Here is a 40497-nt window from a genome sequence, read left to right as displayed (position 1 = left end):
CAGCGCGGCGGCCAGCGCGCTCATGTCGGCGCGCCGGCGCACGAGGACCGCGGTGGTGGGCGGCTCGACCTCCGCGTCGGCGGCGGCGCGCCAGCGGTCGGCGATCGCGTCGGCCATCCACGCGCGCTCGGCCTCGACGTCGCCGTGCAGCGCCACCCGGACGTCGCCGGGCGGAGCGCCGGGACGGGGCCGCAGCTCGTCGACCCGCACCGGTCCGGCCCGCAGGGGATCGGCGATCCCGTTGGCCAGCGCCAGGACCTCGGGCGGGTTGCGGAAGCTCGTCAGCAGGCCGTGTCTCGCCGCGGCGACCCGTTCGTGGGTCGAGCTCCGCTGCGCTCGGTCTCCCGCCTCGCGGTCCCGTCCCGTGCGCGGGAAGTCGGTGACGAAGCGCGGCAGGTTGGCCGCGCTCGCGCCACGCCAGCCGTAGATCGACTGGAACGGGTCCCCGACGGCCGTCACCGCGGTCTGCTCGTCGCCCCCGAACAGCGCCCGCAGCATGATCCGCTGGGCGTGGCCGGTGTCCTGGTACTCGTCGAGCAGGACGGCCCGGAACGCGGTGCGCTCGGCCTGCCCGACCTCGGGGTGACCGTCCGCGAGGCGGGCCGCGGCGGCCATCTGGTCGGCGAAGTCCAGGCAGCGCTCGGTCTTCTTGCGCGCGGCCAGCTCCTCGACCAGGGGCAGCAGGGCGACCCGGAACCGCTGCCGTTCGACGATCTTGCTCAGCGCCTGCGGCAGGCCCGGCCGCTGGCCCTTGGCCGGCGGCGCCGACTCGATCGCGCGGGCGAGGGTCTCGGTGTGCTCGCGGAGCTGGTCGGGCTCCGCGAGGTGCTCCCCGAGCTCCCCGGCGAGCGCGAGCACGTAGCCGGTGACGCTGGTCGGGATCAGCGCGGTGTCGAGGTCCCGCGTCCAGGACGACACCACCCGGTGGGCCAGCTGCCACGACGCCGTCGGCGACAGCAGCCGCGCCCCCGGGTCGGTGGGCAGCCGCAGGCCGTGCTCGGTGAGCAACCGGCCGGCGTAGGCGTGGTAGGTCGAGACGGTCGGCTCGAGGGTCCGCACGAGCACCCGGCGCTCACCGCTCGGATCCAGTTCGTCGAGCAGCGGGTCACCGGCGAGCCTGCGCAGCCGCCGGCGGATGCGGTCGGCGAGCTGACCGGCGGCCTTGCGGGTGAACGTCAGGCCCAGCACCTGGTCCGGGGTGACGATCCCGTTGGCGACGAGCCAGACGACCCGGGCAGCCATCGTCTCGGTCTTGCCCGAGCCCGCCCCGGCGGTGACCAGCGCGGACGCGAACGGCGCCGCGATCACCTCGGCCTGCTCGTCGGTGGGGCGGCGCAGCCCGAGCCGCTCGGACAGCTCCGTCGGGTCGATCAGGCCGGTCGCGCTCTCGATCAGTCCGGTCACGGCACCTGCCTCCCGGAGGAGTGCACCGGGCAGGCGGTGCGCACCGGACAGCGCGGGCACGCGTCGTTCTCGTGCCCGACGAACACCGGCCCCTCGGTCATGCGCGCCGCGGTGGCGACCTGCTCGCGCCAGTGCTCGACCCCGTCCGCGTCGAGCGGGGTCTGCGCGCGCTCCTTGGCCTTCTGGCCGTCGCGCTGCAGGTAGACCAGCCGCGCGCCCCCGGGCACGGTGGCCGCGGCCGACCCCTCGGACGCGGGAGGGGAGGTGAGCGCCTCGGCGAACGCCCCGAGCGCCACGGCCAGCTGGTAGACCGCGAGCTGGGGGTGCTCGGCCGCCTTCGCCGCCGAGATCGGGCTCTTGCCGGTCTTGACGTCGACGATCACCGGACGACCGTGGTCGTCGATCTCGAGCCGGTCGACCCGCCCCCGGATCGCGATGTCGACTCCGGAGCCGTCGGGTGCGTTCAACCTCGCCGTCACCGACTCCTCGACGGCCTGCTCGGTCAGTTCGCGCCGCGTCCCGTCGCGCCACGCGAGGAACGAGCGCAGCATCCGCCGGCAGTTCGCGAGCTCGCGGCGCGAGAACCAGGGCGCGCCCGCGTCGACCGACGCCCAGGCGACGTCGAGCGCGTCGTCGAGCTCGGTCTCGCCCGCGCCCTCGGCGGCACGCTGGACCAGGGCGTGGACCAGCGACCCGGTGACCGAGGCCAGCGAGTCGGAGTCGTCCCCGCCGTGGCTCTGCAGGGCCCAGCGCAGGGGACAGGTCAGGATCGTCTCGACCGCGCTCGGGCTCACCGTGATCCGCGAGCCCGGTTCACGCAGGGGCTCGCTGGTCGAGACGTCGAGGAGGCCGTACCAGTCCCCCGGGTCGGCGCCCGGCACCCCGGCCTCGGCCAGCCGCGCGAGCTGGGTGGCGGCGCGGGCCCGGCGCTCCGGGTCGGTCGCGGGCGCGCTGACCGCCCGGCGCAGGTCGCCCACGAGCTCGGCCAGCACCAGGGCCCGGCTCGGCCTGCGGCGCCGACGGCCCGGATCGTCCGCCTGCCCGTCGTCCGCGGCGACGTCCGGGTCCACGTCGTCGAGGAACCGCGACGGGGTGACGTCCTCGGACTCGACCGCTCCCACGTGGACGGCGTGCCGGGCTCGGGAGAGCGCCACCGCGAACAGCCGCCGCTCCTCGTCGAGCAGCGGGACGCGCGAGGACAGCGCCGGGTCGTCCGGGACCCCGCCGAGCACGTCGACCATCCGCTCGACGCCGAGCAGGGTGCCGCGCCGGCGAAGGTCGGGCCAGACGCCCTCCTGGACGTCGGGGATCACGACGACGTCCCACTCGCGCCCCCGCGCGGCGTGCGCGGTGAGCAGCGCGACCGCCTCGCCGTCTGGCGTGCGCGGCGCCAGGCCGTCGCTCGCGAACCGCTGGTCGTCGACCTGGGCGACGAATCCCGCGACGGTGCCGCCCGGCAGGTCCTCCACGAAGCGACCGGCCCGCTCCACGAGCGCGACGACGGCGTCGAGGTCGCGGTCGGCCTGCGCGCCGGTGACGCCGCCCCGCTCGCTCGCCGCGACCCACCGGGCCTGCAGCCCGCTCTCCGACCACCCCGCCCACACCACGTCCGGCACGCTCTCCCCGGCGCGGATCGCCTCCACCGCGGCGCCGAGCAGGTGCGCGATCCGGCGCAGCGGCGCGACGTCGGCGTCCGGGAGCAGCGTCAGCGGGTCGGGCCGCCCGGCGAGGTGGTCGACGAGGACGTCGACGATCAGCTCGTCACTGGAGCGCTCGGTGCCGTGGCCGCCCGCCTCGTGCAGGCGCAGCAGGCCGCGCCGCAGCCGCCGCAGCCCGAGCGGCTCAGCACCCCCCAGCGGGGACGCGAGCAGGCCGAGCGCGGTGTCGGCGTCCACGGCCGAGGCGGGCGGGGAGGTGGCGGCCGTCGCCGCGCAGCGCAGCAGGGTCAGCAGTGGCGCGACCGCGGGGAGGGCGGCGAGCGGGGTGTCGTCGGCCGGGACCGCCACGGGGACGCCCGCGGCGAGCAGCGCCCGCCGCAACGGCGGCAACGACAGCGGCACGGACCGCACGACGACCGCGAGACGCGACCACGGCACGCCGTCCACAAGGTGTGCCCGGCGGAGCGTGTCGGCGGCCCAGGCGGCCTGGCGGCCCGGCGTCGGGAACACCGACACGGTGGCGGCGCCGCCCTCGGGCTCCGCGGCCGGTGGTGCGACGCGCACCCGTCCCGGGCCGGTGCCCCGCAGCGGCTCGATCGCGCGGGCTACGGCGTCGCGCACCGCCGGGGACCCGCGGTGGTCCAGCGTGACCACGGCGGTGGCCCGGCCGCCGGGGTCGGCGTCGCGCAGCACGCCCGGCGCCGCGCCCCGGAACCCGAGCACCGAGGAGTCCGGGTCCCCGGCGAGCACCCACGCTCCGGCGGTGCTCCCGAGCGTGCGAGCCAGCTCGAGCTGCTGGGGGTCCATGTCCTGGGCGTCGTCCACGACGAGGTGGCGCACCTGCTCCCGCTCGCTCGCGAGCAGGCCCGGGTCGGTGGCGAACGCGTCGAGCACCGCGGCGACCAGTTCCGCGGCGTCGAGCGGCGGTGCGGAGGCGAGCGGATTGGCCGAGCCCGCCGCCGCGCGCAGCAGCGTGACCTCCTCGAACGTCTGGTAGAAGCGAGCGGCCGCGACCCAGACCGCGACGTCGTACTCCTTGCCCAGTGCCCGCAGCTCGCGGGGACCGAGGCCGCGCTCGGCCGCGCGCAGCAGCAGGTCCCGGACCTCGGCGGCGAACGCGGGGGCCTCGAGGGCCGGCTGCAGCCGGGCGGGCCAGCCCGAGCCTCGCCCGGCGCCCGCGGCCTCGCCCGCCAGCAGCTCGCGGACCATCGCGTCCTGCTGGGCGCCCGGGAGCAGCCGGGGTGGTGCCTCCTCGCGGCGGGCGGCGTGCCGGCGCAGCACGGCGAAGGCGTACGAGTGCACGCTGCGCACCAGCGGCTCACGTGCCGCCGTCAGAGCCCCGTCGACGGCGCCGTCGAGGACGCGGCGACGGGCCGAGATGCGCTCGCGCAGCGCCGCGGCGGATCGACGGTCACCCACCAGCACCAGCGAGCGCGCATCGGGATCGACGTGCAGCAGCCGCGCGACCCGTTCGGCGAGCAGAGTCGTCTTCCCCGTGCCGGGGCCGCCGAGGACGCGCAGGAACCCCGCGTCGTGCTCCAGGACCCGGCGGGCCGGCGCATCGAGCACGAGGTCGGCGGGCAGACGGGTGGCCGCGCGCAGCAGCTGCGGCGCGTCCGCACCGTGCACGCTCCCCCTGTGCACGCTCCCCTTGTGCCGATCCCCCGTCGTCATGGTCCCGAGGGAACCACGACCCCCCGACAGCCACGGCCTGCGGGCTCGTCGGAGGCGTGTTCGGGCACGATGACGGTCATGGACGAGGCCCGCCACGAGCGGATCCGGGAGATCGTCGCGTCGATCCCCGAGGGCCACTGGTGCAGCTACGGCGACGTGGCGGCCGAGGCAGGCGAGCGCTCGGCGCGGGTGGTCGGGACGGTGCTCTCGACCGACGGCGCCGACCTCCCCTGGCACCGGGTGCTGCGCACCTCCGGCACCCCGGCACCGCACATCGCCGTCGAACAGATCCGGCGACTCACCGCGGAGGGGGTCCTCGTCGTCGACGCCAGGGCCGCGAAGGGGCAGCGGCACCGGTTCGCATAGGTGCGCTTCGCGCACCTATACCGGCTCCGACGGCGACGGGCGCCACAGCTCCAGCGCCCAGGTGGCGATCCCGATCAGGGCGACGACGGCGCCGAGGGCGCACACCCCGGGCCACCCGACGACGGCGTAGAGACCGGAGGTCAGGGCGGACGCGATCGCCCCGCCGATGAACGCCGAGACCAGGAACGCGCTGGTCACGCGGCTGCGCGCGTCCGGGCGCCTGCGGTAGATGGCGTGCTGGTGGGAGATCTGCAGCAGCTGCTGGGCGAGGTCGAGCACCACGATCCCGGCGATCAGCGCGACGAGCGACGACCCGCCGAGCGCGAGCAGGCCCCAGCTCAGGAGCAGCAGGGCCAGGCCGATCGTGACCACCCGTCGTCCGTGCCCGCGGTCGGCGAACCGGCCCGCCCAGATCGCGGCGCCCGCACCCGCCAGCCCCGCGAGCCCGAACAGGCCGATCACCCCGGAGCCGTAGGAGTACGGCGGCGCCGCCAGCAGGAAGGAGATCGCCGTCCAGAGGATCGTGAAGCAGCCGAAACCGACCCCGCCGAGCACCATGCGGCGCCGGATCAGCGAGTCGTGCGCGACGATCGTGCCGACCGACCGGAGCAGGCTCGGGTAGGGCGTGTCGGCGGCGACCGGCACCCGGGGCAGGACGATCCGGACGGCTCCCGCCAGCATCACCATCACCACGGCCGCGAGGACGAACACCAGTCGCCAGCCACCGATCTCGGCGACGAGTCCGGACACCGTCCGGGCGAGCAGGATCCCGACGAGCAGCCCGCTCATCACCGTCCCGACCACCGAGCCGCGGTGTTCGTCGGAGGCCAGCGACGCCGCCATGGGGACGACGATCTGGGCCACCGCGGAGGTCACGGCGACGATCGCCACCGCGGCGAGCAGGGCGCCGAACGTGGGTGCCGCGGCGGCGCCGAGCAGCAGCACGCCGGTCACCGCCAGGAGCACGCTGACCAGGCGGCGGCGCTCGAGGATGTCACCGGCAGGCACGAGGAACGCCAGCGCCAGCGCGTAACCGATCTGGGAGGCGGTCACCAGGAGCCCGGCCTCGCCCTCCCCGACCGAGAACGCCTGCGCGACCACCGGCAGCAGCGGCTGCGCGTAGTAGATGTTCGCCACCGCGGCGCCGCACACCACCGCGAGCAGTCCGACGGTGGGGCGTCCGAGGTGGGTCGGGGCGGGGGCCTGGGTGCTCATCGTTGCCCGAGCCAACCAGATGACCCGACCGGTGGCGCGCGATCGGCTCGCGCATCACATCCGGTCACCGCACCTCCGCCTCCGCGAGCGCGGCGTCGAGCGTCCGGCGGGCCGCGCGGGCGCAGGCCGCGCCCGCCTCGTCGGGACCCAGTCCGCGGACGTCGGTGAGCACGATGAACGCCTCCCACCCGACGACGACGGCGAGGTCGGAGACGAGGTCGGCGAAGGCGGCGGGCCCGAGCCGGTCGCGGACCGGTGCGAGCGCGCTCTCGATCCACGCGACGCGCCGGTAGCCGCGACGGGGCGCCCCGTCGTCGCGGTCCGGCTGCGCGACGGTCAGGGCGACGAGCCGCCGCCCGAGGCCGAGCGAGGACCCCATCGTCGAGGCGACGCCCTCGACGAGGGCGGCGAGCCGGGCGTGGACGTCGTCGTCGGGGGCTTCGGCGAGCGCCTCGTCGACGGGGGTCGAGAGGCCGCCGACGATCGCGTCGAGCAGGAGCTGGTCGAGGCTGGGGAAGTGCAGGTAGACGGTCCGCCGGGAGACCTCGGCGGCGTCGGCGATCTCGGCCACCGAGGGCGTCGCGGGTGAGGCGCCGTCGGCGAGCAGCCCGGCGGTCGCCTCGAGGATCGCGCGCCGGGTGCGACGTCGTTGCGCCTCACGCCCGGTCGTGGCGGGACCGATGCTCACGACGACCTCCTTGACAGCCGACTCAGGACGCGCTCACTATACCGCTGCGCACTCAATGCACAGCAGTGCACTTTCTAGGAGGCTCCGATGTCCGTCACCTTCGTCAACTGCTTCGAGATCCCGGCCGGCCGCGAGGACGACTTCTTCGCCCGCTGGCGGGGCGTGAACGCCGTGATGCGCACCCGCCCCGGGTACGAGGAGCACCAGCTCTACCGCTCGCTCGCCCCGGAGGCGCGGTTCCGGTTCGTCAACGTGGCGCGGTGGTCGTCGTCCGCGGCCCTCGCCACCGCACACGACGACGAGTTCCGGGCGATGGTCTCGGGGCCGGACTGGGCGGAGATCGTCTCGACGCCCGCCGTCTACGAGGAGGTCCACACCGGCACGGCGTGAGCGAGCCCCGGCGCCGAGATCGAGAATGGCGGATCCCTGTCGTCAGGTGAAAGCAATGGACCATGGCTGAACTCGGGTGACGTCGGGCCGGGCCGGATCACTTGTGCTGGCGCCTGCTCCCGCCGTGCCAGTCCTCGATGAGCCCGACCTCGCCCTGCCCCACCCCGTACGCCGCCAGCTGCGGCCGCTCGCGCAGGCTGCGCTTGAGCTCGGCGAACCCCGGGAAGCGGGCCAGCCCGACGACGTGGTCCCAGAGCTCCACCGCCTCCTCGTCGGAGGGCTTGCGGCTGATCACCGGTCCGAAGAAGGCGAGCCCGTCCGGCGGCCCGATCTGGAGGATCGGGGTCCCGACGTCCTTGCCGGTCAGCGCGAGGGCTTCGTCGGTCTCGGCCTGGATGGTGGGGTCGTGGCGGGCGTCGTCCAACGACTCCGCGAGCTCAGCGGGCAGTCCGACGCTCTGGAGCACCGGGAGCACGAACGCGTGCGTTCCCCGCCGTTCCCGGGCGCCGCTGTGCTCGGGGACCTCCTCGCGCTCGAAGACCGCTGCCCCGAGCGCCTCGTAGAACCGCGCGAGGGCGTCCGGGCCCTCCTGCTCCCGCACGGCGGCGCACACCCGCAGCAGGCGCAGGCCCGCCGTGTGCCCGGCCTCGTACTCGGGCGGGAACCAGGCGTCGTAGTCGACGTGCGCGTTGAGCAGCCGCAGCGCGATGAACCGCCACTCGACCGCGAAGCCCCGGCGGCGTGCGACGGTGCGGACCCAGGTGCTGGTCAGCCAGCAGTAGGGGCAGACCGGGTCGAACCAGAAGCGGACGTCGTCGTTCGCGGAGTCGGGCACGCCGCCCACGCTAGGCCCCGGGCGAAGCCGGGGCACCCCTCCCGGCGCCGGCCCCGGGCCGCCCTGTCGCGGCGAGTTGCGGTCCGGTGGCCGCCTTGTCGTTGTGAATCACTGCGACAAGGCGGGCCGGCAGGCCCGGGAGCCCGCGACAAGGCGGGCCGGTCCCCGACGAGGCAGGGCCGACCCCTCAGGCGACCCCGACCCGCCCGTACGCGGCGAGGTGGGCGGCGGCAACGGTGTCCCACGAGTGGGACGCCGCCAGCGCCCGCCCGACGGCGGCGCGCGCCGGGTCGCCCGGTTCCCCGCCGGCGAGCACGGATGCCAGCTCACCGGCGTACGCGTCGGCGAAGCCCGCCCCCTGCCCCACGCCCGGCTCACCCGCGAACCGCACCGCCCCGGCGAACACCTCGCGCAGCACCGGCAGGTCCCGCGCGACGACCGGGACGCCCGCGGCGAGGGCCTCCATGGCCGCGAGCCCGAAGCCCTCCTTCGTCGAGGGGAACGCGAACGCCGCCGCACCCGCGACGAGGCCGGGGAGGTCGTCCTCGGGCACCGGTCCCAGCACCACCGGCTCGACCCCCAGCGACGACGCCAGCGCGAAGACATCCTCGCGGTAGGGCCGGTAGTCGAACAGGGTGTCCCCGCCGGCCACGACCAGGGGTGCCTCGACCCCGCGGTCGGCCAGCGCGGCCATCGCCGCCACCAGGTCCCGGGTGCCCTTGCGCGGCTCGATCCCCCCGACGGCGAGCACGTAGGACCCGAACCGCTCGCGCCAGGGCCTGCCTGCGCCGGCCGCGGCCGCCGCCGCGAAGCGCGCCGCGTCCACCCCGTTCCCGACGACGGGTGCGGCGCGCCCCCAGCCCGCGAGCACCTCGGCGGCCACGGCGTCGGACACGCACAGCAGCGCGGCGGGCTCGACCAGGGCCCGCTCGTGGCACGCGACGAGCGACGGCGTCGTGAACTCGTCGAGGTGGTGCACCGTGCGGACCAGGTCGGCGTAGCCGGACGCCGCGCCCTCGGCGTTCGCGGTCAGGCAGTCCTGGGCGTGCCGGACGTCCACCGGCCCGGCGTCGGCGAGCGCGGCGGCCAACAGGTCGATCGAGCGCATGATGCGGTCACCGACCGACTCGCCCTCGATCTCGGGGACCGGGACCAGGTGCGTCCGGACCGCCACGTCCCGGAAGAACCCGGTGTCGCCCCCGCGGGCAAGCGCCCACACCTCGACGTCGTGCCCCGCCCGGGCCAGCGCCTCCCCGAGCGCGAGGGTGTGGACGACACCGCCCCGCGGCTTCGTCGAGTACGTCGAGAGCCGGATGCGCACCCGGGCCCTCAGCAGCCGTACGCCGACGGACGGCGTTCGTCGAGGTGGTGCAGGACGGCGCGGGCGGCGTCCACCATCTCGGACGGGTCGACCTCGGTCATGGCGAGCCCTCCCTTGGACCAGGTGCGCGCGAGGATCTCACCCCCGGGGCCGACGACCTTCGCCCGCCCGAGGAAGTGCAGCGCCCCGGATCGCCCGCTCTGGTTCGCCGAGAGCAGGAGCACCTGGTTCTCCGCGGCGCGCGACTGGTCGTAGAGGTCGAACAGCCGGGCCTGGCGGTCCTGGGCCATCCGCGGTGCCCGGTTGGTCAGCGACGTCGGCCACGCCGAGAGGCACGCGATCATCGTCGCACCGTCCAGGGCGAGCGAGCGGGCCGACTCCGGGAACGTCTTGTCGTGGTCGATGAGCATGCCCATGCGGCCCAACGGCGTGTCGAACGCGGAGAACCCGCACCCCGGCGTGAACAACTTCGCCATGCCCGCGGGGTGGTGGACCTTGCGGTGCCGGCCCAGGATCCCGTCCCCGCAGAGCGCGACCGCGGCGTTGTAGCGCTCGCCGTCGGGCCCCTGCTCGCAGTAGCCGAGGCACACCACCATCTCGCCGGCCAGGTCGATGACCGACCGGACCTCGTCCCCGTTCGGCTCGAGCGCGGGCGGCAGGTCGACGGGCTCGGTGTCGCTGGGCCGCAGGTCGGTGACGTAGCCGCCGAGGGCGCCGTCGGGCAGGGCCAGCAGCCCGACCCCGGCCTCGCGCGCGTGGGCGATGATCACGCCGATGCGCTCGAGGTCGAAGTCCAGGTCGCGGGTGAAGTGGGCCGCCGCGGCAGCGATGCGCAGGGGCGAGCGGAGCGACGGGGTCATGGCTGCAGCCCGCCGCGCTCAGGCGGAGGCAGGCAGCGGTGCGTAGCTGCCCCGGCGCATGTCCCGCAGGTGGCCCATGAACCGGCGCGCGGAGTCGACGGCGTCGTCCACGTCGATCGAGGCGACCGCGAGGCCCGCGTCGGTCCCCGTGGTCGAGAGGACCTCACCACCCGGGTCCACGATCTTCGCGCTGGCCACGAGACGCATGCTGCCGTACTCGCCCGCCTGGTTGGCCGACACCCAGACGATCTGGTTCTCCAGCGCGCGGGCGCGGTCGAACAGGTCGAAGCGCCGGGTCCAGCGGTCGTCGGCGAGCACCGGGGCCTGGTTGGTCCGCGAGGCGGGCCAGGCCGACATGCAGACCACGACCCGGGCCCCGTCGACGGCGAGCGCCCGCGCGGCCTCCGGGAACGCCTTGTCGTAGCAGATCATCATGCCCATCCGCCCGACCGGTGAGTCGAAGGACGCGAACCGGTCGCCCGCCGCGTAGGAGTTGTTCTCGTTGAGGGGCTGGTGCACCTTGCGGTGCCTGCCGAGCACACCGGTCCCGGTGACCGCCACACAGCTGTTGTAGGGCCGGCCCTGCGACGCGTCGTCGCCGCGCTCGCAGTAGCCGGCGGTGATGACCATGTCGTCGGCGAGGTCGACCAGCCGGGCGATCTCGGGCCCGTCGCCGTCGAGCTGGGGCGGTTCGTCGTCGTGGTCGCCGTCGAGGGACGAAAGGTAGCCGCCGAGCGCGGCCTCGGGCAGCGCGAGCAGGTCGGCGCCGGCCTCCCGGGCCTGGCCGACCAGCTTCTCGATGCGTCGGAAGTCCTCGTCCAGATCGCGGACGAAGCCCTCGGCCGCAGCGGCGAAGGTGAGCGTCATCAGAGGGTCCTCTCAGGTCCGGTGGCGGGGCCGAGCCCGGTGACGGGTCCGACGACGGCGGCCGTCGTCTCCCCGTCGGGCCAGCGGAGAGCCACTCCGGGGCTGTCCGTGAGCGCGCCGCACCCGGCGCCGGTCGCGGGTCCGGCCGCGGGCAGCGGACTGTCGGGGTCGTCGGTGGTGAGCAGGGCGAAGCCCGGGAAGCAGGTGAACCAGTCCCCGACGCCGACCCCGGCCGGCCGGGGCACGGACGCCACGTCGAGGACGGCGCCGGTCCCGCTCGCCTCCGCGAGCATCCCGAGCGTCCCGACGAGGCCCGCCATGGAGACGTCCTTGGCGGCGGCCGGGCGGTACGCGGCATCCGGCCCGATGGCGTTCACCATCGCGCGCAGGTCCTCGCCCCGGCGGCGCGAGGTGGTGTCCCACTGCACGCCGCTGTAGCCGGGACGCCAGGCCCCGTCGAGGTCGGCGGTCAGCCGGACCCGGTGGCCGGGGCGGCCGCCGCCGGCGGGGACCGGGGCCGGTGTGGTGCCGAGCGCGGTCACGGCGAGCGAGGCGGGCACGTCGACGGTGGTGTGCCCGCCGAGGACCGGCACCCCGTAGGCGTCGGCGGCGGCGCGCAGCCCGCGCAGCACCCTCGCGGCGGACGACGCGTCGCGGGCGCCGACGGCGTCGAGCAGCCCCACCGGCCGCGCGCCCATGGCCGCGAGGTCGTTGACGTTGACGAGCACCCCGCACCAGCCGGCCCACTCCGGGTCGCGCTCGACCATCGCGGGCAGGATCGCGTCGCAGGCGGCGACCACGTCGGAGCCCGGCACCGGGGCGCCGTCGTCGCCGACGAACCCCGGGGGCATCGCGACCACGTCGGCCAGGAGCTCCCCGAGGGGGGACTTGGTGGCGTCGACGAGGCGCTGGATGCGGTCCATCGGGTGGCGCATGCGCAGGTGCGGGACGTCCGGCGCGCCGGGCACCGTCACCGGCCGCACCGTCTGCCAGCCGAGCCGGGTGAACAGCGGCGCGTTCGTCCCCTGCACGTCGGCCTCGAAGCGCAGCACGCCGGACGCCTCCGCCCGGGCGACGGCGGCCCGGATCAGGGCCGCTCCCACGCGCACCCCGGCCCGGCGCCTGCCGCCGACGCTGACCGCGAGGCGGCTGCCGGTCCACCACCCGACGTCGGGCTCGCCGGGCCGGGCCGGGCCGAGGCGCACCCCGCCGAGCGGTGTGCCGTCGGCGTCGCGGGCGAGCAGGACGAGCGCGCGGGGGTCGGCGTCGGTGTCGTCGAGGTCCTCCCCGCGGCCACCGAACAGGCCCTGCTCGTCGACGAACACGGCACGGCGCAGGGCGCGGTGGGCGACGACGTCGGGGTGGCCCGCGTCGCTCGCGCGCGCCTCGCCGATGGTGATCTCGCGGGGCGCGGGGCGGCGGCCCAGGCCGCCGAGGATCTCCTCCGCGGCGTGCAGGGTGGTGCGCAGGTGCGCGGGCTGGGGCACGACGAGCGGGGGGAGCTCGCCCCGGTCCCTGCCGCGTGTGGACCGCATCGGGGATGGGCCGTCGACGAGGGTCATCTCAGCCCCCCGCCGCGGACAGGGCGCTGCACGCGCCGCAGGCGGCGCAACCGGCGGCCTGGTCGCTCCCGCGCATCCCCGCCGCCCGCAGGTCGGCCGCGACGCGCGCCGTGACGTCGGCGAGCAGTCCGGGGTCGGGCGCCGGGTCGCCGTCGGCGAACGCGAGCGTGCCGGGGATCGGGCGGTAGGGCACGACGAAGGGGTAGACCCCGGCGTCGATCAGCGACGCGGCCCCGGCGACCAGGTCGTCCGGGTCCTCACCGAGCCCGACGATGAGGTAGGTGGAGACGGCGTTGCGGCCGAAGAGGCGCACGCTCTCGCGCCACGCCGCCCAGTACTGGGACAGCGGCACCGAGGCCTTGCCCGGCATCCAGCGGCGGCGCACGGCGTCGTCGAGGGACTCGACGTGGATGCCGATGGCGTCCGCGCCCGCGTCCCGCAGCGCGGTCAGGGCGGCCAGGTCGTCGGGGGCGGGCGGCTCGCACTGCACCTGGATCGGCAGGCCGGGGACGGCCTCGCGGATCGCGGCGGTGCAGCGGGCGAGGTGGCGGGCCCCGCGGTCGCGGCCGTTCGAGGTGCCCGTCGTCATGACCATCTGGCGGACGCCGTCGAGCCGGACGGCGGCCTCGGCCACCTCGGCGAGCTGCGCGGGGGTCTTGACCGCGGTGGTCGCGCCGCTGCGCAGCGACTGCTCGATGGCACAGAAGCGGCAGCGGTCGGCCTCGTCGTAGCGCACGCAGGTCTGCACGACGGTCGTCGCGAGCACGTCGTCGCCGTGCAGGCGGGCGATCTGCTCGTAGCCCACGCCGTCGGCGGTCGTGAGGTCGTAGAAGGCCGGGCGGGCGACGGTGTCGACGTCCACGCCGAGGTCGGTGACCCCGCCGTCGGGCCCGGTCCGGACGAGCCTGCCGCCGCGCAGGCGGTACGGGCTGTCCGGGTTGATCGGGAGGGTGGTCTTCAGCCCGTCGACGAGCACGTGCCCGTCGTCGGACGGGCCCGCGCCGCCGGGGCGGCGCAGCGGGATCGTCGACCCGAGGTCGACGGTGGTGGGAGAGGGGTCGATCGCGACGCCGCGGACGGCCACTTCGGAACGGACGTCGAGCCCGGTGCGGTGCTCGGCGGGCGCGGACATGGCGGGAGACCTCCAGGGCGTCGGGGGGCGTCGGTAGGTGGCCTGCGGCCTCGTGAGCACTTTCCGGGGCTATAGGCCCGGAAAGTGCTCACGAGCCGGAGGCACCTACAGCTGGTAGGTCGAGTTGATGATCGCGCCCTTGCGCGCGTAGTAGATGAGCGCGTCCTGCACGTCCAGCGGGTGCGTGGGGATGACGCCCTCGATGAGGTCCTCCTCGCGGGCACCGTGCAGCGAGAGCCCGAAGCGGCAGCAGTAGGCCTTGCCGCCCTCGCTCATGAACGTCTTGAGCTGGTCGTTGATGTTGTGCTCACCGGGGAACGCGGAGTTGCCCGTGGTGGGGAAGCCGCGGGTGGCCAGGCAGTTCAGCGAGCCCGGGCCGTAGAAGTAGATCGCGGTCTCGAATCCCTTGCGCAGCGCGCGCGTGGCCTGCAGGACGGCGACGAAGCTGACCGACGACTCGTGCGCGATGCCGTGCACGAGGGTGAAGTAGGTCTCGCCGTTCTCGGCCTGGAGGTCGGGGAAGACCTTGGTGCCGCCGTAGATGCTGGAGCCCTCCGGCAGGGAGGGGTGGGGAATCTCCTCGAGGCTCTTCTGCTCGACGTCGGACAGTTCGACCGTGGTCATTCCGTTCTCCTTCGGTTCTGCGGTGACGTTCGGAGTCGGTGGTGCTTTCTCGGACGGCGCGGGAGCGGCATCAGGGACGGACGGGGAGCCGGACTCGCCCCCGGCCCCGCCGGTGACTTTCTGCCGCACCTTCTGCCAGAAACCGGGCACGATGTCCCCCTGACGTCCGCGGTGCTCGCGGCTCGACGGCCGGGGCATCGCCGGCCCGGCCTCGTGGTGCAAGAGCACACCAATGCGGTGTTTCCCGACCGTTTCCTCGTGACTACGAGAACGTCACCGGTCCGGCGGTTTGTGACGACGGTGTTGCGAAACATTCGGCAACACCGCGGTTTTCCGACGGCAACCATTCCGACATGAGCCGGTCCAACTCTGTGCCCACCGCACGACCACCACCGCACGACGTCAGTTCGACTCCGCCTGAGAGGAACGACCGGCCATGACCACGGCATCCGTGACGCCCCTGCGTGCCACCGGGAACGGCGACCTGGACGGGGCACACCGGCCCGTGATCGTCGTGGGCGGCGGGCAGGCAGGCCTGTCCATGAGCCGCTGCCTGCAGCAATCGGGGGTCGATCACCTCGTGCTCGAGCGCGACGAGGTGGCGCACTCGTGGAAGACCTACCGGTGGGAGACGTTCTGCCTGGTCACGCCGAACTGGCAGTGCAAGCTCCCGGACTTCCCCTACGGCGTCGACGAGCACGGGCGCGGCTTCGGCGGCACCGACCCTCACGGCTTCATGGTGCGATCGCAGATCCTCGAGTACCTGGAGGCCTACCGGGCGTTCGTCGACCCGCCCCTGCGTGAGGGCGTCGGGGTGAACCGGCTGACCCGCGACGACCACGGCACCTATGTGCTCGAGACGACGGCCGGGACGTGCACCGCCGACCAGGTCGTCATCGCCACCGGCGGCTACCACACCCCGATCACCCCGCCGATGTCGCAGCCGCTGCCGTCGTCGATCACCCAGGTCCAGTCGCAGGACTACAAGGACGGCTCCGGGCTCCCGCCCGGTGACGTGCTCGTCGTCGGCTCCGGGCAGTCCGGCGCACAGATCGCCGAGGACCTGCACCTCGAGGGCAGGCAGGTCCACCTCGTCGTCGGCGACGCCCCCCGCGTGGCGCGCTTCTACCGCGGCCGTGACGTCACCGACTGGCTCGACGACCTGGGCTACTACAAGATGCCCGTCACCGAGCACCCTCGCCGCGAGGCGGTGCGCGCCCAGGCGAACCACTACGTCACCGGGCGCGACGGCGGGCGCGACATCGACCTGCGGGCCCACGCCCGTGACGGGATGCGCCTCTACGGCCTGATGACCGACCACCGTGACGGCGCGCTCCACTTCAACCCCGACCTCACCGAGCGCCTCGACCACGCCGACGAGGTCTCGGAGTCGATCAAGGACACGATCGACAAGCACATCGCCGCCCAGCAGATCGACGCCCCGACCGAGGACCGCTACACACCGGCGTGGACCTCGGCCCAGGACCCGACCCAGCTGCGGCTCGCGGACACGAACATCACCTCCGTGGTGTGGTGCATCGGCTTCCGCCAGAACTTCTCCTGGGTCGACGTGCCGGTGTTCTCCGGGCGCGGGGCACCGGGCCACCAGCGCGGGGTCACCACGGCGCCGGGCCTGTACTTCCTCGGTCTCCCCTGGCAGTGGACCTGGGGCTCGGGCCGCTTCTCCGGAGTCGGCGACGACGCCCGCTACCTCGCCGAGCGCATCCGCTCGCAGCGCGGGCTGACCTCCTTCGGCGGCCGCGGCGACGTCTGCAACGTGCTGGCTCTCGGCAGCTGACGCAGGTGAGCGGATTTCGTCGCCGGGACGACGAAATCCGCTCACATGGCGTATGCCTTCCCAGGTGATCGACGAGGTCGGACTCGACCTGCCCGTGCGCCCGGCGCTGCCTGCCGTCCTGGCGGCGCTGTCCGAGCGGGGCGCGGCGGTGCTCGTGGCGCCGCCGGGCACCGGGAAGACGACCCTCGTGCCGCTGGCGCTGGCGGGGGCGGTCGGGGGACGGGTCCTGGTCGCCGAGCCGAGGCGCGTCGCCGTCCGCGCCGCCGCCGCCCGGATGGCGTCGCTGGTCGGCGAGCCGGTCGGGCAGCGGGTGGGCTACGCCGTGCGCGGCGAGCGGCACACCGGCCCGCGCACCCGGGTAGAGGTGGTCACGACCGGCCTGCTGGTGGCCCGGTTGCAGCACGATCCGGAGCTCGCCGGGGTCGACGCCGTCGTCCTCGACGAGTGCCACGAGCGCCACCTCGACACCGATCTGGCGCTCGCCTTCGCGGTCGATGTCCGGGCCTCCCTGCGTCCCGAGCTGCGCCTGCTCGCGACGTCGGCCACGGCCGCCGCGGACGAGCTGTCCGCCGCACTGGAGGGCCCCGTCGTCACCGCGCCCGACCCGATGCACCCCGTCGACACCGTGTGGTCCCCACCGCCGCGCCCCGTCCCGCCGCCCCGGGGGATGCGGGTGGAGCCGGCGCTGCTCGACCACGTCGCCGCCGTGGTGCGCCGCGCGCTGACCGAGGCGGTGGGCGACGTGCTCGTGTTCCTGCCCGGTCGCCGCGAGATCGACGAGGTGGCGCGTCGTCTCGGCCGGATCCGGGACGGGGCAGGCACGGACGTCGACGTGCTCACCCTGCACGGTGGTCAGGACGGCGCGCGGCAGGACGCGGTGCTGGCCGGGGCGAGCGGAGCGACGGGGGAAGTGGCCGGGGCGAGCGGAGCGACGGGGGATGTCACCGGGGCGAGCGGAGCGAGGCGCCGGGTCGTGCTGTCCACCGCCATCGCCGAGACCAGCCTGACCGTGCCGGGCGTGCGCGTCGTCGTCGACGCCGGGCTCTCCCGCCGGCCGTGGACGGACCACGCCCGCGGCCTCGACGCGCTGGTCACCGTGCTCGCGTCCCGGTCCTCGGCGACGCAGCGGGCCGGGCGCGCGGGCCGGGAAGGACCCGGGGTCGCCTATCGCTGCTGGTCCGAGGCGGAGCACGCGCACCGCGACCGCGACGACGCCCCCGAAGTCGCGCACGCCGACCTGACCGCCTTCGCGCTGGCGCTGGCGCGGTGGGGCACGCCGGACGGCGCGGGCCTCGCACTGCTCGACCCGCCGCCCGAGGCGGCCTTCGCCGCCGCCCGCGCGGTGCTGCGCGGGCTGGACCTGACCGGGCCGGGCGCTGTGGGTACCGACCAGATCACCGGCCGCGGGCGGGCGGTGGCCGGGGTCGGGGTGCACCCGCGGCTCGGGCGGGCGCTGCTCGACGGGGCCGCCGCGGTCGGCGCGCGGACCGCGGTCGAGGTGGTGGCGCTGCTCTCCGCCGAGGTACCGGGTAATTCCGACGACCTCGACGAGCGGTGGCGCGCCGCCCGGGCGTCGAACGATCCGCGGTGGCGGGCGGAGGTGCGGAGGCTGCGCCAGGTGAGCGGACTCCGTCGTTCCGACGACGACGTCCGCTCCCGGGGCGGAGCCGTCGTCGCCCTCGCCTACCCGGACCGGCTGGCCCGGGCCCGCGGCTCCGCAGGTCCCGGAGAAGCCGCGCGCGAGTACCTCACGACGGGTGGCACCGGGGTCGAGCTCTCCGCGTCGTCGGCCCTGCGCGGCACGCCGTGGCTCGCCGTCGCGGACGCCGTGCGCGGCCCGGGCGACCGGGTGGCGCGGGTCCGGCTGGCCGTGCCGGTCGACGAGGACCTCGCGCGCGAGGCCGCGGCGGGCTGGTGGCACGACGACGAGGTGGTCGCCTGGGAGGACGGCGACGTGGTGGCCGAACGTCGCGAGCGCCTCGGTGCGGTGGTGCTGGCCCGCCGTCCCCTGGCGAGACCCGACCCGACGGCGGTCGCGGCCGCGGTCCGCGACGGGCTCGCCGTCGAGGGCCTCGATCTGCTGCGCTGGGACGACGCCGCCACGTCGCTACGGGCCCGGCTGGCCTTCCTGCACGAGGCGGTCGGCGACCCGTGGCCCGACGTCGGCGACGAGGCCCTGCTCGCCCGGCTCGACGAGTGGCTCGACCTCTCCCGCGTCCGCCGCCGGGCCGACCTCGCCCGGCTCAGGGTCGCGCCCGCGCTGCGCCACCTGCTGCCGTGGTCGGAGGCGCACCGCCTCGACGAGCTGGCCCCGACGAGCATCACGACCCCGGCCGGGCGCAGTGTCCGCGTCGACTACACCGACCCGACGGCGCCGGTGGTGGCGCTCAAGGTCCAGCAGGCGTTCGGCTGGGAGGTCGCACCCGTGCTGGCCGGGGTCCCCGTCGTCGTGCACCTGCTCTCGCCCGCGGGACGCCCGGCGGCGGTGACCGCCGACCTGGCGTCGTTCTGGGACACCGGCTATCCGCAGGTGCGCGCCGACCTGCGGGGCCGCTACCCCAAGCACGCCTGGCCGGAGGACCCGCGCCGCTGAGGATCAGGCCGGGCCCAGCGGGGTTCCCCGCTCGGCCACCAGCCGGTCGAACCGCGCGGGGCCGATGATCGTGAGCAGTCGCGCCGGGCCGTCGCCGATCACCGTCAGCGCATGCTCGACGTCGCGCGGCAGGAAGATCAGGTCCCCCGGTCCCGCGGCGAACGGCTCGTCGCCGCAGTACCCCTCGACGCGACCGGCGAGCACGTGGAACATCTCGTCCTCGCCGTCGTGGGTGTGGGGCGGGACGACCAGCCCCGCGGGTGCCTCCTGCTCCATGACACCGACGCGGCCCTCGGTGTCGTCGCCGGAGGCCTTCATCGTGAAGACCGCGCCGCCGAAGGCGAAGCGCTCCCCCGCCCCGGCCGCTCGGACGAACCCGCTCATCGATCCTCCACCTCGCCGGGGCCCTCGGTCAGTGGTGATCGTCCCCGTGCTCGTCGGCCTCGCGCAGCGCCTCGACGCGTGCCGCCACCGACGCCGCGTCGACGGTGCCGTCCAGCATGTCCTCGAGCGCCGCGAGCCACGACTCGAAGTACGGACGGGCCTCGTCGTCGGCGATCCGGGTGACGAGCCGCGTGCGGAACTCGTCGTAGCCGAACCGCCCGGCGTCCACGAGCGTCAGGACGAGCCCGAACGCCCGGCTCTCCCACGGCGCGGCGAACACCAGCTCGCCGTTCGAGCGCGGCGGTGCCGCGGGGCCGTCGACGTCCAGCGTGGCACTCACAGCCGCGCCACCCCTACCATCGCGTCCCGCGTGACCAGCTCCGCCAGCTCGTCCACACCCAGTGCCTCGGTGCCCGCCGGTCGTTGCGGGACGACGAGGTAGCGCACCTCCGCCGACGAGTCCCACACCTCGATCCGCACGTCGGCGGGCAGGGAGCACCCCATCTCGGCCAGCACGGCCCGGGGCTCGCGCACCACCCGCGAGCGGTAGGCCGGGTCCTTGTACCAGCTCGGCGGCAGCCCGAGGACCGGCCACGGATAGCAGGAGCACAGCGTGCAGACGACGACGTGGTGGAGGTCGTCGGTCTGCTCAAGCGCCACCATGTGCTCGCCCTGGGGGCCGGTGAAGCCGAGGTCGGCGATCGCCGCAGTCGCGTCGTCGCGCAACCACGCCAGGTACGACGGGTCCGTCCACGCCCGCGCCACGACCCGGGCGCCGTTCATCGGGCCGACGTCGCGCTCGTAGCGGGCGATGAACCCGTCCATGACGGCCGGGTCCACCAGCTCGCGCTCGACGAGCAGCGACTCCAGCGCCGCCGTCCGGTCGGCGGGCGAGAACCGATCCGTCACCGGTGCGCCTCCAGGTAGCTCTCGAACAGGTCGGCGTGCAGCCGGAAGGGCTCGGCGTCGGGACCCCAGAGCTCGGCCGAGTCGAACCCGACCGTGTAGACGTGCTGGGGATTCTCGCCCGCGAAGATCCCGTGGGTGTCGGGCAGGACGTGGGCCGGGCGGATCGCGGTCACCGTCCCCCGGCGGCGCCGCAGGTAGCCGGGCAGCTTCGACGGCCCCCGCGGGTGCAGGTCGGCCGTGACGACGACGTCCCCGACGCCGAGGCGCGGCGCGTCGTCGATCGTCCGCAGCGAACCGGGGGCGGTCGGTTGGTAGTCGGGGCGGCGAGGCTCCGGGAACGCAGGCTCCTCGACGTCCTCACCGGCCCGCACCCGGACCCGCGCGTCCACCGCACCCGGGGCGAGCACGGCACTCTCGACCAGCATCAGCTCCGCGGAGTTGAGCCAGCGGCCGTAGTAGCCGTCGGCGAGGTAGTCCAGCGGGCCGAGCCGTTCCAGGGCGTGCCGGAACGCGTCGAGGTTCCGCCCGGAGATGCGCCCCATCGTCAGCACGGTCATCGCGAAGGCGCGCCCCTCCCACGGCTCGGCGAACGGCGGCTCGCCCGCCACCGGCCGCGACGCGGGCCCGTACCCGAGCACGCCGCCCATGTCGGCGATCGAGTCCATGGTCGACACCTCACCACCGGACGATGTCCGGGGCGTTGCGTCCTGACCTCAGCGGCGTGACGAGGTGCCTCCGGCTCGTGAGCACTTTCCGGTGCTATAGCCCCGGAAAGTGCTCACCGGGCCGCAGGCCACCTACACGCCGAGCTCGAACACCTTGCGCGCGGTCTCGCCGAGGATGTTGCGCTTTCCGTGCTCGCTGACGAACGGCAGCGCGGCGATCCGGCCCGGGACGTCGAAGTCCCAGTGCGGCCAGTCCGAGGAGTACATCAGCGTGTTCTCCGCGTCGATGGCCTCGAGGGTGGCGGCGAGCAGCTTGTCGTCGGTCCACTCCATGGGCTGGCTCGTGTAGTACATCTCGCGCATGTAGTGCGACGGCGGCTTCGTCAGCAGGGGCGCGTCGGACTGGCGCATGACGTACTCGTGGTCGAGGCGCTGCATCATGAACGGCACCCACGCCAGCCCGCTCTCGATCCAGATCGTCTTCAGGCCCGGGAAACGCTCCGGGATCCCGTTGATGACCCAGTTGGTCATGTGGGTCATGTTGCAGGTCACGAAGCTCATGGCGTGGGCCGAGAGGAACCGGTTCATCGTCGAGGTCATGGTGTCGGCCTGGTTCGGGCCGGCGTGGAACCCGATCGGCAGTCCGCGGCGCTCCAGCTCGCGGTAGACCGGCATGTAGGCGTTGCGGTGCACGCCGGCGTGGCGCTGGCTCGTGACGAGGAAGCCGATGACGCCGGGGGTGTCCCCGAACTCCTCGATGGTCGCCAGGCACGCCTCGGGGTTCTCGAACGGCAGCCCGAGCATGGTCCGGATGCGCGGCTCGCGCGGGAGGATCTCGGCGGTGAACCAGCGGTTGTAGGCCGCCAGGAGCGCCGTCGCGACCTCGGGCTGCGGGTGCAGCCCGGTCTCCAGCATCGGCTGCGGGAACACCACCTGCAGGTCGATGCTCATCGCGTCCATCGCCCGCCGGACGAGCGTGACGTCGCGGTCCGCGCCCGACGCCGTGTCCGGGGTCGGTTCGCCCAGCGACGCCTGGTGCGGGATGCGGCCCGAGACGTCCTGCATCGTCAGGCCGGGCGGGTGGTTGTGCAGCGCCAGGTGCGAGGCCTGCGGCCAGTTGCGCATCATCTGGCTCGCGGTGTCGCGCATGACCGGGCTGTCGAGGTAGCCGAGGATCTCCGGCCAGGAGTCGAGCTCCACGTGGTGGGAGTCGACGTCGACGATCAGGTAGTCGTCCAGCCCGTAGCGCTCGGTGTCGCGGCGCGCGTTGGCGAGGATCTCGCGGGTGTCGGTGGCGGTGGTGATCTCCTGGGTGTCCAGGCGCCGCACGCTGGGGTCGGTGCTCATGGGGTGCTCCCTCCGAGCGGTTCGGTCGCGCTCCGCGAGAACCACAGGGCCAGGTCGAACGGGTTGAGGTCGTGGCTGCGCAGGGCCGCGGTGGCCAGGGCGACCGCGTCGGTCGGCGTGGTGTCGCGCCCGTCGGGCGGCTCGGCGCCCTCTTCGGCGGCGGCGACCCAGCAGCGGGCGGCGGTGCTGACCAGCCGGCGGGCGGTGCCCGGGTCGAGGGCGGCGATCGCCCCGTCGTCGAGGCCCGCGTCCACCTCGGCCCCGAGGGCCGCGACCAGGTCGTCGATGCGGCGCGCGCGGTCGAGGTGGTCGGAGCGCTCAGAGGGTGACACGGATCCGGCCCCCGTCCTCGCTGACCGGGAACGCCCGCAGCGCGAGGTCCGGGCGCCCCGGGTGGCGCCCCGTCGTCACGTCGTACTCGAAGCCGTGCCAGGGGCAGACGACGTGCATGGTGTCCTCGTCGAAGCGCAGGCCGAGGCTGCGGCGCTCGTCGTCGAGACGCTCGCGGACCCGGCTGACGATCCGCCCCTGGCACGCGGGCCCGCCCTGGTGCGCGCAGCGGTTCTCCCAGGCGTGCAGTCGGCCGGCGAAGCGGAACACCCCGACGGTCACGGGGCCCGCCGGACCGCCGATCTCGACGACGAGCCTGCCCCGCTCGGGCACGTCGTCGGACGCCCCGACGTCGACGAGACGTTCCGTGGTGGTCATGCCGGACAGCGTGCGCGCCCGGTCCGCCCGCTGGGAAGGTCCGACCCCGCGGAGGTCCCTCATGATCGTCTTCCGTGTGAGGAAAATGGGCGGGGACCGAACGGTCCGTCACACCCGTGGCGATCATGGCCGTCAGCCCGGCTCCGCGTGCGCCGCGGCGATCACGGCGGTGAGGTCGGCGTGCAGGCGCATCAGCTCCTCGACCGGCATCCCGAGACGCTCGACGATCGCCGGCGGGATGCGCTCGGCGTCGTCGCGCAGGGCCCGGCCCGCGGCGGTGACCGTGACGGCGAGGGTGCGCTCGTTGCCGGGCACCCGGCGCCGCTGCACGTACCCCTGGCCCTCGAGGCGCTTGAGCAGCGGCGACAGCGTGCCGGGGTCCAAGGCGAGCATCCCGGACAGCTCGGTGACCGACAGCGGCGATCGGCCCCACAGCGCGAGCATCACCAGGTACTGCGGGTGGGTCAGCCCCATCGGCTCGAGCAGCGGGCGGTAGAGCGCGATCACGGAGCGGGCAGCCACCGCCAGCCCGAAGCAGACCTGGTTCTCCAGCGCGAGGGGACCGACGACGTCAGGTGCGGCGCTCGTCTCGTCCATGGGTCGGATTCTATCCTTGGTGGGCATACTGTTGGGGTACAAAGTTTCTGGACGAGCATGTCAGCGTGGCGCCGTCCTGACGCCAGATGTCAGCGACGCGCCACCGCTGGGAGAGAGGGCGACGATGCCGGCTCCGCGATCGCGACCCGGTCCGCTGTGGTGGCTCTGGTACGCCTACGGCGGCGGGCTGCCCGCGCGCTTCGCGCCGTGGGTACTCCACGACACCACCTGCCAGACGTGGTGGGTGCGCCACATCGCGCGGGTGGTCGTGCAGATCGCGCCGTTCGTCGCGGCGATCGTGATCTTCGTGCCGGGTCCGCTGTGGCTGCGCGCGATGAGCGCCCTCGGCGGCGCGATCATGGGGATGATCTTCGCGGTGGCCTACGTGCACGAGACGGCCGAGCACCGGCTGGTCAAGGCCGGCTACCCGCAGGGCACCGGGGTCGAGGCGCGGGCCGAGCGCACGCGCGACAAGGACGAGGCCGCGGCGGCCCGGTACGCGGAGCGGTGGCGGTAGGTGCCTTCGGCTCGTGAGCACTTTCCGGTGCTATGACCCCCGAAAGTGCTCACGAGCGCGCAGCGCACCTCGCGCGATACCGCTCGAGCACCACGCCGACGACGCCGTCGTGGTCGCCCAGCGGCTCCGCGACCACCGCGGCCCCCGCGTCCGCGAGCCAGCGGTGGAACGCCCCGGGCGCGACCAGCCACGTCAGCAGCGCGACCGGCCGGTCCTGCGCGGCGACCACGTCCGCCACCCGCGGCTCGCCGCCGGCGATGTAGCCGACGGGCACCGCCGTGCCCAGCCGGTCGGCGAAGAGCCCGGCGGCGGTACGCAGGTCCGCCTGCGCCACCGGGTCCGTCGAGCCCGCCGCGGCCAGCACCACCGCCCGACCTCCCGCTCCGCCCGCCTCCGCCAGCCGGGTCAGCGCGACGTCGACCAGCGCCGGGTCGGGCCCGAACGGGTCGGCGAGCGTCACGTCCTCCCGCCCGATCTCCGCCAGCTGGCCCGGCACGTCGACCCGCACGTGGAACCCCGCCGCGAGGAACGCCGGCACCACGACCACCGGCCCGTCGAGCTCGGGGAGGACGTCGGCGAGCTGCGGGCGGGCGACCCCGGCGTACGCGAGCCGGACCTCGGCGTCGGGCAGCGCGGCGCGCAGCCGCACGAGCATCCGACCCCACGTGCCACGTCCGGCGGCGTCGCCGGTGCCGTGGGCGAGGACGACGAGTGCGGGCGGCTTCACCGGGCCGGTGTACCCGCTGCGCCGGCCACGTGCTCCTCGAGCCGCCGCACCATGGCGCCGAGCCGGAAGCGGTCGGGCGCGATCGAGGGCGCGTCGCGGCGGTCGAGCGGCGCCGCGGTCACCGGACCCACCACGCAGGCCAGCACGCCGGAACCGTCGGGTCCCCCGCGCAGCGACGCGAGCAGGTCGTCGGTGCAGCCGAGGGTGTCGGCGCGGTGCAGCAGGCCCTCGACCGCGGGCGCGCTGGTGAAGGTCACGGCGTCCAGGGCGCGCTCCAGGACCGCGGTGATCAGGGCGTCGACCGCGGGCAGGTCGGGCGGTGGTTCCCAGCGGTAGACGTGCACCTCGACGACGTCGGCGCCCGCCTCGCGCAACGCCGTGAGGAACGACGTCATCGGGTCGCCGTGCAGCTGGACGGCGACCCGGGTCCCTGCCAGCGGCCCGGCCCCGCCCGCGAGCAGGTGGTCGAGCACCTCCGGGGACGACTCGGTGGCGTCGGCCGACCACGCCTCCCGCAACCCGGCCCCGCGGATCGCCCCGCGTGCCTTCGGACCCCGGGCGAGGACGGCCGCGTCACCGAGTGCGCTCCGCAGCCGGTCGCCGAGCCCCCATTCGTCGGCCACCTCGAGCCAGCCGCGGAAGCCCTGGCCGGTGGTGGCGACGACGACGGCGGGCGGCGAGTCGAGCAGCGTCCGCGTCGTCCCGGCCAGCTCGGTGTCGTCGGCGAGCGGCACGATCCGCATCGTCGCGCCGTGCAGCGTGGTGGCGCCGCGCCGGTGCAGCAGGTCGATCTGGTCGTCGGCACGCCGGTCGGCGGTCACGCCCACCCGGACACCGTCCAGCGGTCCCGCGGCCCTGTCCGTCATGCGCTCCCGACCTCGACCGTCCCGTTCACCACCCGGACAGGATAGGTCGCGACGACGACCGACTCGTCCTCCACGGCGACGCCGGTCTCCAGCGCGAAGTGCTGCTTGTGCAGCGGTGAGGCGACGACGGTGGTGCCCGCGAGGTCGCCGACGATGCCGCGGGAGAGCACCGAGGCCCCGGAGAAGGGGTCGACGTTGTGCAGGGCGAAGAGCCGGTCGTCGTGGGTGCGGAAGAGCGCGACCGGCTCGCCGGCGACCAGCGCGGCCACTCCTCGCTCCGCCTGCAGCGTCGTCCACGGGCAGACGGCCGTCCATCCGTCCGGGCCGGTCGGCACGACGGGCGCCGCCGGTTCCGGGCGCGGGTCCTTCGCCTCCGCGCCGTCGGTCGAGCCGTCGGGGTGGGTGCGGATGTCGGCCTGCGCGGTCATGCGGGTGCTCCGATCGGGATGCGGGCTCCGTCGGTGATGGTCACGCCCTCCTCGCCGGACCCGCCCCGAGCCGTCCCGCCGAGGCCGAGGGCGGCGAGGTCGGTGGGTTGGCCGGTTTTCATGCCGGCGGGGACCTGGCGGCCGAGGTGGTCGACGAACTCGATGGTGGGGTCGGGGGTGTCGGGGGCGTTGACGAACGAGGTGAACCGGGCGAGCTTGTCGGGGTCGTCGAGGACGGCGGCCCACTCGTCGGCGTAGCCGGCGACGTGGCGGGCCATCTGGTCGTCGAGGGAGGCGCAGAGGCCCAGCGAGTCGTCGATGATCACCTCCCGGAGGTGGTCGATGCCGCCGTCGAGGGACTCCATCCAGGGCGCGGTGCGCTGGAGCCGGTCGGCGGTGCGGATGTAGAACATGAGGAACCGGTCGATCGTGCGGACCAGGCTCGCGGTGTCGAGGTCCTGGGCGATCAGCTCGGCGTGGCGCGGGGTGAAGCCGCCGTTGCCGCCGAGGTAGAGGTTCCAGCCGTGCTCGGTGGCGATGATGCCGAAGTCCTTCGAGCGGGCCTCGGCGCACTCGCGGGCGCAGCCCGAGACCCCGGACTTGAGCTTGTGCGGGCTGCGCAGCCCGCGGTAGCGCAGCTCGAGGGCGACCGCGAGCCCGACGGAGTCCTGCACCCCGTAACGGCACCAGTCGGTACCCACGCACGACTTCACGGTGCGCAGCGCCTTGCCGTAGGCGTGGCCGGACTCGAACCCGGCGTCGACCAGACGGCGCCAGATCCTCGGGAGCTGCTCGACGCGGGCGCCGAACATGTCGATGCGCTGTCCCCCAGTGATCTTGGTGTAGAGCCCGAAGTCGCGGGCGACCTCGCCGATCACGATCAGCCCGTCCGGGGTGACCTCCCCGCCGGGCAGCCGCGGCACCACCGAGTAGGTGCCGTTGCGCTGCATGTTCGCCAGGAAGTGGTCGTTGGTGTCCTGCAGCGCCGCGGACTCGCCCTCGAGGACATGACCCCCGGCCAGCGTGGCCAGCATCGAGGCCACCGCGGGCTTGCAGACATCGCAGCCGCGCCCCGTGCCGTACTGCGCCACGATCTCGGAGAACGTCGACAGCCCGGTGACCATGACGATCTCGTAGAGCTCGGCGCGGGACGCCGCGAAGTGCTCACACAGCGCCTTCGACACTTCCACCCCGCACGACGCGAGCACCTTGCCCAGCGTCGGCACGCACGACCCGCAGGTCGTCCCGGCCCGGGTGCAGGCCTTCAACTGGGGCACCGTCGCGGCCTCACCGGAGGTGATCGCCTGCACGAGGGTGCCCTTGGTGACCGCGTTGCACGAGCAGATCTGGGCGCCGTCGGGCAGCGCGTCGATCCCCACCCCGACGGCGCCGTCGCCCGCGGGGGCGATCAGCGACATCGGATCCCCGGGCAGTCGCTCGCCGAGGAACCCGCGCAGCGTCTCGTAGTTGCTCGCGTCCCCGACCAGGACGCCACCCAGGAGCGTCTGCGCGTCGTCGGAGACGACGAGCTTGGAGTAGGTCCCCGCGACCGGGTCGTCGAGGCGGACCTCCAACGCCCCCGGCGTGGTGGCGTGGGCGTCGCCGAAGCTCGCCACGTCGACCCCGAGCAGTTTGAGCTTGGTCGACATGTCGGCGTCGGTGAACCGGGCCTCGGCGGCCGGGTCGAGGAGCCGTTCGGCGACCACCTCGGCCATCGCATAGCCCGGGGCGACCAGCCCGTAGGTCCGGGCCCCCTTCGCGGTGTGCCCGACCGCGGCGACCTCGCCGATGGCCGACACGTGCTCGGCGGAGGTCCGGCAGCGCTCGTCGACCAGCACCCCGCCGCGTTCGGCGACGTCCAGGCCGATCTCGTGGGCCAGCGAGTCGGCCGGGCGGATACCGGCGGAGAACACCACCACCGACGCGTCCAGCTCGGAACCGTCGGACAGGGTGACCGTGAGCCCGCCGCGGTGGTCCCGGGCGATCTCCGACGTCGACACCCCGGTGTGCACGCGCAGCCCCAGCTCCGAGACCAGCCGGTACAGCAGCGCCCCACCGCCCTCGTCGACCTGCACCGGCATCAGCCGCGGCGCCATCTCCACCACGTGCGGCGACAGGCCCAGCCGGCGCAGCGCGTTCGCGGCCTCCAGCCCGAGCAGCCCACCCCCGACGACCACGCCCGAACGGCGGCCCGCGCCGGCACCCGCGGTGGCCCGTTCCGCCGCTGTCCGCAGCCCGTCGAGGTCGTCGAGCGTGCGGTAGACGAACACCCCGTCGAGCTCCCGGCCCGGCACCGGCGGCACGAACGGCACACTGCCGGTCGCCAGCACCAGCTCGTCGTACTCGACCGACCGGCCCGCTCGCGTCGTGACCACACGACGGTCCACGTCGACACCGACCGCGGGGTCGTCGAGGTGCAACTCGACCAGCGTATCGGTGTGGAATCCGTCGTCCGCGAGCGCCAGGTCCTCGGCCGACGCGTCGCCGACGTAGGAGGACAGGGCGACCCGGTCGTAGGCCGGGCGTGATTCCTCCGCCAGCACCACGACGCGCCAGGCGCCCTCGGCGTCACGCCGACGCAGGCTCTCCACGAAGCGATGACCGACCATGCCGTGACCGACGACGACCACGGTTCGGGGTTCCACCAGGGTGCTCCTCTCAGAGGTGGGCTACGCCCTCGTGAGCACTTTCCGGTGCTATAGCCCCGGAAAGTGCTCACGAGCCGGAGGCACCTACACGGACGCGTAACTGACCTTCGAGCCCGTCTTCGGGTCGGTGGCGGCCTTCGAGTTCCGCATGTAGACGAGGTAGGTCACGACGAAGCAGACGGCGTAGAAGGCGAGGAAGCCCCAGAACGCGGGCGTGCCGGACTTGGTCGCCTGGAACGACGACCGGAACGCCAGGTTGATCAGCAGGCCGCCGAAGGCGCCGATCGCCGCCGAGATGCCGATGGCCGCCCCGGAGATGCGCCGGGCCCACAACAGCCCGGCCTCGATGTCCCAGCCCCGGGTCTCCGACGCCGCGGCGGCCTTCGTCCGGAAGATCGACGGGATCATCTTGTAGACCGATCCGTTCCCGATCCCGGAGGTGACGAACAGCAGCACGAAGCCGAGGGTGAACAGGGCCAGCGAGCCCGCCCCCGACGCGAAGATGCAGATCAAGGTACCGACACCCATGGCCAGGAAGTTCCACAGCGTGACCCGGACCCCGCCGATGCGGTCGGAGAGCCAGCCCCCGACGGGCCGGATCAGCGAACCGAGGAGCGGGCCGATGAACGTCACCGACGCGGCCTGCAGCGGGGTGCGCCCGAACTCGTTCTGCAGCACCAGACCGAACGCGAAGCTGTAGCCGATGAACGAGCCGAAGGTGCCGATGTAGAGGAACGAGACGATCCAGGTCTGCGCGTCCTTGGCGGCCTCCTTGAGCGCCCCGGTGTCGTTGCGGACCGAGGAGATGTTGTCCATGAAGAAGGCGGCGCCCGCCATCGCGAGCACGATGAGCGGGATGTAGATCGCCAGCAGGATGCGGGGTGAACCGGTGCCCGCCGTCGCGATGATCAGCAGCGCGACCAGCTGGATCACGGCGACGCCCAGGTTTCCGCCGCCGGCGTTGATACCGAGAGCGGCGCCCTTCTGCTTCTCCGGGAAAAAGGCGTTGATGTTGGTCATCGAGGATGCGAAGTTGCCGCCGCCGACCCCGACCAGTGCGGAGACCACGACGAACGTGGTGAACGACGTCCCCGGGTGCATGACGAACACCAGGACGATCGACGGGACCAGCAGCAGGCCCGCGCTGATCAGGGTCCAGTTCCGGCCGCCGACCACGGCGACCGCGAGGCTGTAGGGCAGCCGCAGGGCGGAGCCGACGAACGTCCCGACCGCGACGAGCAGGAACTTCCCCGCCGCGTCGACGTGGTAGTCGGGACCCATGAAGAGCACCAGCACCGAGAAGAGCGTCCAGATCGAGAACCCGATGTGCTCGGAGAACACCGAGAACCAGAGGTTCCGGTTGGCGATCTTCTTGCCGGTGCTCTCCCAGAAACCCTTGTCCTCGGGGCGCCAGTCGTCGATCCAGCGTCCCCCGCGGGTCCCGGAGGCCCCTGATGGTTCTGCGGCCACGCTCATCTGCCTTCGCCCTCTCGTCCGTGAGGGGGCGCGTCCGTTCGGTCGCACCCCGGTCCACTCGGACGCAGACGGTAGGAATCGGGCACTACACGCTGATGACTGCGTGTTTCCGACGGATGACGGAGCGAGTGCGCGGCATGAAGCCCGCGCGGGCGGTCCGGGTCAGAACTGCTCGGTGACGACCCGCGCGGCGTGCTCGAGCCCGCGCAGCGACTCCTTGGTGCACGCCGGGTGCTGGGCGTGGACCGCGAGCCGGAACAGCAGCCCGTGCAGCAGCATCTGCGGCCACTGCACGAGGTGGGACCAGCGCGTGACGATGCCGGCGTCCGCCCCGCCCCAGGCCAGGGCGTCGACCACGACGACGGCCGCGGCCCATTCGACGGGCCGCCAGAACGGGACGATGTCGAGCACCGCGGGCGGAGCCTGCTCGGCGGTGGGCCCGTCGGGACCGTCCGGGCCGTCGAACAGCACCGTGCCGAACAGGTCCCCGTGCACCAGCTGCGAGGGCACCGGCAGCTTGGTGCGGCGACGCACGAGTTCGGTGAACAGGTCGCCGCCGGTCTCGGCGTCGAGCGGGACCGCCCGCTCGCCGAAGGCCATCCGGTCCGCGCGGGCGAGGATGTCGTCCCGGTCGTCGACGAAGCGGGGACGCGCGATCTTCGCGGTGGCGCGGTGCAGCCGCAGGGACACGGCGACGACGTCGTCGTGCCGGGGCCGGACCTGGCCCGCGACGTCGTGGCAGGCGGCCCAGCCGGACACCACGCGGCGCCCGTCGGAGGCGCGCACCGGGCGGGCCACGCGGACGCCGTCGACCCCGCGCCCGGAGAGCTCCTCCGCGGTGGCCGCCGACCAGGCGGCGAGGACCGTGTCCGACACCGGGCGCAGCAGGACGCCGTCGCAGGTCCAGGCGGGGCCGGGGAGGTGCGGGCGTGGCCGCGGTTCCGCCTCGCGCACCCCGAACGCGGTCCGCACGTGCAGCGGCGGGCCCTCGGGCTCGCCGCCCGCGGCGGCCTGCTGCACCCGGGAGTCCTGGGGCGGTGCGGCGGTCACGCTCCGCACGCTACCCCCGGACCGGTCGAGTCAGTCCGACGATGCGACGGCGTGTCGGGACGTCGGAGCCACCGGGCTCACCACACCTTGTAGGGCAGGAACTTCCCGCTCCAGGTCAGCTTGACGCGGTCGCCCTTCGGATCGGGCTCGCGCTCGAACTCCAGCGAGAAGTCGATGGCGCTCATGATGCCGTCGCCGAACTCCTCGCGGATGAGCTCCTGGATGGAGCTGCCGTACACCTGCAGCGCCTCCTGGAGCCGGTAGGTGACCGGCTCGGTGGGGTCGAGCGCGGATTCCCCGCGCACCGGCGGCAGGGACAGCGCGGCGACGGTGTCGTCGTCCAGGCCGAGGAGCCCACCGACCTGCTGCGCCTGCTCGACGGACAGCGGCTGCTGGCCCAGCAGCGCCGAGGTCGTCCAGACCAGGGAGCGCCCGAGGGCGTCCGCGAGCTGCTGCCAGCTCATGCCCTTCGCGTCCTTGGCCGCGACGACCTCGCGGCCGGCCTCCAGTCGGTCGAACGTGTCCGGCATCTGTTTCTCCGTCTCCAGGGTGATCGGTGATCGTCAGCGGACCTCGTCGTCCACCCGGCGTAGTACCCGGTTCAACCGGTCGAGCCACCAGGACGCCCGGTCCGGGGACGCGAGCGAGGGCGCGAGGGTCGTGGGCTCCGGTCGCGGCGGCGCGGCCGGGACCGGGAGCATCCCGCCGTCGGGCACGAACGGCGCGGCGACGGTGTCGGCGGCGAGCAGGCTCGTGGTGGCCAGCCCGCACGCGTAGGGCAGGCCGGGCAGCGCGCCGGCGAGCGCCAGCCCGGCGGCCAGACCCACGGAACTCTCCACCGCCGAGGACACCACGCACGGCAGCCCGATCGCCTCGGCGATCCGCAGCGTCGCCGCGACCCCGCCCAGCGGAGCGACCTTGACGACGGCGACGTCGGCGGCCTCCGCCGCGACCACCAGCATCGGGTCGTCGGCGCGGCGGATCGACTCGTCGGCGGCGACCGGGACGTCCACGCGGCGGCGCACCGCGGCGAGCTCGGGGACCGTGGCGCACGGCTGCTCGACGTACTCCAGCCCGCCCGCCGCGCGGTCCAGCGCCGTGACCGCCGCGACCGCCGCCTCGACGTCCCACCCGCCGTTGGCGTCGACCCGCACCCGTCCACCCGGGCCGAGGGCGTCCCGGACGGCCTCGACGCGGGCGAGATCCTCCGCCGGATCCTGGCCCCGCTCGGCGACCTTGACCTTGGCGGTGCCCGCCCCGGACGCGGCGACGATCCGGTGGGCGTCCCGGGGGCCGACGGCGGGCACGGTGGCGTTGACCGGGATCTCCTCCCGCACCGGGGCCGCCCACCCCGCGCCGAGGACGCCCGCGGACTCGAGCGCACAGCGCAGCCAGGGCGTCGCCTCCTCGTCGTCGTACTCGACGAACGGGCAGAACTCGCCCCACGGCGCGTCGGGCCCGGCGTCGGCGCGGCGCAGCAGCAGCGTCTCCCGCACCGTGATCCCCCGGAAGCGCGTCCGCATCGGAAGCGCGACGACGACCGCCTCGAGCGGCACGCCGCCCGGTCCGGCCACGGTGGCGAGGGGCCCGGATCCGGCCGGGCCCCGCGCCCCGCTCGGTCTCACGTCCACCGTGCCTACCGTAGAGACCATGACCGCTCCCTCCGGCCGGCCCGTGGAGGTCGTCACCACCGATGGTTCCGCGCGAGCGGCCCGCGAGCTCGCCGCGCGCCTGATCACGGCCGGCTCCGGGGCCGGGCCCGCGGTGCTGCCGACCGGCCCCGAGGACCCGAGCCCGCGGGCGGCCCTGGTCGCGCCCGTGCCCGCCGGGGTCGCCGCGGTCGTCACGACGTCGGGGTCGACCGGGGTCCCCAAGGCGGTCCTGCTCTCCGGCTCGGCGCTCGCGGCGTCGGCGGCGGCCACGTCGGCCCGGCTCGGCGGCGAGGGGCGCTGGCTGCTCGCGATGCCCGCCCACCACGTCGCGGGGATCCAGGTGCTGTTGCGCTCGGCCCGCGCCGGGTCGCCCGCGGCGGTCATGGACCTGCGGGAGGGCTTCCGCCCCGACGGGTTCGCGGCGGCCCTCGAGACGGCGGCGGCCGACGGGGCCGGGGCGGTGAGCCGCACGTCGCTGGTGCCGACCCAGTTGCGCCGGCTGCTCGACGACGCCGACGGGGCCGGCTCCGGCGCCGGACTCGACGGGCTCCGGTCGCTCGACGCGGTCCTGCTCGGCGGGGCGGCCGCCGAGCCCGCACTGCTCGCCCGCGCCCGCGCGGCAGGCGTCCGGGTGGTCACCACGTACGGCATGAGCGAGACCTGCGGGGGCTGCGTCTACGACGGGACACCGCTCGACGGGGTGAGCGTGGAGCTGGACGACCCTGATTCGTCCGGCACCGGACGGGTCGTCCTGGGCGGTTCCACCGTCGCCGAGGGCTACCGGGGCGCCGACGAGGCCGCGGCGGCGGACTTCCTGCCGGGTCGCCGCTTCCGCACCTCCGACCTGGGCCGGTTCGACGCCGACGGGCGGCTCGAGATCCTCGGGCGGGCGGACGACGTCATCGTCACCGGCGGCGAGACGGTCGCCCCCTCGGCGGTCGAACAGGCCCTGCTGGCGGTGCCCGGCGTCCGGGAGGCCTGCGTGGTCGGGGTGCCCGACCCCGAGTGGGGCGCGCGGGTCGTGGCCGTGGTGGCCGGCGGGGACGGCGCGGCACTCGACGCCGCCTCGGTGCGCGCCGAGGTCGCGGCGGGGTTGGCACGCCAGGGCCTCGGCCGCGCGGCGCCGCGCAGCGTCCGTGTGCTGGACTCCGTGCCGGTGCACGGCATCGGGAAGCCGGACCGCGCGGCCGTCCGCGCGCTCTTCGCCGGCTGAGCCGCCGGCCGAGCCGGGTGAGACCCGGGCCACGGGGCGGAAACGTCGTCGTCACACGACCGTAGCCGCCGGAAACGATCCGCGTGGTGGGATCGCTGCCTTGCCGTCGGTCGGCCACCAGACCCCGCGGCGCTCGCCGTTCGTTCGCCGCCGGACGGGGCGTGCGGGACGGTCCCGACCCGATCCGACGGGAGGTTCGCGTGCACCTTCTCCTGGTCAGCCCGGCGGACTCCGTCGACGACGTCGTCCCGGGGCTCGCCCTGCTCCCGGCCCATCGCACGACGCTGGTGCCCGTCGCCGCGGGCGGCCTGCTCGCCGCGCTCGACGACGTCGACGCGGTCCTGCTCGACGGCCGCGACCGCCCCCGGGCCGCGGGCGAGCTCGCCGCCGCGGTCACCCGCTCGCGGCCGGGCCTGCCCCGGCTCCTGGTCCTCGGCCCGGACGCGGACCTGCCCACCGACGCCGAGGAGGCCCTCGAGGGTCTCCTGCTCACCGACGCCGGACCCGCCGAGATCGAGCTGCGCCTGCGGCTGGCGGCGCGCGCCGTCCCCCCGCCGGCCCGGCCCGCACCCGCGACCTCGCCCGCCCCGCTCAGCGGCGACGCGCTCGCCGTCGGCGACCTCGTGGTGGACACCGCCTCGTTCCAGGCGCGCGTGGCCGACCGGCCGCTCACCCTGGCGCGCCGGGAGTTCGAGCTGCTCAGCGAGCTCGTCGAGCACGCCGGGCGGCCGCTGTCCCGGCGCCACCTGCTCGCCACCGTGTGGGGACGCGACTACGAGGGCAGCGCCCGCACGGTCGACGTGCACGTCAAGCAGTTGCGCCGCGTGCTCGGCGCCGGGCACCGCGACATGATCCGCACGGTCCGCGGCACCGGGTACGTGCTCGTCACCGGCCTCGCCCCGGCGGCGCCGTCCCGGGTGGGCGGGACCGTGCCGTCGCTCGCGCGGCCGCTGACCGCGCACCGTCCGGCACACCGCACCGCGCGCCCCGGCGGGCGGGACACGCCGGGCGACGTCGTCGCCAGCAAGCGGGCGGGCCTGCCCCTCGACCTCGCCGCCCTCGCCGGTGCCGGCGGGCTGGGGGCCCTCGAGCGGTACAGCCTCAAGACCCTCGGGGTCTGCTCCCAGGCCTCGGAGCAGCACTTCCTGGTCCGGGCCCGCACGAGGGGCGCGCTGGGCGCCGACGCCGCCCGGGCCCTCGCCGACCTCGCGCGCCACCACAGCGACGGCCGGGTCCACCTCACGACGCGCCAGCAGGTCGAGCTGCACGACGTGCCCGCACCGGAGATCCCGGAGGTCCTCGGCCGGCTGCGCGACGCGGGCCTGGACACCGAGTCGACCTGCGGCCACACCATCCGCGGCGTGACCAGCTGCCCGGACGCGGGCGTCTCGGCCGACGAACCGTTCGACTGCACCGCGGACGCGGCGCAGCTCACCGACTCCCTGCTCGCCCTCGGCCCCGACCTCAACGCCCGGCTGCCGCAACGCCTCACGATCGGCGTGGGCGGCTGCGCCCGCTGCCGCGACCAGGCCAAGGTCTCCGACATCGGGCTCGTCTCGACCCTCGACGACGACGGCCGCCTGGGCTACGAGCTCTGGGCCGGCGGCAGCCTGGGGCGCTCCTCCCCCACCCTGGCCAGCCGGATCGTCGACTTCCTCCCGCGCGAACGGATGCTGCCCGCCGTGCACGCCGTGCTCGCGGTCTTCCTCGCCCACGGCGCCTACGAGACCCCGAACCGGGGGCGGCTGAAGTTCCTGGTCGCGCGGCTCGGCCTCGCGCGTTTCACCGCCCTGGTCGCCGAGGCCGAGCGGGCGACCAGCCGTCGCCCCTGGCCCGCCCCGGCCCCGCTGGCGCCCCGGCCCGTGACCACGACGCCCCGGACCGCTCCCGACGGCGGGTGGGGCACCGACGTGCGCCCGCAGACCCGCGCGGGGCTGGCGACGGTCACGGTCACGGTGCCGCTCGGCGAGCTGTCCGCCGACGCGCTCGACGTCCTCGCCGCCGTCGGCGAGGCGGACGGCGACGGCACCCTGCGCCCGTCGCGCGACCAGAACGTCGTCCTGCGCGACGTGCCCGTCGGCCGCGTGGCGGCGCTGCGGGACACGCTCGCCGACGTCGGGCTCCTCGTCGGGGCCGAGCACCCGGCCCGGGACGTGCGCTCCTGCGTCGGCGCACCGGTGTGCGCTCTCGCGATCACCCCGACCCACGATCTGGCGCGCACGCTCTGGGATCTCCCCGCGCTCCGGCGCAACTCCGGCCTGCGCGTGAGCCTCTCGGGCTGCCCGGCCAGCTGCACCCGTCACCAGGCCGCCGATCTCGGGCTGGCGGGGAACCTGGTGTCCATCCACGGCCGTCGCGTCGCCGGGTACCGGGTCCACCTGGGCGGCGACCTCGGCCGGGACCGGCTCGGGCGCGTCCTGGGCCGCGTCGCCGCCGACCACGTGCCCGCGCTCGTCGAGGCCGTCGTGGGCGCCTGGGAGGAGCACCGGATCGGCCACGAGTCACTCGCCGACACCATCGCCCGGACCGGGGTCGGCGTCGTCGTCAGCGCCCTGCGCGGGCTGCCCGCACTCGCCTGGGCCGCGGGCGGCGACGACGCGGACGACGCCGGGGACGCCCGGGCGCTCCCCCTCGCGGTGGCGCAGCGGGCGGAGGGTCCGGCCGCCTCCTAGAGTCCCGCGCGTGAGCACCGGTGACTCGATCTTCGATCCTGCGGCCTGGCGTGAGGTGGAGGGCTTCTCCTTCACCGACATCACCTATCACCGGGCGGTCGAGCGGTCCGGTGATCGGGAGCTGGGGTGTGTGCGGATCGCGTTCGACCGTCCAGAGGTGCGCAACGCGTTCCGACCGCACGGCGTCGACGAGCTCGCGACCGCGCTCGAGCACGCCCGGACCTCGCCGGATGTCGGGGTGGTGCTGCTGACCGGGAACGGGCCCTCGCCGCGCGACGGCGTGCACGCGTTCTGTTCCGGGGGCGACCAGCGCATCCGGGGGCGGACCGGGTACCAGTACGCGGCGTCGGAGACCGAGGTGTCGCCGACCGAGCAGGGCCACGCGGGGCGGCTGCACATCCTGGAGTGCCAGCGGCTGATCCGGTTCATGCCGAAGATCTGCATCGCGGTGGTCAACGGGTGGGCCGCGGGCGGCGGGCACTCGCTGCACTCGGTCTGCGACCTGACGCTGGCCTCGGCCGAGCACGCCCGATTCAAGCAGACCGACGCCGACGTGGGGTCGTTCGACGGCGGGTACGGCTCGGCGTACCTGGCGCGGTCGGTGGGGCAGAAGTTCGCCCGGGAGATCTTCATGTTGGGCCGGACCTACGATGCGGCGGCGATGCACCGGATGGGCGCGGTGAACGAGGCGGTGCCGCACGCGGAGCTGGAGTCGACGGCGCTGCAGTGGGCCCGGGAGATCCTGGGGAAGTCGCCGCAGGCGCAGCGGATGATCAAGTACTCGTTCAACCTGATCGACGACGGGCTGGTCGGTCAGCAGTTGTTCGCCGGGGAGACGACGCGGTTGGCGTACATGACCGACGAGGCGGTCGAGGGCAAGCAACAGTTCCTCGAGAAGCGCGAGCCCGACTGGTCCCCGTTCCCCTGGTATTACTGAGGCTCGGTCGTTTGCGCAACGGCCACGACGCTCCCCCGCGTAGTCTGCGGCGCCATGTCCGCTGACGGTCCTCGTGGGCTGGCGCGCGTGGCCCCGATCGTGCGGACCGACCTCGAGCGGCTGGCCCGCGCCGCCGTCGAGAAGATCGTGGCGGCGAGCGAGTTCTACCGGGACCCGGAGCGCTTCACGCGCGAGGAGCTGGTGGGCTACGTCCTGCGCAATTACGAGTACGTTCTGGATCACGAGCCCGTCGACGACACGCTCGACGATGGCGCGCCGCCGCGGCTGACCGGCCGTGAGCACGCCCTGGGTGGTATCCCGCTGGCCGACGTGCTGTCGGCGTATCGCATCGGCTTCGCGGTCCTGTGGGATGCCGTCGCCCAGGCCATGGTCGACAGCGGCACGGTCAGCCATCGCGAGATCGTCGACGCGGCGAGCGAGATGTGGTGGCGCGCGGATCACTTCGGGCAGGCCGTCACCGCCGCGCACCGAGACGCCACGACGGAGATGCTGTTACGCCAGGAACGTGAGCGCTCAGCGACGGTCGAGGCGCTGGTGACCGGTCCGGCGGTCGGGCGAGGGTCCCTGGGCGAGGTCGCGGCCCGGCTCGGGATGCCGCAGCGGGGTCACTTCCTTGTGGTGGTGGCCGTGGCCGTGCCCAACGCGGGAGACCCGCTGGCCGGCATCTCCGAGGCCCTACGCGAACACGAGGTGGTCTCGGCGTGGCGGCTGGCGTCGCGTGAGGCACTCGGTCTGCTGTCTCTATCTACGCCCGACCCCGCCGCGGCCGTGTCGTGTCTCGAACGGCACGCAGTGGGCCGGGTAGGAGTCGGCCCGCTGTTCGGCGAACTCGACGCTGCCCCACAGGCCTACTACCTCGCCGGGATCGCGGCCCGCAGCCGTGGCCGCGGCGACTCGTGGGTGCGGCTGTTCGCGCGGACACCGATCGCGATGCTGGTCGCCGGGGCCCCCGACGTCGCCGCCGGCGTCGCCACCGACGTTCTCGGCCCGGTCCTGGCCCTTCCCGAACAGGACCGGAACGTGCTTCTGCAGACCTTCGAGGTCTGGTTGGACAGCGATGGATCGATCCCCGTCGCGGGGACACGCCTCTACTGCCACGCCAACACCGTTCGCTACCGACTGCGCAAGCTCGGAGAGCTCACAGGACGGCCGACCGACGTGCCCGAGGCCGTCGCAGACCTCGCGGTGGCGGTCCAGGCGTGGCGTCTGGTCGGCGACGACGACCGCGTCTGAGGCTCCCGAACTGTCCGGCGGCACAACGTCGGCCGCCTGATCCTGTCCCGTCGGACAACAACGGCGAGGACGCCGTGCGACCGGTTCCGGGCGCGACGACCCGCTCCTACGCTGCGGAATGCCGCAGTCGCGTCGACAACCCACGAGAGGCGAACATGGCCGAACGAAGCTCTCCGCAGAGCAAGCCGACCTCCTCGCGCAAGCTCCCCAAGCCGAACGAGCCCGTCCCCGCGCTCTCGCTGCCGGCCGCCGGGCTGGCCGTCGGCGGCCTGGCACTGTGGGCCGGCTCGACGGCCGCGGCCCTGGCCAAGCGCCTGCCCTGGCCCGTGGCGATCCTGCTCAACGCCTTCGCGTCCTACATGCTCTTCACCGTCGCCCACGACGCGAGCCACGGCTCGCTGTCGACCAGCAAGTCGGTGAACACCGCGCTCGGCCGCGTCGGGACGGCCGGCTTCGCCCCGCACGTCGGGTTCCACACCTGGCAGTTCATCCACCTCGAGCACCACCGGCACGTCAACAACGCGGACCGCGACCCCGACCACTACACCGAACGCGGCCCGGTCTGGCAGCGGCCTCTGCGCTGGATGACGATCGATCTCTACTACATCGTCTTCTACGCACCGAAGCTGTCGTCGCGCCCCCGCAGCGAGCAGGTGGAGCTGGGGGTCAACGCGCTCCTGATGGGCGGGGCCACCGCGGCCGCCCTCAAGACCGGCCGCTTCCACCAGCTGGTCCTGTTCGTCCTGCTGCCGATCCGCCTGACGCTGATGTGGCTCGGCTACGCCTTCGACTACCTCCCGCACCACGACCTGGAGACCACGTCGCGCGAGAACCAGTTCAAGACGACCCGGAACCGCATCGGGTTCGAGTCGACGCTGTCGCCGGTGATGTTGTTCCAGAACTACCACCTGGTCCATCACCTGCACCCGCGCATTCCGTTCCACCGCTACGTGGCGGCGTGGCGGCGCAACGAGGAGGAGTACCTCACCCACGAGCCGCCGCTCACCGACGTCCGCGGACGGCCGCTCACCATGGACGAGTACCGCGCCCGCCGCGGCCTCAGCATCGACGCGGCGACAGCCAGGGACGCGTCCTGAGACGTTCCCGCTGACCGCGACTCCGGCCGCCCACGCGCGGGCTCGGGGCACGACGACTGGCGATGAGGCAGCGAGACCAAGATCCGGCACCTCTTTACCACCCTCTATCCGCCACGAACGACCCCGACCGCCGGGAACCGGCCGGTAGACCCACAGCTGTCTCTGCCCTACTGACCGGGGTGTTCCACCCATGCCGCCCAGCAGTCGCAAGGTGTACAGCCGTCATCACTGGACGAGGCTTCATCGGCAGGCGCGCCAGAGGTCCCAGCGACAGTTCATAGGCCGGTCTGGTCGAGGACTTCAGCTCCCGCCTCACGGGTGACGAGACGGCGAGCGAGGTCGGTGAGGGGTTGGTCGGTGGCG

At 74.5% G+C, this 40497-nt stretch carries 37 protein-coding genes; 10 read left to right on the top strand and 27 right to left on the bottom strand.

Annotated elements, in window-relative coordinates; translation table 11 throughout:
- Together VGI02_RS23575 and VGI02_RS23570 are read right to left on the bottom strand one after the other, a co-directional pair.
- Positions 1-1404: UvrD-helicase domain-containing protein (locus VGI02_RS23575; protein WP_331631449.1), on the bottom strand; the 1404-nt coding region annotated here is incomplete at its 3' end.
- Positions 1401-4736 carry an ATP-dependent helicase gene (locus VGI02_RS23570; RefSeq protein ID WP_414638357.1) on the bottom strand — a complete coding sequence of 1112 codons (3336 nt, stop codon included), beginning with the start codon at positions 4734-4736 and terminating at the stop codon, positions 1401-1403. The genes VGI02_RS23575 and VGI02_RS23570, both read right to left, overlap by 4 nt.
- A gap of 78 nt (positions 4737-4814) precedes the next feature.
- On the opposite strand from VGI02_RS23570, the gene VGI02_RS23565 reads away from it, so the two are divergent.
- Complete coding sequence (locus VGI02_RS23565) at positions 4815-5102, top strand: MGMT family protein (RefSeq protein WP_331631445.1); 288 nt, start codon at positions 4815-4817, stop codon at positions 5100-5102.
- Positions 5103-5117: 15 nt separating this feature from the next.
- On the opposite strand, the gene VGI02_RS23560 is transcribed toward VGI02_RS23565, so the two are convergent.
- Both VGI02_RS23560 and VGI02_RS23555 read right to left on the bottom strand, forming a co-directional pair.
- Entirely contained in the window at positions 5118-6317 is a 1200-nt protein-coding gene (locus VGI02_RS23560) for an MFS transporter (protein ID WP_331631443.1), read from the bottom strand.
- A 64-nt stretch (positions 6318-6381) separates the two neighbouring features.
- On the bottom strand, positions 6382-7005 hold the full coding sequence (locus VGI02_RS23555) for a TetR/AcrR family transcriptional regulator (protein ID WP_331631441.1): 624 nt from the start codon (positions 7003-7005) through the stop codon (positions 6382-6384).
- Positions 7006-7092: 87 nt separating this feature from the next.
- Between VGI02_RS23555 and VGI02_RS23550 the strand changes: the two genes are divergently transcribed.
- Positions 7093-7395, top strand: a complete 303-nt coding sequence (locus tag VGI02_RS23550; RefSeq protein ID WP_331631439.1) for an antibiotic biosynthesis monooxygenase family protein — start codon at positions 7093-7095, stop codon at positions 7393-7395.
- 97 nt (positions 7396-7492) lie between these two features.
- Here VGI02_RS23550 and VGI02_RS23545 read toward each other — a convergent pair whose 3' ends face one another.
- From VGI02_RS23545 to VGI02_RS23515, 7 genes are all read right to left on the bottom strand, one after another.
- Positions 7493-8230, bottom strand: a complete 738-nt coding sequence (locus VGI02_RS23545; protein WP_331631437.1) for a mycothiol-dependent nitroreductase Rv2466c family protein — start codon at positions 8228-8230, stop codon at positions 7493-7495.
- 187 nt (positions 8231-8417) lie between these two features.
- Entirely contained in the window at positions 8418-9551 is a 1134-nt protein-coding gene (locus VGI02_RS23540; protein ID WP_331631435.1) for an MSMEG_0565 family glycosyltransferase, read from the bottom strand.
- Positions 9552-9559: 8 nt separating this feature from the next.
- Positions 9560-10411, bottom strand: coding sequence for a carbon-nitrogen hydrolase family protein (locus tag VGI02_RS23535; protein ID WP_331631433.1), 852 nt, complete (start codon positions 10409-10411; stop codon positions 9560-9562).
- An 18-nt stretch (positions 10412-10429) separates the two neighbouring features.
- Complete coding sequence (locus VGI02_RS23530; RefSeq protein ID WP_414638359.1) at positions 10430-11281, bottom strand: carbon-nitrogen hydrolase family protein; 852 nt, start codon at positions 11279-11281, stop codon at positions 10430-10432.
- Entirely contained in the window at positions 11278-12765 is a 1488-nt protein-coding gene (locus VGI02_RS23525) for an MSMEG_0567/sll0787 family protein (RefSeq protein WP_331631430.1), read from the bottom strand. The genes VGI02_RS23530 and VGI02_RS23525 overlap by 4 nt, the downstream gene beginning before the upstream one ends.
- A 76-nt stretch (positions 12766-12841) precedes the next feature.
- Positions 12842-13972: an MSMEG_0568 family radical SAM protein gene (locus VGI02_RS23520; protein ID WP_331631427.1), complete on the bottom strand. Its 1131-nt coding sequence runs from the start codon at positions 13970-13972 to the stop codon at positions 12842-12844.
- A gap of 105 nt (positions 13973-14077) precedes the next feature.
- A complete protein-coding gene (locus VGI02_RS23515; protein WP_331631425.1) occupies positions 14078-14596 on the bottom strand; it encodes an MSMEG_0572/Sll0783 family nitrogen starvation response protein in 519 nt (172 codons plus the stop codon).
- Between the two features lie 436 nt (positions 14597-15032).
- On the opposite strand from VGI02_RS23515, the gene VGI02_RS23510 reads away from it, so the two are divergent.
- Complete coding sequence (locus tag VGI02_RS23510; RefSeq protein ID WP_331631423.1) at positions 15033-16394, top strand: MSMEG_0569 family flavin-dependent oxidoreductase; 1362 nt, start codon at positions 15033-15035, stop codon at positions 16392-16394.
- A 64-nt stretch (positions 16395-16458) separates the two neighbouring features.
- Entirely contained in the window at positions 16459-18987 is a 2529-nt protein-coding gene (hrpB, locus tag VGI02_RS23505) for an ATP-dependent helicase HrpB (protein ID WP_414638355.1), read from the top strand.
- Between the two features lie 3 nt (positions 18988-18990).
- On the opposite strand, the gene VGI02_RS23500 is transcribed toward hrpB, so the two are convergent.
- From VGI02_RS23500 to VGI02_RS23465, 8 genes are all read right to left on the bottom strand, one after another.
- Positions 18991-19371 carry a cupin domain-containing protein gene (locus VGI02_RS23500; protein WP_331631419.1) on the bottom strand — a complete coding sequence of 127 codons (381 nt, stop codon included), beginning with the start codon at positions 19369-19371 and terminating at the stop codon, positions 18991-18993.
- A 28-nt stretch (positions 19372-19399) separates the two neighbouring features.
- Positions 19400-19711: a nitrile hydratase accessory protein gene (locus VGI02_RS23495; protein WP_331631417.1), complete on the bottom strand. Its 312-nt coding sequence runs from the start codon at positions 19709-19711 to the stop codon at positions 19400-19402.
- Complete coding sequence (nthA, locus tag VGI02_RS23490; protein WP_331631415.1) at positions 19708-20280, bottom strand: nitrile hydratase subunit alpha; 573 nt, start codon at positions 20278-20280, stop codon at positions 19708-19710. Before nthA ends, VGI02_RS23495 begins: the two co-directional genes overlap by 4 nt.
- On the bottom strand, positions 20277-20945 hold the full coding sequence (gene nthB, locus VGI02_RS23485) for a nitrile hydratase subunit beta (RefSeq protein ID WP_331631413.1): 669 nt from the start codon (positions 20943-20945) through the stop codon (positions 20277-20279). Before nthB ends, nthA begins: the two co-directional genes overlap by 4 nt.
- 132 nt (positions 20946-21077) lie before the next feature.
- Positions 21078-22292 carry an amidohydrolase family protein gene (locus VGI02_RS23480; protein ID WP_331631411.1) on the bottom strand — a complete coding sequence of 405 codons (1215 nt, stop codon included), beginning with the start codon at positions 22290-22292 and terminating at the stop codon, positions 21078-21080.
- A complete protein-coding gene (locus VGI02_RS23475; protein WP_331631409.1) occupies positions 22289-22624 on the bottom strand; it encodes a hypothetical protein in 336 nt (111 codons plus the stop codon). Before VGI02_RS23475 ends, VGI02_RS23480 begins: the two co-directional genes overlap by 4 nt.
- Complete coding sequence (locus VGI02_RS23470) at positions 22611-23000, bottom strand: Rieske (2Fe-2S) protein (protein ID WP_331631407.1); 390 nt, start codon at positions 22998-23000, stop codon at positions 22611-22613. The genes VGI02_RS23475 and VGI02_RS23470 overlap by 14 nt, the downstream gene beginning before the upstream one ends.
- 132 nt (positions 23001-23132) lie before the next feature.
- Positions 23133-23597, bottom strand: coding sequence for a MarR family winged helix-turn-helix transcriptional regulator (locus VGI02_RS23465; protein WP_331631405.1), 465 nt, complete (start codon positions 23595-23597; stop codon positions 23133-23135).
- A 124-nt stretch (positions 23598-23721) separates the two neighbouring features.
- Between VGI02_RS23465 and VGI02_RS23460 the strand changes: the two genes are divergently transcribed.
- The gene (locus tag VGI02_RS23460) at positions 23722-24114 is read left to right on the top strand and encodes a DUF5313 family protein (protein WP_331631403.1); all 393 of its coding nucleotides are present in this window, start codon (positions 23722-23724) and stop codon (positions 24112-24114) included.
- Positions 24115-24163: 49 nt separating this feature from the next.
- On the opposite strand, the gene VGI02_RS23455 is transcribed toward VGI02_RS23460, so the two are convergent.
- From VGI02_RS23455 to VGI02_RS23420, 8 genes are all read right to left on the bottom strand, one after another.
- On the bottom strand, positions 24164-24841 hold the full coding sequence (locus tag VGI02_RS23455; protein ID WP_331631401.1) for a sirohydrochlorin chelatase: 678 nt from the start codon (positions 24839-24841) through the stop codon (positions 24164-24166).
- A complete protein-coding gene (locus tag VGI02_RS23450) occupies positions 24838-25707 on the bottom strand; it encodes a uroporphyrinogen-III synthase (RefSeq protein ID WP_331631399.1) in 870 nt (289 codons plus the stop codon). Before VGI02_RS23450 ends, VGI02_RS23455 begins: the two co-directional genes overlap by 4 nt.
- Positions 25704-26135, bottom strand: a complete 432-nt coding sequence (gene nirD, locus VGI02_RS23445; protein ID WP_331631397.1) for a nitrite reductase small subunit NirD — start codon at positions 26133-26135, stop codon at positions 25704-25706. Before nirD ends, VGI02_RS23450 begins: the two co-directional genes overlap by 4 nt.
- On the bottom strand, positions 26132-28780 hold the full coding sequence (gene nirB, locus VGI02_RS23440) for a nitrite reductase large subunit NirB (protein ID WP_331631395.1): 2649 nt from the start codon (positions 28778-28780) through the stop codon (positions 26132-26134). The genes nirD and nirB overlap by 4 nt, the downstream gene beginning before the upstream one ends.
- 87 nt (positions 28781-28867) lie before the next feature.
- Positions 28868-30259: a nitrate/nitrite transporter gene (locus VGI02_RS23435; protein ID WP_331631393.1), complete on the bottom strand. Its 1392-nt coding sequence runs from the start codon at positions 30257-30259 to the stop codon at positions 28868-28870.
- A gap of 162 nt (positions 30260-30421) precedes the next feature.
- The gene (locus VGI02_RS23430; protein WP_414638358.1) at positions 30422-31231 is read right to left on the bottom strand and encodes a TIGR02569 family protein; all 810 of its coding nucleotides are present in this window, start codon (positions 31229-31231) and stop codon (positions 30422-30424) included.
- A gap of 155 nt (positions 31232-31386) precedes the next feature.
- A complete protein-coding gene (cynS, locus tag VGI02_RS23425) occupies positions 31387-31839 on the bottom strand; it encodes a cyanase (protein WP_331631389.1) in 453 nt (150 codons plus the stop codon).
- 33 nt (positions 31840-31872) lie between these two features.
- Complete coding sequence (locus VGI02_RS23420) at positions 31873-32883, bottom strand: o-succinylbenzoate synthase (RefSeq protein WP_331631451.1); 1011 nt, start codon at positions 32881-32883, stop codon at positions 31873-31875.
- A gap of 76 nt (positions 32884-32959) precedes the next feature.
- Here VGI02_RS23420 and VGI02_RS23415 point away from each other — a divergent pair, with 76 nt between their 5' ends.
- The 5 genes from VGI02_RS23415 (at position 32960) to VGI02_RS23395 (ending at position 40134) form a co-directional block, all read left to right on the top strand.
- Positions 32960-34174 carry an AMP-binding protein gene (locus tag VGI02_RS23415; RefSeq protein WP_331631387.1) on the top strand — a complete coding sequence of 405 codons (1215 nt, stop codon included), beginning with the start codon at positions 32960-32962 and terminating at the stop codon, positions 34172-34174.
- Positions 34175-34374: 200 nt separating this feature from the next.
- The gene (locus VGI02_RS23410; RefSeq protein ID WP_331631385.1) at positions 34375-36846 is read left to right on the top strand and encodes a ferredoxin-like domain-containing protein; all 2472 of its coding nucleotides are present in this window, start codon (positions 34375-34377) and stop codon (positions 36844-36846) included.
- Positions 36847-36856: 10 nt separating this feature from the next.
- The gene (locus VGI02_RS23405) at positions 36857-37783 is read left to right on the top strand and encodes a 1,4-dihydroxy-2-naphthoyl-CoA synthase (RefSeq protein WP_331631383.1); all 927 of its coding nucleotides are present in this window, start codon (positions 36857-36859) and stop codon (positions 37781-37783) included.
- A 54-nt stretch (positions 37784-37837) separates the two neighbouring features.
- Entirely contained in the window at positions 37838-39037 is a 1200-nt protein-coding gene (locus tag VGI02_RS23400) for a PucR family transcriptional regulator (RefSeq protein WP_331631381.1), read from the top strand.
- A gap of 155 nt (positions 39038-39192) precedes the next feature.
- Positions 39193-40134: a fatty acid desaturase gene (locus tag VGI02_RS23395; RefSeq protein ID WP_331631379.1), complete on the top strand. Its 942-nt coding sequence runs from the start codon at positions 39193-39195 to the stop codon at positions 40132-40134.
- Positions 40135-40497 lie beyond the last annotated feature (363 nt).

The organism is Actinomycetospora sp., from assembly GCF_036497245.1.
Lineage (GTDB): Bacteria > Actinomycetota > Actinomycetes > Mycobacteriales > Pseudonocardiaceae > Actinomycetospora.
Note: the sequence above shows the minus strand (reverse complement) of the source record. Positions and strands in the feature narration are given on the sequence as shown.

Bases quoted from the DNA above. Each gene is read 5' to 3' on its own strand.
- VGI02_RS23570 (WP_414638357.1), bottom strand. From the start codon at position 4,736: ATGACGACGGGGGATCGGCACAAGGGGAGCGTGCACAGGGGGAGCGTG.
- VGI02_RS23565 (WP_331631445.1), top strand. From the start codon at position 4,815: ATGGACGAGGCCCGCCACGAGCGGATCCGGGAGATCGTCGCGTCGATC.
- VGI02_RS23560 (WP_331631443.1), bottom strand. From the start codon at position 6,317: ATGAGCACCCAGGCCCCCGCCCCGACCCACCTCGGACGCCCCACCGTC.
- VGI02_RS23550 (WP_331631439.1), top strand. From the start codon at position 7,093: ATGTCCGTCACCTTCGTCAACTGCTTCGAGATCCCGGCCGGCCGCGAG.
- VGI02_RS23535 (WP_331631433.1), bottom strand. From the start codon at position 10,411: ATGACCCCGTCGCTCCGCTCGCCCCTGCGCATCGCTGCCGCGGCGGCC.
- VGI02_RS23520 (WP_331631427.1), bottom strand. From the start codon at position 13,972: ATGTCCGCGCCCGCCGAGCACCGCACCGGGCTCGACGTCCGTTCCGAA.
- VGI02_RS23515 (WP_331631425.1), bottom strand. From the start codon at position 14,596: ATGACCACGGTCGAACTGTCCGACGTCGAGCAGAAGAGCCTCGAGGAG.
- VGI02_RS23510 (WP_331631423.1), top strand. From the start codon at position 15,033: ATGACCACGGCATCCGTGACGCCCCTGCGTGCCACCGGGAACGGCGAC.
- VGI02_RS23500 (WP_331631419.1), bottom strand. From the start codon at position 19,371: ATGAGCGGGTTCGTCCGAGCGGCCGGGGCGGGGGAGCGCTTCGCCTTC.
- nthB (WP_331631413.1), bottom strand. From the start codon at position 20,945: ATGGACTCGATCGCCGACATGGGCGGCGTGCTCGGGTACGGGCCCGCG.
- VGI02_RS23480 (WP_331631411.1), bottom strand. From the start codon at position 22,292: ATGAGCACCGACCCCAGCGTGCGGCGCCTGGACACCCAGGAGATCACC.
- VGI02_RS23470 (WP_331631407.1), bottom strand. From the start codon at position 23,000: ATGACCACCACGGAACGTCTCGTCGACGTCGGGGCGTCCGACGACGTG.
- VGI02_RS23465 (WP_331631405.1), bottom strand. From the start codon at position 23,597: ATGGACGAGACGAGCGCCGCACCTGACGTCGTCGGTCCCCTCGCGCTG.
- VGI02_RS23460 (WP_331631403.1), top strand. From the start codon at position 23,722: ATGCCGGCTCCGCGATCGCGACCCGGTCCGCTGTGGTGGCTCTGGTAC.
- VGI02_RS23450 (WP_331631399.1), bottom strand. From the start codon at position 25,707: ATGACGGACAGGGCCGCGGGACCGCTGGACGGTGTCCGGGTGGGCGTG.
- nirD (WP_331631397.1), bottom strand. From the start codon at position 26,135: ATGACCGCGCAGGCCGACATCCGCACCCACCCCGACGGCTCGACCGAC.
- VGI02_RS23435 (WP_331631393.1), bottom strand. From the start codon at position 30,259: ATGAGCGTGGCCGCAGAACCATCAGGGGCCTCCGGGACCCGCGGGGGA.
- cynS (WP_331631389.1), bottom strand. From the start codon at position 31,839: ATGCCGGACACGTTCGACCGACTGGAGGCCGGCCGCGAGGTCGTCGCG.
- VGI02_RS23415 (WP_331631387.1), top strand. From the start codon at position 32,960: ATGACCGCTCCCTCCGGCCGGCCCGTGGAGGTCGTCACCACCGATGGT.
- VGI02_RS23400 (WP_331631381.1), top strand. From the start codon at position 37,838: ATGTCCGCTGACGGTCCTCGTGGGCTGGCGCGCGTGGCCCCGATCGTG.
- VGI02_RS23395 (WP_331631379.1), top strand. From the start codon at position 39,193: ATGGCCGAACGAAGCTCTCCGCAGAGCAAGCCGACCTCCTCGCGCAAG.